The organism is Pseudotabrizicola sediminis, from assembly GCF_004745575.1.
Taxonomy (GTDB): Bacteria; Pseudomonadota; Alphaproteobacteria; order Rhodobacterales; family Rhodobacteraceae; genus Pseudotabrizicola; species Pseudotabrizicola sediminis.
In genome coordinates, this window is sequence record NZ_RPEM01000001.1 from 341,916 (window position 1) to 399,358 (window position 57,443).

Consider the following 57,443-nt stretch of genomic DNA (forward strand, 5'->3'; position numbering starts at 1 on the left):
GGTGTCGTCGGCTGTTCGGTCCTCTATCACCTGACCAAGCTGGGTTGGTCCGATGTGACGCTGATCGAGCGGTCCGAACTGACATCGGGCAGCACTTGGCACGCGGCGGGCGGGTTCCATACGCTCAACGGCGACACCAACATGGCGGCGCTGCAGGGCTACACCATCCGGCTGTACAAGGAGCTGGAGGCGATCACCGGGATGAATTGCGGGTTGCACCACGTGGGCGGCATTACCCTTGCCGACAACGAGGCCCGGTTCGAGCAGCTGAAGGCTGAACGCGCCAAGCACCGCTACATGGGGCTGGATACGGAAATCCTGGGGCCGGAGGAAATTCACAAGCTGACCGATGGCATGGTCAACCTCGAAGGCATCCTCGGCGCGCTGTACGACCCGCTCGATGGCCACCTAGACCCCTCGGGCACCACCCACGCCTATGCGAAAGCCGCCCGGATGGGCGGGGCGGAAATCATCCTGCACAACCGCGTGCTGGAGACCAACCCCACCAAGGACGGCTGGGAAGTGGTGACGGAAAAGGGCACCATCACCTGCGAACATCTGGTCAACGCCGGCGGCCTTTGGGCGCGCGAAATTGGTGCGATGGCCGGGGTTTACCTGCCGCTGCTGCCGATGGCGCACCAATACCTCGTCACCGACGACATTCCCGAAATCGTCGACATCCTGAAATCGGGCCGCGAATTCCCACATGTCATGGACCCGGGCGGCGAATCCTATCTGCGTCAGGAAGGGCGCGGCCTTTGCATCGGGTTTTATGAAAAACCCTGCGAGCCCTGGGCGGTTGACGGCACCCCATGGGACTTTGGCCACGAGCTTCTGAACGAGCAGTTCGACAAGATCGAAGACTCGGTCAATTTCGCCTACCGCCGTTTCCCCGTCCTCGAACGCTCCGGCGTGAAACGCGTCATCCACGGCCCCTTCACCTTTGCGCCCGACGGCAACCCGCTGATCGGCCCGGTCCCCGGCCTGCGCAACTACTGGTCCGCCTGCGCCGTCATGGCCGGATTCTCTCAAGGCGGCGGCATGGGTCTTGCGCTGGCCCAATGGATGATCGAGGGCGAGGTTGAACGCGACCCGCGCGGCTTTGACGTCGCCCGCTTCGGCAACTGGACCAGCCCCGGCTACACCGTGCCCAAGGTGATTGAAAACTATCAGATGCGGTTCAACGTGTCGTACCCGAACGAGGAACGCCCCGCCGCCCGCCCCTTCCGCACCACGCCGATGTACGAAGTTTTCGACGGCATGAACGCGGTCTGGGGCCAGCAATACGGGCTGGAGGTGGTGAATTACCACGCCCTGCCGGGGCAGCCCCGCTTTGAGGAGCCCAGCTTCAAACGCTCCAACGCGTGGGAGGCAACCGCGCAGGAGGTGATGGCCGTCCGCAACGGCGTCGGCATCAACGAGTTGCAGAATTTCGGCAAATACCGCGTCACGGGTGCCGCTGCCCGCGACTGGCTGAACCGCATCATGGCGGGCCGCATCCCCAAACCGGGCCGCCTGTCGCTTACCCCGATGCTGGCGCATAGCGGCAAGATCATCGGCGATTTCACCGTCACCTGCCTGTCGGAAACCGAATTCCAGCTGACCGCCAGCTATGGCGCGCAAGGCTGGCATCAGCGCTGGTTTGATCAGCACGCCGCACCTGGCGTCAGGGTGGACAACATCTCCGACACGGTCTCTGGTTTCCAGATCGCGGGGCCGAATGCCCGCACACTTCTGTCCCGCGTCACCCGCGCCGATGTCTCGGCAGAGGCGTTCAAGTTCATGGACGCCAGACGCCTGACCATCGGCATGGCCAATTGCCTGGTGCAGCGCGTCAGCTATACGGCCGATCTGGGGTATGAGATCTATACCGACCAGATGTCGGTCCGCCACCTGTGGGATATCCTGAATGAACATGGGGCGGACCTGTCCTTGCGCCCCTTCGGCATGCGCGCGATGATGAGCTTGCGGCTGGACAAATGGTTTGGCAGCTGGGGCCGCGAGTTCAGCCCCGACTACACCCCGGCGGAAACCGGGCTTGATCGCTTCATCCAATGGACCAAGCCCACCGACTGGATCGGCCACGCCGCCGCCACCGCAGAAAAGGCCACCGGCCCGAAACGCCGCCTCACCCAATTCATCGTCGACGCCACCGATGCCGATGTGGTCGCGTGGGAGCCGATCTGGCTGAACGGAACCGTACAGGGCTACTGCACCTCGGGCGGCTACAGCCACACCACCGGCCAGTCGGTCGCCATGGGCTTCCTGCCCGAAGGCACGATCACCGATGGCCTTCAGGTCGAGATTGAAATCCTGGGCTACCGCCGCCCCGCCCGCGTGACCCTCGCACCGCTGTGGGACGATGGCGGGCGGATGCGCGCCTGACCTTCGGCATTTCCAGTCCGAAAATATCCTCGAGGGGTGAGGATCACAGCCACGAGGGGCGCGCGCCCCCTCGACGCGCCCGCCCCCGGGTGATGCATGCAAGCGCGGATCGCCCCAAGCCGTAGGGCGGGGTTCACCCCGCCGCCCCGCACGGAGACATGGTCCGCCTCAATCACCCATACCCCGCCACTCGACCCATTCCCCATGAAACCCGGCGCGCCCCAGCGTTACCGCAATATCCCCGGGCCAGATCCGCAGCGTCACCGCCGCCCCCGGGCCTGCCGCATCTGCCTCCATCCCCAACCAGCACAGTGGTGCGTCAGCGCTGGCCCGCGCGCCTGCAGCGGCCATCGCGGCCTCAATGCGCGCCTGCACCGTGGGCGGGAAATACTGATGCGCAATCGTGTGATACACCAGATGCGCCTGCCCCGGATGCCGCGCCTGCAACCGCGCTTCCAGCCAGTCCGCCGCGTCGCCTTCATCCACCACCCCCCCCCCCCCGGCCAACCCCAAGGCCGCCTGCAGCCGCGCCAGACGGAGCGTCTGATCGGCCCAGACAAAGGCCAGCAGCCGCGCGCCGTCGCGCTTGGGGTCCAGCGGGTTCAGGTCTACCCCGCGCCGCGCCGCCACCACCGGAGCCACCATCGGCGGCACCACCCCTTGCCATTCCGGCCGCAGCGTCACCGCACTGCCCGCCGCCTCGATCAGCCCGCCCGGAGTGCCAAGGGCATAGCACGCGCCTGTTCCTCTAACGCAGTGACAAACCGGTCCGACATCGCACCCTCCGCTTGCAGGTGCCTTCAGCCTGCCCCAGCACGAAAACAGGGTCAACACCCATGACCAATCCATGATTTCTGGATGGCAGGGGGCGCATCTTTTCCGTCGCCATCCGCCCGATTTCGTGTGAAAAATGGCGATGATCGGGGCCAAGTCTTGAGACTGCCTTGAACGTGCATCAACTAGCTATTGATTTCATTAGAATTCCCGTCCTGCAACACAGTGGAATACCACACACCCATGCCGATGCCTGACCTGCAGATCCTGATCCTTGCCGCCGGGGCCTCCAGCCGGATGCGCGGAGCGGACAAGCTGTTGGAACAGGTGGCAGGCCAGCCGCTTTTGCGCCACATCGCCGGTCAGGCCGTCGCCACCGGCCTGCCCGTCACCGTCACCCTGCCCCCCGACCGCCCCGCGCGCGCTGCCGCGCTGGACGGCCTTACCGTCCGCCGGATAACCGTACCGGACGCGGGGTTTGGCATGGCCCACAGCCTGCGCGCCGGTCTGGCCAGCCTGCAACCGCAGGGGGCGGTGATGGTGCTGTTGGCAGACCTGCCCGAGATCACGACCGATGACCTGACGATGTTGGCCCATGCTCACGCCCGCACGCCCGGCCAGATCCTGCGCGCCACCGATGCCAGTGGCCAGCCCGGCCATCCGGTGATCTTTCCAGGCTCTCTCCGGGCCGAGCTTATGCAGCTGACGGGGGATGACGGCGCGCGCAGCCTGCTGCGCCGCCATGCAGGCGACCTGCAGCTGATCGCCCTGCCCGGCCAGCACGCAACCACCGACCTCGACACGCCCGAAGATTGGGCGGCGTGGCGGTCAGGCCGCGAGTAGCACCCGCGCCTCATGCGCGCGCAACGTGGCCCGCGCCGCCGGGTAGGCCTGCGCCCCCTCGGCCAGTTCCGGGAACAGCGCCAGCATCTCGTCACGCTGGCCCCGGTCCATCGACCGCAGCGTGGCGATCCCCGGTTGGAAGCTTTCCGTCCAGGCGCCTTCGGCCTGAATGATCTCGTGCTGGCTGCACATCACATGAATATAGCTGACCCGCCGTGCGGGCACCCGGGCAATGCCGGGCAACCCGGTCAGGTTGATCGCCGCCACCAGCACCTCACGCTCGCCAAACAGCAGTTCCGCCCGCGCGCCCTCAATCAGCATGCGGTGCTGCGGGGAAACCAGCATGTCACTCCGGGGCAAGCCATCGCCAAGCGCCCCAGCCGCGATCCGCACCGGACACAGCGCCGGGTTCACCAGCAGATCCGCCGGCCCCAGATCGCGCTGCCCGACCCAGCAAATGTCCTGAAAACCGCTGTCACGGGTCAGTATGCGGTCGCCGGGCTGCAGATCTTCCACGCGGCGCAAGCCCGTCGGGGTGGTGATCAGGGTGCCGGGGGTGAAGCAGGGCACCACATTCTCGATGCCCGAAAAGAACAGGGTGCCCGACACCGTGCCGTCGGGATCAAGAAACTCGACCCGGCCGTTCTGACGGTCGGCCGCGTCAAAAATGATGTTCGTCGCATTCTTGCCCCAGGCCGACAGATCCAGCGTGTCGTAGTTGTCGCCGCCATCGCCGCCAAAGATGGTGTCACCGGGGCCGCCAAAGAACAGATCGCGGCCATCGCCACCTTCGAGAAAATTGGCCCCGTCCCCGCCGTAAAGCGTGTCATTGCCCGCGCCGCCATACAGGCTGTCATCGCCTGCACCGCCATAGATCAGGTCGTCATCGCCCTCTCCCCACAGCACATCATTGCCGGCGTCGCCGTAGATCGTATCGTTGCCCGAACCCGCCCAGATCGTGTCATTGCCATCACCGCCATAAAGCAGGTTGTCGCCCGGCAATTGCGCGCCGGCCACGTCGTCAATGACATCATCCCCCGCGCCGCCAAAGACCGTGTCATTGCCTGCACCGAAGAAAATCGTGTCATTGCCCGCGCCGCCATGAAGGACGTCATCGCCATCGCCGCCGAACAGAACATCGTTGCCATCCCCGCCGAACAGCTGGTCATCGCCAGTGCCGCCGTCCAGCGTGTCATTGCCGGCATCGCCGTGCAGGGTGTCGTTGCCGGTGCCACCGATGAGCGAGTCATCGCCATCACCGCCATAGAGCAGGTCGGCATCGCCACTGCCGATGTAGCCGCTGTCCAGCCGGGTCGCATAGAGCCCGGTATCGGCCGAGTTGACCGATGTAAGCTGGATCGAGGTGATCGGCCCGCTGGTCAGCAACTGCGAGTCCGCATTGATTTCAAACTCCGGGGCCAGAAACACCCGGCCATCGGTCAGCTGGATCACAACGGCGGTGATCTGACCGCTGCTGCCATCGGCAAAGGTGACGGTCGCGTTGTAGACCTGGGTTGAATCCAGATAGGCCTGCACACCGTCGATCAGGAAATGTTCGGAGGTGGTTGTGTTGTTGTCATTGTCGGCCAGAATGCCGTCGCCGTTCAGATCGACGGCTGTGGCCCGCACGATCGCCCCGGACAGGGGCGTCGCGGCGCTGCCAAAGGTGGTCAGCAGGTTGGCGGCATTTTCGGACCCGCTGTTGGCTTCATTGGGGTCGATATCCGCGAAGGTGCCAAGTGAAATCAGATTGTAAGTCAGGGACGGCGCGTTGGTGGCATAATGCGCGCCGTCGTCACTGCCGCCGATGATCGTGTCATTGCCCGCGCCGCCGAACACCGTGTCATTGCCGGCCCCGGCGTCGATCAGGTCATCCCCTGCACCACCGTAGATCAGGTTGGCATCATTGCTGCCGGTGATGATATCGTTGAACCCGGTGCCGACCACGTTCTCGATAGAGCTGAGGCTGTCGGTGCCAGCAGAAGTGCCGGTCGCGACTCCGGTGTTGAGGTTGACGCTCACCGCTGCGGTTTCCGACGCATAGGTGACAGTGTCGGTCCCGCCGCCCCCGATCAGGGTGTCGTCGCCCGCGCCGCCATCGAGCAGGTCATCGCCCATGCCGCCATCGAGGCTGTCCGCGCCGGTGCCGCCGAACAGCGAGTCGTTGCCCGCGCCACCGAACAGACGGTCTGCCCCCGCCTCGCCCAGCAGGCTGTCGTCGCCGTCCTGACCATTGAGCGTGTCATTGCCGGTCCCGCCGAACACCGTGTCATTGCCGCCCCCGGCATTGACCACGTCATTGCCGCCAAGCGCGCTGATCGTGTCAGCATCATTGGTGCCGTTTAGGGTGTTGTTGCCACCCGTCCCGGTGATGTTGGCCATTGCGGCGTATCCACTTAATTTTACTTAATTTGTGGATACTGGTGGAAGGGGGCGCGACTTTGGCAAAACGTGGCCAAAAGGTGGCTGTGGCATGGTTTGTTGCTGCCACCGACACAATCAGCGGCACCATTTTCGCAAACGGGCAATGGGGCCCCGATTGGAGCCCCTTTGCCGTCGGACCCTGTGATCAGGACCGTTGCTGCAAACCCCGTGTCAGCGCACCAGAAGGCGGGCTTCGTGTTTTTTCAGCGTCTTGCGGGCGGCCTGATAGGCCTCGACCCCGGCAGGCGCTTTCAGTTCGGGGAACAGTTCCATCAACTCGCTGCGCTGGGAATTGCCAAGCCCTTTCAGGGTGTAATCCCCAGGCTGGAAGCTTTCGGTCCAGGCACCGTTCGACAGTACAACTTCATGCTGGTCGAACATGAAGTGGAAATAGGTGGTGCCCACCGAGTCAACCTGATGAATCCCCTTGCCGCCGATCAGGTGCTTGGCCGCAACCAGCACTTCATGTTCATCAAAATACAGGGCGGTCCGGTCGTTGGCCACCAGCACGCGGTGGTTGGGCGACAGCATCATGTCCCGCTCTGGCAGGCCGTTGCCAAGGCTGCCGGCCCTGACCATCACCGGGCGCAGATGCGGGTTGCCGGCAAAATCATGCCAGCCCATGGTCTTGGCCCCCATCCAGCGGATCTCCTGAATGCCATTGTCACGGGTGATGACCTTGTCGCCAACGCGCAGGTTTTCGACCGCAACTTCGCCTTTGGGGGTGGCAATCAGGGTGCCGGGGGTAAAACACACGATGCTTTCAATGTTTGTGAACTCGGACCGGCCGATGACATTGCCTTCGTCATCGAAATATTCAACGTACCCGTCCCACCCGTTGCCATCACTGTCAACATTGGTGCGCACCACGTTGCGCGGGCCTGTGCCGCGCAGATCAAGCGTATCCCAGTCGTCGCCTTCTGACCCGCCGAACACGGAATCGCCCACGCCCACCCCGGTAAAGGTGTCGCGGTCCGCGCCGCCAAAGGCCCGGTCGCCAAAGCCGTCCGGCGCACCTGTCACCGGGTCGCCAAGATGGATCACATCATTGCCGCTTCCGCCGAACAGCGTGTCTGCGCCATCGCCCCCGATCAGGGTGTCATCGCCCTCGCCACCGAACAGCAAATCGTTCCCGCTGCCGCCGTCCAGCAGGTCGTTGCCCGAACCGCCTTCAAGCGTGTCACGTCCGGCCCCGCCCAGCAGCGTATCATCCCCTGCCTCTCCCAGCAGGATATCATCGCCATCGCCACCATCCAGCAGATCGTTGCCGGTGCCACCGTCAAGCAGATCATTGCCGCTGCCGCCAAACAGGCTGTCATTGCCGGCGCCACCATACAGCGTGTCATCGCCATGCTCGCCGTAGAGCGCGTCATCACCAGCGTCGCCGTAGATCAGATCGTCGTCCACCCCACCATAGAGCAGGTCATTGCCTTCACCGCCAAAGATGGTGTCGTTGTCATCCATGCCATAGATGGTGTCGTTGCCCGCACCACCAGTGATATAATCGGCGTTGTTTTGCGGACGCAGATCGCCTGCGTCATTCGGGATGTTGATCGCATCGGGAAAAGACAGATCCAGTCCACCAAAGATCAGGTCATCGCCCAGCCCGCCGTCGATCCTGTCATTGCCCTCTGACCCGATGATGGTGTCATTGCCGTCACCGCCATAGATGGTGTCATTGTCGACACCGGCGTCGATATAATCGTTGCCGGTGCCGCCATAAATCAAGTCGGCGTCATCGCCCGAGAAAATGGTGTCGTTGCCAGCGCCGCCATAGATGGTGTCGCGGTTGTTGAAGGGGTCGGTGTCGGCGGGGTACAGGCCGGGATAATCGATATCGGGCTGCGGGAAATCGGTCCGCGTATCGATCAGGTCGTCGCCGTCGCCGCCGTAAACCTCATCGCGGCCACCACCGCCGAAAATCGTGTCGTTGCCGTCCTCGCCATAGACCAGATCATCGCCCGGCCCCGCATAGACAAGGTCATCGCCCAGACCGGCAAAGATCGTGTCATCGCCTTCGCCCGCGACGATACGGTCATCATTCGGCCCGTCCCCGGGGATGATCGCATCATTGCCATCGACCACATCCCCGTCAAAAGGATCAATATAGGCGGCGTCGATCAGGTCGTCACCGGGTGTTCCGCGCACAATGCCGTCGCGGTCATCGCCCCCTGCCGGAAGGTTGTCGACCGTGTCCGAAATCGAGAAGACCTCGACCGAACCGGCATAGTGCTGGTCGATGTTCTGAACGGTCCCCGCAGGCGAGGTGGACTGTCCGGCCCCGATGATCCAGTTCTGGTTTATGGACCCCATGTCCATGGTCAGGGTTGCGGGAACCGTATCGGCAAACGTGTCGCCGGTGGTCAGGTTGCTGATCTGCACCCGGCCGCCCGGTCCGGTCGCATCCCAGGAATAGCTCAGGCCGATCGTGTCGCCCGCGTTCTGAAACCCTGCGGCGGTTTCAAAAATGGTGGTGCCGGTGGCGCTTTCATGACTGATACGCACAGCCCCATCGGGCAACGACTCGACCCGGAACCCACCAGCGGTTTCGCCTTCGCTGTCGCGCGACAAAATGGTGCGCGCTTCGGTCAGGGTGGTGCCGCCTGCAAGACTGAACTGGATCTCAAGCGTCCCGCGCGTCAACTGGAACGCCGGATCGACGAAAATCTTGACAAGATCGTCCACGCCATCCAGCACGGCCCGGCCGCCGACCGATGCCGCCCCGTTGATGTATTCGCCGTTCTGGACCCCGTTGCCCGCTGCGCTGTCGGTGGCGGTCGTCGTCGGATCGTTCAGGTTGTAAAGTGCGATAATCGTCATGGTACAATTCCTTACAGCGAAAGGCCGAGCCCACCGCACAGATCACTTTGCACCGCCCCTTTCACAGGGACGACACCTCGGCGGTCTGCGATGGGCATCTGCCCCGCGCATCACACCACGCGACCTGACGTCCGGTTAAACAATCGCGTCCCTGAAAGGCAAATGCCCAAAATGACGTCATAAATCCGGCAGTACGATCCATGGTTGCCCACAGCCCGACATCCGACCCATTGCCCAGAATGCTTGGCAGCACGCTGTCACCAGACGACCGCCCCCGCGGTCAGTTGTCTTACCCAGCAAGACAATGAACAAATACAGGCCCGCATGGCTAACGGGAAGTAAAAAAGGCAAAAATGCGCCTGCGTTGTCGCAGTGGTTCTCATGGAAAGAACCCAACGGCCCACCCCGCAGATGCAAAATCGGCAGGGTGGGCGGCACAGGCCGAAAGTCACCTGTTTCCAGTATTGAAACGGCGCCTCGCGCCCGGACCAAGGATTACAAGGAATTTTGCGGCCCGCCGGACGCGCCGAACCCGCCATCCCGCCGCTTTTCCCAAAGGACGGAAACAATGCAAGGCGCAGAAAATCCCACCGTTGCAGCATCGCATTTTTGCCATTTTGCTGCTTTCACAAAGCGGTAAGCGTTTCGGAAAGCGAAACAATTAACAGTTTTCAGAACATTTGAAGCGAATCACCTATGACCCGCTGATATGCCATGGAAACTCACCCGCCATCTGGCACAGATGGTTAATTTGAATCACAAAATGCAAAGAGGATGGTGCCCGAGGTCGGACTCGAACCGACAAGCCTTGCGGCGGCGGATTTTGAATCCGCTGCGTCTACCAGTTCCACCACTCGGGCCACTCGGGAGACCCTTTAGCCGCCCCGTCGGGCGGCGTCAACAGGCTCTGCGCGGCTAGAGATCATCGGTGGCAAAGGTGTCGCAGGCGGCGATCTGGCCGGACTGCAGCCCCGCCACAAACCAGCGCGAGCGTTGCTCGGCGGTGCCATGGGTGAAGGTGTGCGGCATCGGGCGCTGACCGGCTGCGCGTTGCAATGTGTCATCGCCGATCTGCCGCGCGGCATTCACCGCCTCCTCAATATCGCCCCGGCTGATCGAGCCGAAATTCTGCGCGGCGGTCCGCGCCCAGACCCCCGACAGGCAATCGGCCTGCAATTCGATGCGAACTGATATGGCATTGCTGTCAGCCTGGCTGACCTGCTGGCGCAACTGGTTGGCCTGGCCCAGAATGCCCAGTTCATTTTGCACGTGATGCGCAATTTCATGCGCGACGACATAGGCGGCGGCAAACTCGCCCCCCGCCCCCAGCCTTTCTTCCATCACGGTGAAAAATTCCGTATCCAGATAGGCTTTCTTGTCCCCCGGGCAGTAGAACGGGCCTGTGGCCCCCGAGGCCCCGCCGCAGGGGCTTTGGGTGGCACCTTTGAACAGGACCAGCGTGGCCGGGCGATAGTCTCTGCCCAGTTGCTCTTGAAACAGCTGCGCCCAGACCTCTTCGGTATCGGCAAGGGTCACCGATACGAATTCCCCCGCCGCGATATCCGCTTGCGTCAGCTCGGTCGGGGCCGAGGGTTGCGGGTCGGTTTGCTGCAGCAAGGGGGTAACGTCGATGCCCAGGAAATAGCCGATCACCAGAACGGCGATGACCCCGACCCCGCCGATACCGCCTGCTTTTGCGCCAGAGCTGCTGCGGCGGTCTTCAATATTGCGGCTGCCTCGCCGTCCACGCCATTTCATCGCCAGCCACCCCTTGACTCGTTTTCAATGCCGACAGTAGCGAGATGCGGGCAGGTCGGAAAGCGTCCTTGACCTTACCGCACCGTCATGGTGCAAGCGTCGCGACAATAGCAGGAAGACCAGATGATCCGCGCCTTGTATGACTGGACGATCCGGCTGGCAGAACACCCGCGCGCGATCTGGGCTCTGGCCTTTGTGGCCTTCATCGAAAGTTCGGTCTTCCCGATCCCGCCCGACATTCTGATGATCCCGATGATTCTGGCCGCCCCGCGCCGGGCGTTCCTGATTGCCGCTGTGGCGACCGTTTCTTCGGTGCTGGGGGGCATGTTCGGCTATTGGATCGGCGCGGTGCTTTATGAAAGCGTCGGGCTGCCGGTGCTGGAATTCTATGGCAAAACCGACAATTTCGAGGTGTTCAGCGAGCGCTACAACGAATGGGGCGCATGGTCGGTACTGATCGCAGGCGTGACACCCTTCCCCTACAAGGTTGTGACCATCCTGTCGGGCACGACCGGGCTGGATCTGGTGGTGTTCACTGTGGCGTCTATCGCGGCCCGGGGGTTGCGTTTCTTTGTGGTGGCGGCCCTGCTGTGGAAATTCGGCGCACCCATTCGTGATTTCATCGAACGGCGTCTGGGGCTCATGTTCACGCTGTTCATGCTGCTGCTGGTGGGCGGCTTTGTTGTGCTGAAGGTGCTCTGATGTTTGCCCTGTCCTCGCGGATTCTTGTCGCCATTGCCGGGCTTGGCTCTGCCGCCGTTCTGGCCGGGGCCTTTGCGTTCCAGCACATCGGCGGTCTGGCCCCTTGCGCGCTGTGCCTGTGGCAACGCTGGCCGCATGCGGCGGCAGTTGTGATCATGGCCTTGGCGCTGCTGGTGCCGCACCGCGGCCTTCGGGTGCTGGGGGCCCTGGCCGCACTGACCACGGCGGGCATCGGCGGCTTTCACATGGGCGTGGAATACGGCTGGTGGGAGGGGTTGGCCACCTGCGGCGGCAGCGCGATCACCGGCATCAGCGTAGATGATCTGCTGAACCCGGCCGCAAATGTCGGCACCCCGGCCCGCTGCGATCAGGTGGCATGGTCGCTGGCCGGCATCTCAATGGCCGGGTGGAACATGATCCTGTCGCTGGGTCTGGCCGGGATCTGGCTGCTGTCGGCCCGGCGCACCTGAGATCTAGGACGGAAAAGACGGGCCGGTGTGGGTTTCGACCAAAGCCCCGCCACACAACCGGCCATGTTCAAGAATGGCAAAACGGTCGGTCATTCCTGCCACATAATCGGCCACCGTGCGCGCGAGTTCCGTCTGATCGGCGCAGGCCTGCACCGCATGCTCCCATTCTGCGGGCAGCAGGCCGGGGTCAGCCATGAAGGCGGCAAACAGATCCTGCACCACCTGAGTGACCTTGGCCCGCACCTCCATGACTGAGGGCGCGCGATACATGCGGTGAAACAGAAAACTGCGGATCGCCTTCAGCTCTTGGTACAGCGGCTTGGAAAAGCGGATGATCGTGGTGCCCATCAGGCGGATATCATCCACCGATTGCGGCTGCGCTGCCTCCAGCCGGCCTTGGGCCACAGCGATCACATCCTCGACCATGCGGCCAAAGACCCGGCGCAATGCTTCGTGCCGGCGCCGCATCGGGTCCAGCCCCGGGTAGATCGCATCCACCTCGGCGAAGGCGGGGCCGGTGACGGGCAGCTCCATCAGATCGGCCTCATCGAACAGGCCGGATCGCAAGCCGTCATGCAGGTCGTGGTGGGAATAGGCGACATCATCGGCAATCGCCGCGACCTGCGCCTCGGCGCTCGCATGGGTGTGCAGATGCAGATCCCACTGGGCATTCACCTCGGCCAAGGCATAGGGCAAGGGGCCCGCGTGCTTTTCATCGGCATTTTCGCCGATCACCGGGCCGTTGTGTTTGGCGATGCCTTCCAGCGATTCCCATGTCAGGTTCAGCCCGTCGAAATCGGCGTAATGCCGTTCCAGCCGCGTCACGATCCGCAGCGCCTGCGCGTTGTGGTCAAAGCCGCCATAGGGGGCCATCAGCGCCGACAACGCATCCTCGCCGGTATGGCCAAAGGGCGTGTGGCCAAGGTCATGCGCCAAGGCGATGCACTCGGCCAGATCGGTGTTCAGCCCCAGCACGCCGGCGATGGTGCGGGCGACCTGCGCCACTTCGATCGAATGGGTCAGGCGGGTGCGGTAATAATCGCCCTCATGTTCGACAAACACCTGGGTCTTGTGTTTCAGCCGCCGGAAGGCACTGGAATGGATGATCCGGTCGCGGTCCCGCTGATAGGGTGACCGGAAGGACGACATGCGTTCTTCATACAGACGACCGCGGGAGGCATCGGGTTGGCAGGCAAAAGGCGCAAGCATGGAACTGCCCGTTCTTGTTGAAATCTTCTATCGCCCTTATATTGCACCCTGAACCCCAAGGATATGTGAAAAACCATGGACCTGACCCTTCCCCCCGATGCTTTGCACCCGCGCGTCACCGACCGTGCCTTCGCCCGGCTGGCCGAAATCGCCCAGATGACAGGGGAACACAAATCGCTGCGCGTGGCCGTCGAAGGCGGCGGCTGTTCCGGGTTCCAGTATGAGATCAAGCTGGATGATCCGGCGGCGGACGATCTGGTGCTGGAAAAGAACGGGCAGCGGGTTCTGGTCGATGCGGTGTCCCTGCCCTTTCTGCAAAACGCGGTGATCGACTTCACCGAAGAGCTGATCGGCGCGCGCTTCGTGATCGAGAACCCCAATGCCAGCAGCAGCTGCGGCTGCGGCACGTCCTTTTCAATGTAGCACATGGCTTGCCTTGCGCGGATGGTTGGCCGATAGCTGGAGCCGCAACACCGAAAGGCTGGCCTCATGCGGATCGCGACCTTCAACATCAACGGTATCAAGGCCAGGGTCGAGGCGTTGCCCCGCTGGCTTCTGGCGGCAAAGCCCGATGTGGTGTGCCTGCAGGAAATCAAATCGGTCGATGAAGGCTTCCCGCGCACGCTGTTCGAAGACATGGGCTACCGGGTGGAAACCCATGGCCAGAAAGGCTTCAATGGCGTCGCCATCCTGTCGCGCCTGCCGCTGGAAGATGTGACGCGCGGCCTGCCCGGCGGTGACAGTGACGAACAGGCCCGCTGGATCGAGGCCACGGTGATGGCCCCGCGCCCGGTGCGGGTCTGCGGGCTGTACCTGCCCAATGGCAACCCGGCCCCGGGGCCGAAATACGATTACAAACTGGCGTGGATGGCACGGATGGAGGCACGGGTGCGCGCCCTGCTTGCGCTGGAAGAGGCGTTTGTCTGCGCAGGTGATTACAATGTCATCCCGCAGGCGATGGATGCCGCCCGGCCCGAGGCTTGGGTAGATGACGCGCTGTATCTGCCGCAGACGCGGGAAGCCTATCGCCGGATGCTGAACCTGGGCCTGACCGATGCCTTCCGCGCCCGCGAACAGGGCGCAGGCCATTACAGCTTCTGGGATTATCAGGCCAACTCCTGGGAGCGCAACAACGGCATCCGCATCGACCACCTGCTCTTGTCGCCGCAGGCGGCGGACCGGCTGACGGGCGCAGGCATCGACCGCGACGTGCGGGCCGGTGACAAGCCGTCAGATCACGTACCGGTCTGGATCACGCTGGCGGAGTGACTTGGGGCGGAGTGATTTGGGGCGGAGTGGCTTGGGCTGCCGCGCGCGCCCGCCCCCTCGCCCGCAGCATCGACACGGTATAAATCACCAGTGCCGCCCAGATCATCGGAAAGGCGATCAGCCGGACGGTGCCGAACGGCTCGCCAAACACAAACACCGCGATCAGGAAAATCATCGTGGGCGCGATATATTGCATCATGGCAATGGTCGACAGACGCAGCTTTTTGGCCCCGTTGGCATAGATCATCAGCGGCACGGCGGTCACCACGCCGGTGCCGATCAGCAGCAGATCATCGCGCCCCACCCCCTGCCCGAAATGACCTGACCCCGGTACCTGCACCCAAAGCAGATAGCCAAGCGCAAGCGGGGCCAGCAGCATCACCTCCAGCGTGAATCCCTGATTGGGGCCGATGGGCAGCGACTTTTTCAGATAGGCATAAAAGCCCCAGGTCACCGTCAGCCCAAGCGCCACGACCGGCACCCGACCGGCGTCAAAGGTCAGCAAAAGCACCGCTATCGCAGCAAGGCCGATTGCGGCCCATTGCGCCGGGGTCAGGCGTTCCTTGAGCAACACCCGCCCCAGCAGCACCGAAAACAACGGGTTGATGTAATAGCCAAGCGCCGCCTCCAGCGCGAAACCCGCGCCAATGGCCCAGACATAGATCCCCCAGTTGACCGAGATCAGCGCAGCCGTCGCCGCCCCCATCATCAGGGTGCGCGGTGTGCGGAAGGCCTGTCGCAGATCCTGCGTGCGCCCCAGCCACAGGATCACCACCACAGCAATCGGCAAGGACCAGAGCACCCGGTGCGCGATCACCTCAATCGGCGGGATGTGGGCCACCATCTTCATGTACAGCGGCAAAAACCCCCACATCACATAGGCGGTCAGCGCATAGAAAAATCCGGCGCGGCTGTCTTCATTCGGGGCAAGGGGTGCATCAGTCATGCCGCCCGCATAGCGGTTTGGCAGGCCGCCCACCAATGCCAATTTGTGACCGGAACAATCAGCGCGGCAGATCGAACCCGGGGCCTGCCAGTACAAAGCCGGAAAAATCAAACCCCGGGCTGACAGTGCAGGAAACCAGGGAATAATCGCCCGTCGAGCGCGCCGCCTGCCAGTCACCCGCAGGCACTACGATCTGCGGCATCTGCCCGGCCAGCACCTCCGGCCCCAGCAGATGATCCACTGCCACCTCGCGCCCGACCGACAGCACCACCGGTGCCCCGGCATGCCAGAGCCAGATTTCATCGGCATCGACATGGTGCCAGTGGCTGCGCTCACCCGCCTTGAGCAGGAACAGGATCGCCGTGCCGCTGGCCCGACCCTCCACAACCGGCCCCACCCATGTCTGGCGATACCAACCGCCTTCGGGGTGCGGCGCAAGGCCCAGATGGGCAATGATCCGGTCAGCCTCTGTCATCCTGTCCCCTGCGGCTTGCATCTTTGATGAGACACTCCGGCTGGAGGCGTCCGCGATTGGCCGCAAACGCCCCCACCGGGAAGCAGTCTCAGCCCTTCAGGATAGACCGTCCGGCATATTCTGCCGTTTCGCCCAGCATTTCCTCGATGCGGATCAGCTGGTTGTACTTGGCCAACCGGTCTGACCGCGACAGCGACCCGGTCTTGATCTGGCCGCAGTTGGTGGCAACCGACAGGTCGGCGATGGTGCTGTCTTCGGTTTCACCCGAGCGGTGGCTCATGACATTGGTATAGCGCGCGCGATGCGCCATATCGACGGCCTGCAGCGTTTCGGTCAGGGTGCCGATCTGGTTGACCTTGACCAGCATGGAGTTGGCAACGCCTTTGCGGATGCCTTCGGCCAGACGCTTGGGGTTGGTCACGAACAGGTCGTCACCCACCAACTGGATCTTGTCGCCGATGGTGTCGGTCAGCAGTTTCCAGCCTTCCCAGTCATCTTCCGAACAGCCGTCTTCGATGCTGATGATCGGGTAGTCAGCGGCAAGCGAGGCAAGGAAATCGACGTTTTCAGAGATGGTTAGCGAGCGACCTTCACCCTTCATCTCATACTTGCCGCCCTTGAAATATTCGGTCGCGGCACAATCGAGGGCGAGGAACATATCCACCCCCGGCTTGAACCCGGCCTTTTCGATTGATTTCAGAATGAAATCAAGCGCATCCCGGGCAGAGTTCAGGTTGGGTGCGAACCCGCCCTCGTCCCCCACATTGGTGTTGTGACCGGCCTGGCTCAGCTCTTTCTTCAGGGTATGAAACACCTCTGACCCCATGCGGATGGCGTCGCGGATGTTGTCCGCGCCAACCGGCATGATCATGAATTCCTGAATATCGATAGGATTATCAGCATGTTCGCCGCCGTTGATGATGTTCATCATCGGCACAGGCAGCACGCGGGCCGAGGTGCCGCCGATATAGCGGAACAACGGTTGTGCGGTAAATTCGGCGGCGGCTTTGGCGACAGCCAGCGATATGCCCAGAATGGCATTCGCCCCAAGCCGCGATTTGTTCGGCGTGCCGTCCATCTCGATCATCGTGCGGTCGATGCCGACCTGTTCGGTCGCGTCATAGCCCACCAGCTCTTCGGCCAGTTCGCCGTTCACAGCAGCCACGGCGTCCAGCACGCCCTTGCCCATATAGCGGGATTTGTCGCCGTCGCGCTTTTCATTCGCCTCATGCGCGCCGGTCGATGCCCCCGAGGGCACAGCGGCGCGCCCCATGGCGCCACTTTCCAGCGTCACGTCCACTTCAACAGTGGGATTGCCGCGGCTGTCGAGGATTTCGCGGGCGTGGATGTCGATGATCGTGCTCATGGGGGCTCCGTATGGCGGATGATGCTCTCGGCTCCGTCTTTACCTTGCGTCGCGCTTTATGGAAAGGGCGCGCTTTACCCGGGCCTCACGCATGAAGGTATAAAGCCCTGATCCGATGACCAGTGCAGACCCGGTCAGCATCCAGACATCCGGGCGCTCTCCAAGGAAGATCATTGCCAGGATCATCGCAAACACCAGCCGGGCATAGCGGAACGGGGCCACCACCGAGACCTCGCCCAGACGCATGGCCGCTGTCACCGCGTAATAGCCGAACAGCCCGGTGATCAGCGCGCCTGTCAGGTCAAGCCATTGCGACGGATCAATGGCCCGCAGGGGTTGCCCCTGCAACGCCATCAGGATCAGCCCGGCAGGCACCAGCGACAGATAGGCCCAGGTGGTCAGCTGGAACGTGCCGATGCTGATATCCATCACCCGCGTCGACAGATCGCGCGCCGCCATCAGGAACACGCAGGCGACCGTCAGCAAGCCAGCCATGCGAAAGCCTTCCGTGCCCGGCTGCAGGATGATCAGCACCCCGGCAAAGCCGACCGAAATGGCCGTCCAGCGCCGCCAGCCGACCTTTTCCCCCAAAACCAGTGCGGCCCCCATGGTCACAACCAATGGCGAGGCTTGCAGCAAGGCGGAATTGACCGACAGCGGGATCAGCGCAAGGGCGGTGATGTAGAGCATGGCCGCCCCCGCCTCGGACAGCGTGCGCAGAGCGGCGGCCCCGGTCAGCGCGCGGCGGGTCAGGATCGGCTGGCGCAGGCGGGCGGCGATAAGCCAGAACACCGCGGCACCCCCTGCCCCCATCATGGCAATCACCTGTCCGGGCGGCATCGTTGTGGCGGCGCGCACAAGGAACAGGTCTTCGAACGCAAACGCCGCCATGCTGGCCACCATCAAGCCCGCGGCCCGCGGGTTGTCGGCGCTGCTCATACCTTTGGCGGCTTGTTCACCGGCACGCCGAGAAGTTCCAGCCTATGCCCGATCAGCCGGTAGCCCAGCCGGGCGGCAATGCGTTCCTGCAACGCCTCGATCTCGGGATCGACGAATTCGATCACCTGACCCGAGTTCACGTCGATCAGATGGTCATGGTGATCACGCTCGGCATCTTCATAGCGGGCACGGCCATCGCCGAATTCCAGCTTTTCCAGCAGCCCGGCCTCTTCGAACAGCTTCACCGTGCGATAGACCGTGGCCAGCGAGATGCGCGGATCGACCCGCGCCGCGCGGGCGTAGAGTTCTTCGACATCGGGATGATCTTCGGCCTCACCCACGACGCGGGCGACGATGCGTCGCTGTTCGGTCATTCGGAGGCCTTTGGCCTCACAACGGGCGATGATGTCGGTCATGGGCATGCTTTTGCGGAACGTGTGTTTCCTTGCTTTAGCCCAGTGGCGCAGGGCGCGCCACCCCAAAGCCCACCGGGCGTGGATGCCTTGGGATTTCCCATGTCCCGGCAGAGGCTTCAGACCTTGCCGGCCAAGACCCGTTTGCCCGTCTTCTGTCACAGGATCATGGCACAGAGAACACAGAGGATCAGTTCGCGCCGAACGGGGGCAAGGTAGCGGGAATCAGCGCGCAGAAGGAGCAGTCGCCCGCGCGGCATCATTCCCCAATTCGCACGGGATATTAACGCCGCCACACAACCTTGCGGCATTGAAAGGGAATCTGTCCGGTCGCGCCCTGCGTGTGGGCGGCTGCAGGAAAACTGTCTGCGAGGCGGCCGGATTTCCCCGATGTCAGGCGAAACCCAAGCCGGGTTCGGTCAAGCTTTTTTTTGTGATGAATTGCTAAAAAAGGGGTTGAAGCGTCAACAGCTATACGACAGTTTGACAGCCGAACCTGGCGGAACACTAAATATGGTGTCGCTCAAGGCCAAGCAGAGAATTTACTCACGAAGCAGCGCCAAACGGCGGTGACGTCTTGCCCATGATTGTGGTCAGGCTGGCGTGATCTGTTTGGCTATCGCAACCGACAGGGCGGTGATTGAAACCAACAGGCCGCAACCGGATGTTAACCGGGGCCAATAAAACAAAGGCGGGGCAGATGAAAATCGAGCGGAAGTTCACGAGCGAAACAACCGGTGCCTATGGAGCCATGGCGTTCACCAGAACGGTGTCCGAGATTCGCAATCCCGATGGCAAGGTCGTGTTTCGCAATGATGCGGTCGAAGTGCCCGAGGGCTGGAGCCAGGTCGCGTCGGACGTGTTGGCGCAGAAATACTTCCGCAAGGCCGGCGTGCCTGCGCGTCTGAAGCCGGTCAAAGAAAAGGGCGTGCCAGAGTTTCTGTGGCGGTCCGTTGCAGATGAAGAATCCCTCGCCGCCCTGCCCGAAAATCAGCGTATCGTTGGCGAAACCAGCGCCAAGCAGGTGTTTGACCGTCTGGCCGGGGCCTGGGCGTATTGGGGTTGGAAGGGTGGGTATTTCACTACCGAAGCCGATGCGCAGGCCTATTATGACGAGATGCGCTTCATGCTGGCCCGCCAGATGGCGGCACCCAACAGCCCGCAATGGTTCAACACCGGGCTGCACTGGGCTTACGGCATCGACGGGCCGTCGCAGGGCCACTTCTATGTTGATCACAAAACCGGCAAGCTGACCCGCTCGACCAGCGCCTATGAACACCCGCAGCCGCATGCCTGCTTCATCCAGTCGGTCAAGGATGATCTGGTGGGGGACGGCGGCATCATGGACCTGTGGGTGCGTGAGGCGCGGTTGTTCAAATACGGCTCGGGCACCGGCACCAACTTTTCATCCTTGCGCGGCGAAGGCGAAAAGCTGTCGGGCGGCGGCAAGTCTTCGGGTTTGATGGGGTTCCTGAAAATTGGCGACCGGGCGGCGGGCGCAATCAAATCGGGCGGCACCACGCGACGGGCTGCCAAGATGGTGATCTGCGACATGGATCACCCCGATATCGAGGCGTTCATCAACTGGAAGGTTATCGAAGAACAGAAAGTGGCCTCGCTGGTCGCCGGATCGAAACTTCACGAGGTGCGGCTGAACGAGATTTTCACCGCCATTCGGCAGTGGGATGGTTCGGCCGAGGATTCGGTTGATCCGGGCAAGAACGTGGCGCTGAAAGCGGCGATCAAATCGGCCAAGAAGTCGATGATCCCGGACACTTACACCAATCGCATCCTGCAATATGCGAAGCAGGGTTACACCAGCATCGAATTCCCGACCTATGACGTGGATTGGGATTCCGAAGCCTATGTCACGGTGTCGGGCCAGAATTCCAACAACTCGGTCCGGGTGACGGATGCCTTCCTGCAAGCAGTAAAGGACGATGCCGATTGGGCGCTGATCCGCCGCACCGACGGCAAACCTGCCAAGACCATCAAGGCGCGCGATCTGTGGGATCAGGTGGGCCATGCCGCCTGGGCCTGTGCCGACCCCGGCATCCAGTTCCACGACACCGTCAACGCCTGGCACACCTGCCCCGAAGACGGCGCGATCCGCGGATCGAACCCGTGCTCGGAATACATGTTCCTGGATGACACCGCCTGCAATCTGGCGTCGATGAACCTGCTGACTTTCTTTGCTCACGGCAAGTTCGATGCCGAAGCCTATATCCACGCCACAAGGCTATGGACGGTCACGCTGGAAATCTCGGTGATGATGGCGCAGTTCCCCAGCCAGGAAATTGCGCAGCGGTCCTTTGATTTCCGCACGCTGGGACTTGGCTATGCCAATATCGGCGGACTGCTGATGAACATGGGCCTTGGCTACGACTCGCATCAGGGTCGTGCGATGTGCGGCGCTCTGACCGCACTGATGACCGGCGTATCCTATGCAACCAGCGCCGAGATGGCGAAAGAGCTGGGTGCCTTCTCGGGCTATGCCCGGAACCGTAGCCATATGCTGCGCGTGATCCGCAACCACCGCGCCGCAGCCCATGCGACGGGTGGATACGAAGCGCTGAACGTCAGCCCAGTGGCACTGGATCACATCAACTGCCCCGACCAGCGCCTTGTTTCGCTTGCAAAATTGGCTTGGGACGAGGCGCTGGCATTGGGGAAAGAGCACGGTTTCCGCAACGCGCAGACCACCGTGATCGCCCCCACCGGCACCATCGGTCTGGTGATGGATTGCGACACCACCGGGATCGAGCCGGACTTTGCGCTGGTCAAGTTCAAGAAACTGGCGGGCGGCGGCTATTTCAAGATCATCAACCAGTCGGTCCCGGCAGGGCTGGAGGCATTGGGCTACCCCAGCCATCAAATTGCCGAGATCGTCGCCTATGCCGTGGGCCACGGCTCTATCGCGCAGGCACCGAGCATCAATCACACCGCATTGGTCGGCCATGGCTTTGGCCCGCGTGAGATTGAAAAGATCGAAGCGGCCCTGCCTTCGGCCTTCGACATCCGCTTTGTGTTCAACCAGTGGACGCTGGGCGAGGATTTCTGCAAAGGTGCCTTGGGCATTCCCGCTGAAAAGCTGGCCGATCCGACCTTCGACCTGCTGCGCCACCTTGGCTTCACCCGCGCGCAGATCGACGCCTGCAACGACCATGTCTGCGGCACGATGACCCTGGAAGGTGCACCCTTCCTGAAAGAACAGCACCATCCGGTGTTCGATTGCGCCAATGCCTGTGGCAAACGCGGCAAAAGGTATCTGTCGGTCGACAGCCACATCTACATGATGGCCGCCGCGCAGTCGTTCATCTCTGGCGCGATTTCCAAGACCATCAACATGCCGAATTCGGCCAGCATTGAAGAAACGCTGGAAGCCTACGAGTTGTCGCATTCGCTGGGCATCAAAGCCAATGCGCTGTACCGTGACGGCTCGAAACTGTCGCAACCGCTGGCGTCGGCATTGATAGAGGATGACGACGAAGCAGAAGAGATCCTAAGCTCCGGATCGTTGCAGGAAAAGGCCATGGTGATCGCCGAGAAGATCGTCGAAAAGGTGATCATCAAGGAAATCGTCCGCAGCCACCGCGAAAAGCTGCCGGAACGGCGCAAGGGCTATACCCAGAAGGCCATCGTAGGCGGGCACAAGGTCTACCTGCGCACCGGCGAGTATCATGACGGATCGTTGGGTGAGATCTTCATCGACATGCACAAGGAAGGTGCCGGCTTCCGCGCGATGATGAACAACTTCGCCATCGCGGTCAGTGTCGGTCTGCAATACGGCGTGCCGCTGGAAGAGTTCGTGGAGGCCTTCACCTTCACCCGCTTTGAACCGGCGGGCATGGTGCAGGGCAATGACAGCATCAAGAATGCGACCTCGATCCTAGACTATATCTTCCGCGAGTTGGCAATTTCCTACCTCGACCGCACGGATCTGGCCCATGTCAAACCCACCGGTGCGTCTTTCGACGATCTGGGGCGCGGGGATGACGAGGGCAAGCCAAACTTGGCCCCGATGAACGACGCTGCCGCTTCGCGTGGGTTGGAGGTGCTGCGTCAGATCTCATCGACAGGCTATCTCCGCAAACGCCTGCCGCAAGAGTTGATTGTGCTTCAAGGCGGGATGGGGGTGACTGCACTTGCCAACGGCACAGATCCGGTGTCGGTGTTAAACACGCTGATGCCACAGGCGCGTGTAGAGGGCATGGCCGAAAGCACGTCGTCCTTTGCGATCGGCACGTCAAGCAACATTGATGCGCGGACCAAGGCAAAAATCCAAGGCTATGAAGGCGATCCCTGCGGCGAATGCGGAAATTACACACTGGTCCGCAACGGCACCTGCATGAAGTGCAACACCTGTGGTGGCACAAGTGGTTGCAGCTGAGTTTACAAGGTCAACATCTGTAAACCGAGCACCCAAAAGTCCTTGGTTTGAAAAATAAGGTTTTGAGACGATGTCACCCGTGTGAATTTCAAGTCACATGGGTGATATCAAGGTGTTTTCGGCGATCGAAATTAAATAGACTTCAAAGGTCAAAAATCTACGCCAACTGGAAGAATTTGACCTAGTCGCCAAAATGTCCATCTATCCGCTTGGCTGGCCCTGGCCCATACAACGATGAAATCTGACTGACCTCGAGTGAATAGGTCGAAAGAAGCCCAATCAGTGCTCTTTGAGCAGCAGAAATCAAAAAATGCGTTTCAGTCGTAACGTCATTATGCAAAATACGACCATCAGAAGAAATGATACGTATCGCATAAAGTTCGCGATCTTCGCCAATCGGCGCGTCGTACCCCTCCCATGAATCACCACCAATTCTCGTCCGTCGCACCCAAGTAAAACGGTGATTCTGCAAACCATCCATCGTAAACCGCAAGTGTGAAACAGACAGGGGGCGTAGGCCAGATCCCTTGAATGTTTCAATATCGTGCACCACAGTGTCCGATCCGATATCTTCGTTTGCGAAAGCCAAGCGATAGTGACGCTCGACATTCAGATGGTCGGTCGAAAGTGAAATCTGGATCAGCGACTCGTCAATCAATACGACATAGCTTCCAGCAGGTCGGGAAAGGGGCATCAGCGCATCTGTACCCGCCAATCCCCTGAGACGCGTTGACAAAGAGAACACACCCGGAGAAATCAGCTCAGCAGTCTGGTATTGAAAAATCTCCCACTGCGTAGGATCGTCACCACCAATAGCGACAAGATTTTTTCCCGACAGCATTCCTGAAGGCGACGTTGACTCCAACATCCTGGATTGCATCTCAACAATAAGACCGCGCCCTCGGTCGATGATTCCTGACGAGCAGGAAGGAAAATCAGACAGCGTTCTTCCAATGTGTGAAGCGCCATAAATTCTTGTATTCACCGTATAGTCCGAATCTTCATTTGCTGACCACAGAATTGCAGGCCCAGACCAAGGGACAGCTCTCACCGCCAGAAACGGCGCATAGGCTGTCTGGCTGTCGTTGACTAGCGGCAGGTCAAGCCAGACCCGCGAAACGGGACCAGATTCGCGAAACGAAGTCCATCCCTGCATATCGACATCTTGTTCTTGAACACGGCAGTTCCAAGGCTCGATGCGACTTGCAACTATTGCCACCTTCTGATCAATTTCAGTGCTGTCGATCCTGTAGGTTAACCCGTCGATTGAAAACGTCCCGCCATTCGTCAGGGAAATCATGGAAGGCGGCAAATCCAGCCTCATCTGATCGCGTGAAGCCAAAGCCGCGATCAACCATTTTTGAGCAGTCGCCTTGGCCGTTTCTGCAGGCAAAGCCAACGGATACTCGGTCTCGACCACGTTTGGGGAAGACGTCTCCGCAAGGGAAACCTCTGCGACAGAGGCTTTGAATGTTCCATCTGCAGAAATATAGGCAAAACGAATCTTTTCTACGGCATCATTGTCTGACAAACGGGTCAATTCAAGACTGGATGATCCATCCTGCGCCACTGCAATCAAGCTCTTGTCTATTGCCAATTCAGAACGCAGCCCACGAGTCTGAAAATTCAGGACCCCATCCATATCTGTGCAGTCAAAGCCATAAGTGACGGAGAGAGGTTGCAAACTGGCCCGTCCAGATTGGGTATCGGACACACCGTAACCATGCACCAATCCAAACAAGTATTTCGTCTCAATCCGTCCAATACCAGAATCAGCGCAAATTTCTCTGACGACCCTATCAAGCGGAGCGGAGCTGGCACGACCGTTCAACCAATGACCGCGATAATAGCTATCGCCATCAGACCAAAGATCAATAGCTCGCGGAAAGGCAGGGAATGGCCGTGCATCCCATGCCCAAGCATACAAATGATCTATATCAACCATCAAGCCTGAAAACAACTCCGAGGCAGGATTGTTATCAGAATCCGACCAGAACTCGTGTTGCGCCCGAAAATACTGCATTTGGATGAAGTCATCCCTGGTTCCAGTCGACGCACGTGGAATGGCAGACTCCGATGATTTATTGTCCAGAAACTTGTTGGGTTCGTTGGTTCCCTTGTCAATCGCAGCGCATCCATACTCGGTGAAGCGAAACGGCTTAGAGCCCGGGATCCAACTTGTCGACTCTGCCTCGCGCACGCCGTCAATGCGGTTGTGGTGAACGTTCGACCACCAGGATTTCATATCCTTATTGCGGAAAATCCAATCTTCTCCATGCTGAGTATCGCGGATTTCCAATCTGTTCTGGGCGTCAAATCCCTCTTGACCAGAATAGTACCAGTCAAATCCCTCTCCTCCCATGATATTGGACTTTAGATAATCCAAATTATAGATCGAGAGCCAGTCTGAATCGGCGTGTTTTGCAGTATCCCTCCAATCTGAAATCGGCATGTAGTTGTCGACACCAATAAAATCTATGTGACTATCAGACCAAAGCGGATCAAGATGAAAGTAGACGTTGTCATCAACATGATAGCCGAAATATTCACTCCAATCGGCAGCGTAACTTATTTTGACATCGGGCCCCAGAATGCTGCGCACATCTTCTGCCAGCTGGATCAAGGCCTGCACTGCGGGGAAACTATGACCGCCCCCTCTGATCTGCGTAAGGCCGCGCATTTCAGACCCGATGCAGAACGCCTCAACCCCCCCCGCAATCTTGCACAAATGGGCGTAATGAAGAATGAATCTTCGATACCCCCACTTTGGCTCACCGTTGTAAGAGATCTGATTCTGTCCTGAAACCGAGAAATGCTCTGCCCGCGCTTTACCAAAGAATGACGCAACTTCGCTTGCTGCCACTGCAGTTTGATCCGGGCTAGCATGACGCCCCGGAGCGACTGACAAGGTAATGCGCCCACGCCACGGCAACGCGGCTTGATACCCGTTGTTTGAGTAAGGGTCGTCCAGAGTGTTGCCTTCCATTTGATCCATAAGGATGAACGGATAAAACATGACGGATTGGCCCCTGTCGCGCAGGGTGACAATTGCCTCGATGACCGTCGAGTCTGCGGGGGTTCCGCCGTAAATTGACCTCCCCTCGCGGCGCGGTATTTCCGCAGCTTCGTTTCGTCCCACCCCGCCTGATCGCCAAGGGTTTCTGACTGCCTCAACGTGTTTTTGTTCTACCTTGGGCTGCACTTCACAAAACCCGCACCGCAGATCATTGCCAAACCAGGATACGACAAGCGACACCGCCTTGCAGTTGGGCAGTTCTTGCTGCAACTGGTTCAACGAGGTGGAAATATCTGTTTCGCCACTCGGCGTGTTGACGTTCAGCGTACGCGTCACGCCAAAGCTGTGTTCCTCCCATACCTTCTTTGTCCCAAGCGCGTATTCACCAGTCCCCGGAAACAGGGCGACCCCCTTGATCGCATCCTTCAGATCCGCAACCTGCTCTGCTTCAGCACCCTGCGCATGGCGTATAACCTCGAAACTCAGTTGCGGCACCCGATTGCCGAAGGCCGAAAGCTCAAGGTCCTCAATGACCACATAAGCAATGCCACGATAGGCTGGCGCATGCATGCTCCCCATCCGCGCCTCGATCAGCGGATCGGGAAGCTGATCCTCGGTTCCGGTATACACGCGCAAATTCAAGGATTTTGGAGAGATTTCATCCCCATCGGCCCAGAGTCTGCCGATGCCAAGAATGTTGCCCTCACACAGTGCAACGGCCAGACTGACGGAATAGGAATATCGAACGGCTCTGGGCGATGGCATGCCTTTGCCGCCGCTTTTGATGCTGGTTTCCCGAAACGGCGAAGCCCAGATGACTTGCCCCGCAAGTCGCATCCGGCCCCAACTTTTGGCAATCGCCGTGCCCTCGCTGGCTCCCATGATATGAAAGCGGTCAAGTTTACCAACCTCGACAGCGTCAGAGCCCAGTCCCATGATCCGCTGGTCCACGGCGCGCCCGATCGTCGCCCCGACCGCCCTGCCAATCACCGCCCCAGAAAGCCCGAGGACAGTGCCCCCTGCGCCCGCACCCAAGGCAGCGCCAGCTGCAGCAAAAAGGATCGTAGCCATTCATTCAACCTTTTCAGGAAAACAGTAAACCGCCACGACGCGACGCAGCCATGGCCCGGACAGAGAGCTTTCTACAACGCCGTAGCCGGTGTAGGCATGGATGAACCTCGGGGTGGGCGCGACAACCGAGACGATGCCAAGATGTTTGGCAACCGCGCCATTGCGCATCCGGAACAGAATGACATTCCCGACGGACAGCGCGAGATCAGGCTTGCGGCAAAGACATTGCCCTGCCGCTTGCATCAAGATCTCCTCGCCCGAAGGCTCCGACCAATCCGTCGAATAGGCTGGCGGGCTCAGGGGCTCCGGCCCGATCAGGGCACGCCACACGCCCCGTATCAGCCCAAGACAATCTGTGCCTGCGCCCCGGGTCGTGGCCTGATGGCAATAGGGTGTTCCAATCCAGCTGCGGGCCTCTTGTACGATCCTGTCGCCAAAGACAGGGTCTGCAGACGCAGAGCTTACGATAGCTGCCATGCCCTCACCTCATCACAGCTCTATCAGGACTTGACCGCAGCCAGTCTTCGCCCGGAATATGCGGAAATCCCCTGAAATTGAGAAAGTTGCCAAACTTCTCCCGACAGGTCGTGGCCCTCCGGTCGCACCCCGCGATCAGCCTGATCTGATCCTGCGGCACCGGACGCACAGCGAGCGTCCGCCACAGTTCGATAACCCGGCGACCTCCAACCATAGTGTCTGACTTGATCCGCCCCGACTGTCCCCTGCCGGCACCGGACTGGATCACCGCCTGCCCGTCGACAAACCAGCCTTCGGCAAAATCAGCAGCCGGAACATGCAGGACACGGCCGTCAATTACGGCCTCCACCACGCTTTCATGGCTGTAGGCCGCAGCGCTCAGATCAATCCGGCAGTGCCGATCACCCAGAACAGCGCTGCATTCCGAATGATACACCCGGCCACGCGGCACATTGAGCTTCTCGGTCAGACCGCGCAGCTCAACCCGGAATGCGCCACCGCTACGGCTCATTTCGCCAAACGTGCCGCGGAACAAAACTGTTCGCTCGGTAACATCCGCCCAGTTCACCAGAAACGTGGTCACTTCTGCCCCGTCATACCGGCCAGCAAGGATGTCCTCCTCGCTGATCGACGCGTCAGACAAGGCACCGATCACCTCGGTATTGTCGACCGCCATGCCGTTGCTTTTTTCAAGAGCACCTGCTGTCATGCCAGTCTTCGCGGCAAACACCACGCCATCAAAGGTCAGGTCGCAATCATGATCGGTAAAGCCATAGGTCTCGCCGTCATTCCGGCGCAAAAGCCAGGTCCGGCACACCGTTGTCGAGCCGGTCTTCAGATGCTGTTCAAGAGCTGCTTGCATCAGATCCGAACCTCCAGCACGGGCACATCGGGAATCTCACCGGCCTGAAAGGACGCGATTGAGGTCATGATCATGTCGGTGTCAAACCGCACCGGCACATCGAATTCAAATCCGGCATAGACTGTCACGCCAAGATCCGGCGGCACGGCAAAGCTGACTTCACCACGCAAGGTATCGACGGTGAATTCCAACCCCTCCACCTTGGGGTCACGGGCCACCGCCACCAGAACGGTTCCCGCCACCGGCTTGGTGATGCGGCGGGTATAAGTCTGCTCGCCCGAGCGGTAGGTTTTTGTCAGGGCAAACACTGTCTGGACGCCATCGCCAATGCCGATGACCTGATCGATCGCCGTCGGCTGTAACGAGGGCACACAGGATTTGTAATCCGCCCAGTCTTTCCAGCGAAACCCGTGCATCTTGCCCCGCCGCGCTTCAAAAAACGCGATCAGCGCATCAATATCGTCCAGCGTCCGCAGACTGGACCCCGCCTCATAGCGTCGGCGCGAATGGGCCCAGGGCGTGTTGCGCTCTTCAAAGCCATTGACCAGCGTCACAACATCCGTCCGCCGTTCTGGCCCGCCAACCGAACCAAAGCTCAGGTTGGCCGGAAATCTGATCTCATGAAATGACATGCCCTGCCCTCACCGGTTCCGTTGCCCGCGGGCCAGCGCACGCGACGCCTGCGCCGCAATCTGGCTCTGGCTGCGTTGAAAGCCCTGCACATCCGGGGTCTGAATGTTCATCACAACAGTCACCGGGCGGCCACCGCCTGCCGCCTGCACCCCAAGCCGCCCGTCTGCACCGCGTGCCAGCGGCATGATCGCCTCTGGCCCCGCCTCGCCCATCAACCCGCGCCCGCCGCGCATCGGAAAGCTGGTCGGGCTGCTCACCACACCGCCTTTGGCAAAGGGCATGACCCTGCCCTGCGAAAAGGCTCCACCGTCCTTGAACGGCATAATGCTGCTCATCGCCGAATTCACACCCTGCGCAACCAGCCCACCAAGCGCGTTCTGAACCGGGCGCATCGCGGTGGTATAGACCCCGTTGATCATCGATTGCGCCACCATCCGCAGCGCATCCGACAGCTTCAGCCCGTCAAAGATCAGCCCGTCAAACGCCCGCCGCAAACCGCCGCCAATACCCCTCGAGAGCGTGTTCACCTCGCGGCCGGTGAACACCATCGTCTCCTGCATCCTTGCAAGCTCGCCCTCAAAGGCGCTCACCATCGCAGATGACGCCCCCAAGGCCGCATCAAGCGCCTCGATCTGCTCCTGCATCTCGTCGATCCGTGCCATCTTCCACCTCTTTCACTCTGTCGGGAAACGCCGCCGCCAACTCCGCCAGCCGCGCCCGGGTCAGGGGCGGGCCCGCCGCGTCCGCCCCCAGCATGATCCTCAGCTCCACCGGAGACAGCCTCCAGAACACGACCGGTTCCAGCCCCAGCTGATGCAATCCCACCCGCATCAGACCGGGCCAGTCGATGCCGCTCATCCCTCACCCGGCAGGGCAAAGGCGCGCGCCAGCAGTTCCGCCGCCACCCGTGCGGCTTCCATCGGGCCGCCCCCGATCTCGACGCTCCGCAGATCCGCCGCAGTGCCTTGCCAGCCGCCTCCCCGCAGCCCCGCCACAAGCAATGCGAGAACGTCGCGCGATGAAAACTGCCCGGCCTCAAACCGCTGCACCAGATCAATCAGCGACCCCGCCGCCAACTGCTCTTCCAACTCGGCCAGAGACCCAAGGGTCAGCTTGGCCACATGGCGCTGCCCGTCCAACACCACTGCCACCTCGCCCGCCCAGGGGTTCGCCATCACAGCGCCACGAAGCTGAGCGCGCCCGCCGACGCCAACGACATCTCATACGTCGCCTCGCCATTATGGCTGCCCGCGTATTCAATGGCCGTGATCATGAAAGCCCCTTCCACCACGCCAAAATCGGGAATGATCACCTGAAAATCCGGCACTTCACCGTCGAAAAAGATCTGGCGCGCCCGTTCATCGGTGTTGGCATCCCGAAACACGCCCGACCCCGAAATCGCCGCCGATTTCACTCCGGCCCCCCCCAGCAACTCGCGCCAGCCACCTGTGCTTTCCAAGCTGGTCACATCCACCGTTTCCGCATTGAAGCTGATCCGCGTCGCCCGCAGTCCCGCCACCGTCTCGAAGGTGCCATCCCCCGTCAGATCCACTTTCAGCAACAGATCCTTGCCGCTTTGTACCGCCATGTCCGTCTCCAGAAATAATTGAAATTCAGATCGTCAGATCTCGACCCTCACACGGAATGTCAGATCAATCCGGCGCACGTCGCCGTCCTCCAACCGCCTTGCGACTGCCCTCAGGAACTGGATGCTCACAACCCGCCCCGTGCTCAGGGTCGGCGTGGCCCCGGTCAGGCATTCGGACACGCCGGACGCCAAGGCTTTGGCGGTCAGAAATCCCGCTGCCTCGCTGATCACGCTGACCACAATCCTGTGCTCGGCACCGTCCCCGCTTTTGTCCGACTGATCCAGCACCTCTTCCGGCACGATCAGAACAAAGGTCGATGCCGCCGCTGATGGCGGAACTGCGTCCACCACCAGAACCCCGCTCAGCGCCGGGGCCGAGGTCAACAAAGCATAGATGGCCGTCTGCAAGGCCGCCGCTGCGCCATAGCTCATACCGGTCCCTCCTCTTGCGCAAAGCAGGTCAGATAGTGCCCCGACGGATCCCGCTCGGTCACCGCCAGCACTTGAAAGCTGCGGCCTGTCTGCGTCATCCGCTGGCCGGGCACCGGCCGTTGCGGCGATCCGACAGGCGCCCCCCGCACCGTGATCCGGTAGGGCACCCTCGACACCGTAATCTCTTCGCCCGCAGCCTCACGCCCCGCCCCCGGGGCCACATGTGCCCAGAGTGTGCCGACAGCCTGCCAGGTGGTTGCAAACCCTCCGGCACCGTCAGGCGTGAAGACCGATTGCTCCAAGGTCAGAAGCCGGTTCAACTGCAACGGCGTCATGCGCTGCCCCCGCCCAGAACCCGCACCGTCCGCCAGCGCTCGATCAGCGCCTGAACGGCCAGCGGCAAGGCAGGCCCGCCGCGCCCGCCAGAATGGCGCGCCTCATAAAACTCCGCCGTCAGCAGAAATACCGCCTGCGCCAGATCTGCCGGAACAGCGGCCCAATCCGCCCCGAAGCCCGCGTCGAACACGATCTCGACTGCGCCATCCTCCGGAATGCGCGGCAAAGCCCCGCCGATCCCTTTCAAACGGGGACGGGCGCTGTCCGGCTCCAGCATATAGCTCTCCCCTGGCAAAACGCTGATGCCCCCCACGGCATCCACCAGCGTCACAGAAACCATCGCTGCGACCGGTGCCATCGGCAGGGCCTGTGCGCCCCTGTCGTCGCGCCAGCGGTTCAGCCGCAGCAGAAACCGACGCGTCAACAGGGCCTTGCCGGTGCGGCCTTCGATGGTTGCAATTGCAGCCCGCAGGTGGGCCGCGACCAACCCATCCTGCAATCCATCATCCGCAAAGCCTGTGCCCAGCCGCAGGTGGTCTTTCATTCCCTGCACGGGCAGCGCATCGGGCAGCACCGTGGTCAGCTCGGTCAGCATCATGTTCTTTCTCCGATTGCCCCGTCACCGCGTAAAGATCGGGCGCGCGCCCCACACCGCTCGGTCAGAGGGGGGGGAGCAGCTAGACGGCATGGGTTTTTTCGCACGCGCCCGAAAGCTGGCCAGCCTGAAACAACAGGCCGGCCGTTGACCGTTTTTGTTACGACACCGCGACCTTCAGCAGCTTGATCGCCGCATAATCGGTGATATCGCCGCCCACGCGCTTGTTGGCGTAGAACAGCACATGCGGCTTGGCGCTGAACGGATCGCGCAGAATGCGCAGATCAGGGCGCTCGGCAACGGTGTAGCCCGAGGCAAAGTCGCCAAATACGATCGGATAGGCATTGGCCGCCACATCCGGCATATCTTCACAGATCAGCACCGCATAGCCCATCAGGCGTGGCGGTTCACCCGCCTGCAAGCCGTCCGACCACATGAAGCGGCCATCGGCATCCTTCATCTTGCGCACCGCACCGGCCGTTTTCGAATTCATCACAAAGGCCCCATTGGCCCGGTAATCCGCCCCCAACGCATAGACCAGATTGACGATGCAATCGGCCGCATTGCTCGACGCGAAATCGGCCGCAGCCCCGGTCGGCACATAGCCCAGGCTGCCCCAGGTCCAGGACGCATTCGCCACCTTCGCCGGCAGCAGAATGCCCCGCGGCTTGTCGATACCATCGCCATTGATGAACGCCGCCGCCTCGGCCCGGATAAAGCGCGTGGCGATCTTGCCGGCCAGCCAGCCTTCGACATCAAAGGCACTGTCATCCAGCAGCCGCTGGCTGGCCTTCGGCATCGCCGAAAGCTCGTGCAGCTTGATGGAAATCCGCTCGATGGCTGGGGTTGAGGTCTCGGCCTGCGCCGCCGCTTCGGTGGCCCAACCCGATCCCACTTCGGTCCGGTCGATCAGCACGTCGAAGGAAATTGCCTCCACCTGCACCACATTGGCGACAGACCGCAGCGATGAGGTCGACACCAGCAAGGACCGGATCGTATCGGCGGTCTGTGGGTCCACCAGATAGCCACCCTCGGCTGCCACGGCGGTGCTCATGGCCTTGCCTTCCAGCACCAGCCCGCGCAGCCCATCATCGTCGCCCGACCGCAGATAGGCATCAAACGCCTTCTGATGGGGTGCATCAAGATCCGCCGCCGCCGAAAGGGCCGGGCGGCCATAGCTCATGGTTTTTTGGTTCAACATGGTCAGTCGCTCTTCCTGATGTTGCAGAGATTGTTTCACTTCGGCTTGAAACACTTTGAGTTCATTCACAAATCCGGCCATTGCGGATCTGACCTCCGCTCCCGGATGCAGGGCCGTGGGCAAACCTTCCCCGGCCCGAGCTTTTGTCTCGGTCATCGTTACTCCTGATGTTTGAACGAAAGCCGGGGCGTTACCGCTCGGCCAGTTGCCGGCGCGCGTCGTCAAAGACCTGCACCATTTGCCGCCAGTGCAAGCCGTCGTCCGACTTTGCCTCCACCCGCGCTTCGGAAAGCATCGGAAAGGTCACCAAAGACACCTCCCAAAGCTCCAGCTCCGACAAAAGCCGCTGGCCCTTGCCATTGCGTTCGGCCTTTACCGTTCGGTAGCCGATCGACAACCCGTCAATCGCCCCCGCCGCCAGCAGGGCCGCCGCCTCGCGGCCCCTGTCCACTTCGGTCAGGATGCGCCCCTTGACCCACAGGCCGCGCGCATCCTCCCGCACCTCCTCCCAGACCCCGATAGGCTGCGCCGGGTCATGCTGCCACAGCATCTTAACCTTGGCCCCCGCACCGGCCAGTCGCTTCAGGCTGGCACCGTAGGCTCCGGCCAGAACCATATCGCCGCCCTGATCCTTCACCCCGAACAGGCTGGCATAGCCTTCGACCACCCGGCCATCCGTCACCGTCAACCCTTGCTCCGGTCGCAGATACTTGCGCTCCGGTGCCCCATAATCGTTCATCCCGTCACCTCATCGCCGCCTGAAGAATGGCTTCGGCCCCCTGCGTCAGCAAAAAGGCCGCAACCCCGTACACGCCCAGCCAGATGCGCTTTTCCAACCGCTCCAGCACAGCATCAATCTGGCCCAACCGGTAATCCAGCGCGGCCCAACGCTCTTCGGCCACGCGCTCATTCGCCTCGATCCGCGCCGCCGCCGCGTCAAAGCTGTCGAACAGGAACCGTGACCCTTCGGTTTTGCGGATCGTCATGCCTCGTCCGTCACCGCAGGCAGGCCCAGCAACCGGCGCTTTTCGGCCTGCGTCAGGAAGTCGGCCGCCCCAACCCGCGCCCATTGCTGGTCACGCTCTGCGGCCAGCGCCGGGATCTGGTCCAGATCGACCTTTACCTCCACTGCCTCACCGGTGAACCCGGCCAGCCAATGGCTGACATCCGCCATCACCTTCGCCGCCAGCGGCAGCACGGTCAGCCGGTAGAACGCCCGGTTCGCCTCCTGGTAATTGGCATAAGTTGCATCGCCCGGAATCCCCAGCAGCATCGGCGGAATGCCGAAGGCAATCGAGATTTCCCGCGCCGCCGCCTCCTTGGTCTTCTGAAACTCCATGTCAGACGGTGAAAACCCCATCGGCTTCCAGTCCAGGCCTCCTTCCAGCAGCATTGGCCGCCCCGCATTGCGGGCCCCCTGATGGTTCGCCTCGATCTCGCCCACCAGCCGGTCATACTGGTCGTTTGACAAAGACCCCTGCCCGTCCACCCCCTTGTAGACAATTGCCCCCGAAGGCCGTGCGGCATTGTCGAGCAAGGCTTTCGACCAGAAGCTGGCCGCATTGTGCACATCGACCGCCACCGCCGCCGCCTGCATCGGAGACAACCCATAATGGTCATCCTGCGGATGAAACGCCTTGAGATGGCAGATCGGCTTGATATCGCCGCGCATGTCAAACCGGTGCGTCCGGCCGCCAACCGTATAGTCATAGGCCACCGGCCACCCATCCGGCCCCGGCACCAGCGACATCCGGTCGGACCGCAGCACGTGCAACTCGCCGGGCAAGGCACCCGCCCCCGGCACCGCCTCCAGATAGGCACTGCCGCTCAGCAGAAAATGCCCGTAGACCGCCTCCAGAAACTCGGCCCGCCCCTGCGCGCCATTGGGGCGGTTGATCACCCCCAGCACCGGATGGCTGTCATACCGCCGCTCGGCATCCTGACACACCAGAGGCAGCGCCGCTGCCGCCTCGGCCACCAGCTTCACCGCGCGAAACCCCACCGGATTTGCCAGAAACCCGGTCCGCGTCAACGAGGCCGCATCGCGCGGGCTCCACTTCACCCGGCCCGACGATCCCCAGGCCGCCACCCGCCCGGACGCACTCGCCTTGGTTTCCGGCGCGGCAAGGGGGGCGGACGAAGCCTCGCCCCGCCGCAGAAAGTTGAACACCATGTTTTCAGATCTCCGTTTTTCGGGATTGCCCCCGACGCGCGCTAGCGCCGTTCCAGCACCCGCATCTGCGGATTGCCGCTATAGGCCTTGGCCGGTTCGATCATCGCCTCCTGCAAGGCCCAGACCAACGCATCCACCCGGTCCGGGCTGCCTGCACCTTTGAACCCGGCGCGGGTCATCAGACACATCTGGTCCTCCAGCTTGCGCAGATAGCCTGAATGGACCACCCGGCCCTGTTCATACAAAGCCGCCACCGGCTCCGCCCGAAAGCTCTTGCCCTTGGATGCCGACAGCCCGCGATAGGCCACCAGCGCACCCTGTTGGCGGATCACCGATTCAATCAGATCACCGCCCTGATTGACCTCGGCCACCATCCGGTCGGCCCCGTGCCGCTCATAGGCAGATACCGCCGCCCGCGCCCAGTCGGTGGGGGTGCCGCTGATGCTGGCGTCTTCCAGCACCACCGCGCGCCAGTCGCGCGGATTGCCCTCGGTGTTCACCCCCACCACCACGATCCCGCATTCATCCGATGTGGCTTTGCTGGTTACCGGCGGGTCCACCGCCACCACAATCCGGCTCAGCCGGTCGGGCGACGGCCCACGCGCCGCCTCCAGCATCTCGGTGGTCCACAGGGCACCCTCGATATCCTCGATCAGCTCACCCTCCAGCTCCTGCCGCCCCAGCCGCTGCCCACCGTATCGGGTCTGCACCTCCTCCAGGAACGATTTGGCCAGATAGGCCCGGTTTGCATCGGTGGGCGCGTGGGTCATCACCGTGGACGGGTTCTTCAAAATGGCCTTCAGCACCGGAATGCTCTGCGGCGTCGTCGTCACCACCTGCTGCGGGTTGGCCCCCAGCCGCAGCGCAAACTGCAACTGGTCCCACGTCTCCTGCGCACGCCGCCACTTCGCCAGTTCATCCACCCAGGCCGCATCAAACTGTGGCCCCCGCAGACTGTCCGGATCATGCGCTGAAAACACCTGCGCCACCGCCCCGTTCGGCCAGGTCAGCATCCGACGCGACCCGTTCCATTCCGGCCTCCGGTCGGGGGGCGAGCAGGCCAGAATGCCGCTTTCGCCAAACACCATCACCTCGCGCGCCTGATCCAGCGTTTCCGCTACCAGCGCCACCCGCCCGGCCCGGCCGGGGTCCGACGGACGCGCACCTTCGACCTGCGCACGCACCCATTCGGCCCCGGCCCGCGTCTTGCCCGCACCCCGCCCCCCCATGATCACCCAGGATTTCCAGGCTCCCTCGGGCGGCAACTGATGCGGCAGCGCCCAGAACTCAAACATCCAGGGCAGCGCCAGCAGCGCCGCATCCGACAGACCGTTCAGAAAATCGTCAATCACCTCCGGCGTCGCGGAGGCAAGCCAGACGCCGCCCGATCTCATCTCGCGCGGCCTGAAAGTCGAGCTCGCCGGTTCCGACAGCCCCGGCAAGCGTTTTGCGGAGTTTGTCAACTTTGTTCCTCTCATCCATAAACAGCCGGACAAAGCTGGTCAGGTTGTCCGCGACACGTTTTGCCTCGGCCAACTGATCGAACTTGCCTGCCTCTACCGCTTCAATCACCTGATGCAGCCTGACGACCGCGCGCCCCAATTGCTGTTCGGCCACCCACAACAGGGCCTCTGGCGCTTCGGTCTTGTCCGCTTCCGTTGCAATGAAGTTGATTGTCATGCTGTGCTGCCACCCGCCTCGCTGTCCCTCCGGTCGAGCAGATGTGAAAAAGAGCGGTCAGGGGTATTACCCCGCCGCTCTCGACACGTCTTCTAGCATGTCACAAGTGATACATCGGACCGCGCGGCAAGTCAAGCCGAAAACGAAGCGATACCAATGGGTTACCGTGCTCCGCGTTTACGGGTTGTTAACCCTGACCCCGCGGCAACCTATTCCCCCTGCACGCCGGTCTGGCCTTCGGCACCTTGCGTCCGCTCAATCTCGCGCCAGCGCGCCACATTGGCGTTGTGCTCCTGCAGCGTCACCGCAAAGGCATGGCCCCCGGTGCCATCGGCGACAAAGAAGATGTAATCCGTGCTGTCCGGGTTCAGCGCCGCCTCAATGCTCAGCCGCCCCGGGTTGGCGATCGGCGTGGGCGGCATGCCGTCGATAACATAGGTATTATAAGGCGTTGCACGCCGAAGTTCACTCTGCCGGATGCCACGCCCCAACACGCCCTGGCCCAGCGTGATCCCGTAAATCACCGTCGGGTCGGTCTGCAACCGCATCCCAAGTTCCAGCCGGTTGACGAACACACTTGCTACCTGGCGCCTTTCTTCCGCGACCCCAGTTTCCTTTTCCACGATCGATGCCATGATCAGCGCCTTCTCGGGCGTGTCATAGGGCAGACCATCCGCCCGGGCCGCCCAAAGCTCGGCCAGAATGCGCTCCTGCGCCGTGGTCATCCGTGCCAGCAACGCCGCGCGATCAGACCCTTTGTCCACCTCATAGCTGTCAGGGGCCAGAGACCCCTCGGGCGGCACCTCTGCCACCTCACCAGTCAGGAAATCAGCCCGCTTCAGCGCCTCAGTCACCTGCCAGCTGGTCACACCTTCGGCCAAGGTCACGCGGAACCGCAGATCGGGCTCTTCCACCACGTCGACATAGGCCTGCGGCAAAGCCTCCACCGCCGGATCGAACTTCACCACCTCGACATAGCGGTTGGTCGTCGCATCCAGCTCGCGCAACACCACATCAGCGGCATTTACCCCGATGCGGAAGTTCACCTCACGGCCACAGGTCGATTGTCCGCCCTCGGTCAGCGATGCCAGCACATCCACCATCGACGCGCCCGGCGGCAGCAGGTAACTGCCGAATTTCAACAGCTGCGCCTTTTCGGAGTAATCCGCGCCGATCCGGAAGATCCGCGCATCCGACACCGCGCCCTGCGCCTCCAGCGCCCGGCTCACCTGGCTCAAGGATGCCCCGCGTTCCACCCGGAAACAGATCGCATCGGTCAACGGCCCCGGCCCGGTATATTCCTCCCGCCCCCAGGCCAGAATCCCCGCCGCCACCACCAGCAGCACAATGAACAGCGTCAGCGCGTTCGAGGCTATGGACCGCCACATCTCTCAGCGCACCTTGCCGATGACAAGGCTGGCATTGGTGCCGCCAAAGCCAAACGAATTAGACAGCGCCACATCAATCTTGCGATGCCGTGCCACATTGGGTGCCAGATCCAGCTTTGGCGTGACCGCCGGGTTGTCCAGATTGATCGTCGGCGGAGCCACCTGATCACGAATGGCGAGGATACAGAAAATCGCTTCCACCGCCCCTGCCGCGCCCAGCAAATGGCCGATCGAGGATTTGGTCGAAGACATCGTCGCCCCCGCCGCCGCATCGCCCATCAACCGCTCGACCGCGCCCAGCTCGATGGTGTCGGCCATCGTGCTGGTGCCATGCGCGTTGATGTAATCCACATCCGCAGGCACCAGCCCCGCGCGTTTCAGCGCCGCCGCCATGCTGCGATAACCGCCATCGCCATCCTCGGCCGGGGCGGTGATGTGATAGGCATCGCCCGACAACCCATAGCCCAGAACCTCGGCATAGATCTTTGCGCCACGCGACTTTGCGTGCTCGTATTCCTCCAGCACCACACAGCCGGCACCTTCGCCCATGACAAAACCGTCGCGGTCGGCATCATACGGGCGGCTTGCCTTTGTCGGATCATCACCGCGCTTGGTCGACAGCGCCTTGCAGGCGTTGAACCCGGCGATCCCGATTTCCGAAATCGGGCTTTCGGCCCCGCCTGCCACCATCACATCGGCATCGTCCAGCATGATCAGCCGCGCCGCATCGCCAATCGCATGCGCCCCGGTGGAACAGGCCGTCACCACTGCATGGTTCGGCCCCTTGAAACCAAAGCGGATGCTCACCTGCCCCGACACCAGATTGATCAACGCGCCGGGGATGAAGAAGGGCGAGACCCGCTTGGGCCCCTTTTCCTTGATCAGCACGGCGGTTTCCGCAATCGTCGACAACCCGCCGATGCCCGACCCGATCATCACACCGGTGCGTTCGCGGTCTTCATCGGTCTGTGGCACCCAACCGGAATCGCGCACCGCCTGCGTTGCTGCCGCCATACCGTACAGGATGAAATCATCGACCTTGCGGCGGTCTTTCGGCTCCATCCAGTCGTCCGGGTTGAACGTGCCGTCTGTGCCATCGCCCAGCGGAATTTCGCAGGCATATTGCGTCACCACGTTGCTGGCATCAAACCGCGTGATCGGCCCGGCCCCGGATTGCCCGGCGATCAGCCGGCTCCAGGTTTCCTCGACCCCGCAGGCCAAAGGCGTAACCATTCCCAGACCCGTCACCACGACACGACGCATACGATCTCTCCCAAGCTCCAGCAGGCTATCGCGCCTGATACACGCGGGCCATCATCAGCGCAACCGCCGGGGCAGTCGCGTAAGGTTTACCGGCGGAATGGGGGGCCAGCCCCCACCCCCCGGAATATGTTTCGACTGGACATGATCAGACCGGCAGCACCAGCCCATCCCGCCGCGCACTTTCTTCGGCCCGGTCCAGCAGGCGCTGCAACACAGCACCGCGTGCAAAATCCGGGATCGCCGGCGCCCCTTCCCGGATCGCCGCGATGAACCGCTCATAAATCGACGGTGTGGGAGGGCACTCCACCTCGGTCCAGCTTGCGGTCAGACGGTCTGTTCCGGTGCAGGCGTACAACCTGCTGACATGGTTATCCGACCGCACCTCCAGCCCCCCCAGATCGCCGAAAATCCGCAACCGAAGGTCGTTCAAATGACCACTGGCAAAGCGCGTCGCATGCACCACACCCAAGGCCCCGCCCTCCAGCCGGATCTGCATCGTGGCAGAGTCATTGGCATCCAGCGTATATTCACCGATCCGGCCATCCGGTACCTTGTCAAAGGTCGCCAGCCGGGCCGAGACATCCACCGCCGCCTCGCCCGCGATGAAGGTCGCAAAATCGAGGATATGTATCCCCACATCCCCCAGCACCCCTTTGGACCCATGCGCCGAAGACAGCCGCCACAGCCATTGCGGTTCGGTCGACCATTCGCCCCAGGCGGGCTGCGTCAGCCAGCTTTGCAGGTAGGACGCCTCGAAATGGCGTATCTTGCCAATCGCCCCTTCGGCCACCATCTGCGCCGCCCGCTGCAGCGCCGCGCCGTTGCGATAGGTCAGGTTTACCATATTGACCACGCCCGCCCTCGCCGCCGCAAGGGCCATGGCCTCGGCATCCGCCGCATTGGTCGCCAGCGGCTTTTCGCACAGCACATGCTTGCCCGCCGCCAGCACCGGGATCGTGGTGGCAAAATGCGCGCCATCTGGTGTCACATTGGTCACCGCATCGAACCCGCCCCAGGAAAGTGCATCAGCAACCGACGCAAAGCCATTGGCAATATTGTGTTTTTCGCAAAACGCGGCCAGCTGCGCGGGCCGTGTATCCACCCCCGCGACCAGGTCAACCCCGTCAATGGCGGCAAAGCCTTCGGCATGGTTGTTCGCCATGCCGCCGGTGCCGAGGATCAGCAGGCGGACCGTCACCGGAACCCCTCCTCACCGTCATGATGCAGACGCGGCCCGCGCTCGGTAATCGGCTCCAGCGCGCGCTCCACCGGCACATTCGGAGCCGCCGACGCATCGGCCAGCCGCGCCGCCGGGTTGTGCGCCCATTTCACCGCGTTCAAGATCACCCGCTGCACATGCGCGTTGTGATAGGTCGGATAGGTTTCATGCCCCGGGCGGAAGTAAAACACCGACCCCGCCCCGCGCTTGTAGGTCAGGCCAGAACGGAACACCTCGCCGCCCTGAAACCACGACACGAACACCGTTTCCATCGGTTCGGGCACGCCAAAAGGCTCGCCGTACATTTCCTCATTCTCAAGCTCGAAATGATCGGGCAGCCCCGCCGCAATCGGATGGTTGCGGCTGGTCAGCCAGATCCGCTCGCGCTCGCCCGCCTCGCGCCAGCTCAGGTTGCAGGGCGCGCCCATCAACCGCTTGAACGGCTTGGCGAAATGCGCCGAGTGCAGGAAAATCGCGCCCATGCCGGACCAGACCGCATCGCAGACTCGGTCGACCACAGCATCGGCCACATCGCCATGCGCCGCATGGCCCCACCAGATCAGCACATCCGTCTCGGCCAGCTTGGCCGCCGTCAGCCCATGCTCGGGGTCTTGCAGCGTGACCGTCGTGGCCGTCACCTCCGCATCGGTGTTCAGCGCATCGGCAATCGCCGCATGCATGCCGTTCGGGTATATCCCCGCCACGACCTTGTTTTCCCGCTCGTGTACGTTTTCACCCCAGACCGTCACCCGGATCGCCATGGCGATTCCCTCCCTTGCATGCCTTGTCATCCGCGCCTTAGCACGTTCCAAAGCGCTTTGGCAGTGGGCTCCATCCGGTCTGCAATGCCTTGCTGCCTCAGATCGTCGGCTCAGCCAAGTCTAGCCAGCGGGCCAGCCATCGACACTGCGATACAGGGTTGCTACGCGTGCACCACATATCAGTCGCGCTACTGTCGGCCAGACTGGTGGCAGGCAGAGCCAGATCACGCCCGGACCCTGATGGCCCGGTTCTGACGCGACAGCAACACTGCCCCGCAAAAGGCGGTGCTGACTGCAGAAAGCCGGCAGGAACTTCCCTCGCGCCCCTTGCAATTTGCCACCGCACCCCAAAGTGATGGCCACGACAAAGGCCGCAAGGCACCAGCGAGGACGCCATTTTGACCTACATTTTGTTCTGCATCGGGCTTGTCGCCCTGTTTCTGGGCGGCGAATATCTGGTGCGTGGGGCATCCAACATTGCCCGCCACTTCAACCTTTCCCCGATGGTGATCGGCCTGACCATCGTGGGTTTCGGCACCTCGGCACCCGAGCTTCTGGTGTCCGTTCAGGCCGCCCTTGCCGGTCAGCCCGCCATTGCCATCGGCAATGTGCTGGGATCGAACATCGCCAATATCCTGCTGATCCTTGGCACCTCGGCTGTCATTGCGGCGCTGATGATCCCTTTGGGCAAGGTCTGGCGCGACCTTGGCATCATGCTGGTGGCCACCGCCGCCCTGTGGGTCATGCTGCTGGATGGTGTGATCTCGCGCGTGGACGGGGTGATCCTGCTGGTGGGTCTGGCGATTTTCATGGTGATGGCCTTCGTGCTGGGCAAGGAAGAGCCCGATCTTGACGCCGCCCCCCCGGCAGGCATGCCGATGTCCATCGCGCAGACTCTGGGCGGTCTGGTGGTGCTGGTCATCGGCGCGCGGCTGCTGGTCGACAGCGCCACGCTGATCGCGCAATCCTTCGGCGTGTCCGAGGCGGTGATCGCCCTGACCGTCGTCGCCATCGGCACCAGCCTGCCGGAACTGGCCACCAGCGTGATCGCGGCCCTGCGCAAGCAGACCGAAATCGCGGTCGGCAACGTGATCGGGTCCAACATCTTCAACATCTTCTCGATCCTCGGCATCACCGCCCTGATCACCCCGATCCCCGCCGATCCGCGCTTTGCCAGTGCCGATATGCCATGGGTTGCGGGCACCGCGATCTTGCTGGTGCTGTTTGCTGTTGTGCTCAAGGGCATCCCCCGCATCGCAGGCGTGGCCTTGCTGGCAATCTATGCCGGATATGTTGGGCTGATGATGACCTAAGCCGTGCGACGGCCCGCGACTCAGCCCAAAGTCGCGGCGGATTCCACTGAATATTTGCATTAGTTTCCCCCAAGCGGGGCAAAACGTAAGAAAAAACCAAATTTAGCCGGTCCCTGCGACATATTGTTTGTCTTTTTGCGGTTGACGCCCCCGGTGCGCCACCATAGTTTGCCTTGCGTAGAGCTTTGAGGGGGCGGCCATGCTGCACATTCTCGTACTTGGGGGTTTTTGGCGCATGGGCCGGTAACGGTTGACCATAACAGGTTCCCATGCGCCCCCGGAAACCCCGGGGGCTTTTTGTTGCGATCAGGCCAGACTGGCACAGGCGGAGAAACAGACGATGACACAGTCAATGACAGGCGCACGGATGGTGGTGCAAGCGCTCAAGGATCAGGGCGTCGAAGTGGTCTTTGGCTACCCCGGTGGCGCGGTTCTGCCGATCTATGACGAGATCTTTCAGCAAAACGATATCCGCCACATTCTGGTGCGCCACGAACAGGGTGCCATCCACATGGCCGAAGGCTATGCGCGCTCGACCGGTAAGGTCGGCGTGGCGCTGGTGACTTCGGGTCCCGGGGCCACCAATGCGGTGACCGGCCTGGTCGATGCGCTGATGGACAGTATTCCCATCGTGGTGCTGACCGGTCAGGTGCCCACCTTCGCCATCGGCACCGATGCCTTTCAGGAGGCGGATACGGTAGGCATCACCCGGCCCTGCACCAAGATGAACTGGCTGGTGAAAGACACCGCCAAACTGTCGGAAACCATCCACCTGGCCTTTCACGTCGCCCGCTCGGGCCGCCCCGGCCCGGTGCTGATCGACATCCCCAAGGATGTGCAGTTCGCCGATGCCCATTATGTACCACGTGAGAAGATCAAGCCAAGCCATTACCAACCCAAGGTAAAAGGCGATATCGAGCAGATCACCCGTCTGGTCGAAATGATCGAAACCGCTGAGCGTCCGGTGTTCTACACCGGCGGCGGCGTCATCAACTCCGGCCCTGCCGCCAGCCAACTGTTGCGCGAACTGGCGGAAGCCACCGGCTTTCCCGTTACCTCGACCCTGATGGGTCTGGGCGCCTATCCGGCATCGGGCAAGAACTGGCTGGGCATGCTGGGGATGCACGGGTTGTATGAGGCAAACCTGGCGATGCACGGCTGCGACCTGATGATCAACATCGGCGCGCGGTTTGACGACCGCATAACCGGCCGCATCAAGGATTTCAGCCCGAATTCTCGCAAGGCCCACATCGACATCGACGCATCATCAATCAACAAGGTGGTGCATGTCGATGTGCCGATCCTGGGCGATGTCGGCCATGTGCTGGAAGACCTGCTGCGGATCTGGAAATCGCGGGGCCGTAAGGTCAACAAGGCGGGTCTGGCGACCTGGTGGAAGCAGATCAACGAATGGCGGGCAGTGAAATGCCTGACCTACAAGCCATCGTCCACAATCATCAAACCGCAATACGCGCTGGAACGTCTGGAAGCGCTGACCAAGGGGATGGACCGCTATATCACCACCGAGGTCGGCCAGCACCAGATGTGGGCGGCGCAGTTCCTGGGGTTCGAAGGGCCGAACCGCTGGATGACCAGCGGGGGCTTGGGCACCATGGGCTATGGCCTGCCTGCCAGCATCGGCGTGCAGATCGCGCATCCCGAGGCACTGGTGATCAATGTCGCCGGTGAGGCGTCATGGCTGATGAACATGCAGGAAATGGGCACCGCCATGCAGTTCCGCGCGCCCGTGAAACAGTTCATCCTGAACAACGAACGCCTTGGCATGGTGCGCCAGTGGCAGGAATTGCTGCACGGCGAGCGCTATTCGCAGTCTTGGTCCGAGTCGCTGCCCGATTTCGTCAAACTGGCCGAAGCCTTTGGCTGCAAGGGCATCAAGGTCAGCGACCCCAAGGATCTGGACGACGCCATCATGGAGATGATCCGCTATGATGGCCCGGTGATCTTTGACTGCATGGTCGAAAAGCACGAAAACTGCTTCCCGATGATCCCATCGGGCAAGCCGCATAACGAAATGCTGCTGGGGGATGATGACACCCAAGGTGTGATCAACGCCAAGGGCGCCGTGCTGGTGTGATTTCTTGCTGATAACCCCGGGGGCTTTGCCCCCGGACCCCCAGGATATTTGTGAACAGATGAAAGGGCAGGCTCATGTCGCCGCTCAATATCAAACAAGGCTCAAGCAGCCACTCCGCCTATGACCTGCGCGATCCTCATGCCGAGGTGATCGAGAGCCACACGTTGGCCGTGATCGTCGACAACGAAGCCGGGGTTCTGGCGCGAGTCATCGGGTTGTTTTCCGGGCGCGGCTACAACATCGACAGCCTGACCGTGGCCGAGGTAGACCATACCGGGCATCTGAGCCGGATCACCATTGTCACCCGGGGCACGCCACAGGTGATTGCGCAGATTAAGGCGCTGCTGGCCCGCATGGTGCCGGTGCATGATGTGCATGACCTGACCGAAGAAGGCCCATCGGTGCAGCGCGAACTGGCGCTGTTCAAGGTAGCGGGCAAGGGCGAGCACCGGATCGAGGCGCTGCGTCTGGCCGAGATCTTCCGCGCGCATGTGGTGGATTCGACGCTGGAATCCTTTGTGTTCGAGATGACCGGTACGCCGGAAAAAATCGACAGCTTTGCCGAGTTGATGCGCCCCCTGGGCCTGCGCGAAATCGCGCGGACCGGGGTGGCGGCGCTGTCACGCGGGGTCTGACGATGGATCGGCGCGGGGGCCGGGATAAAGGTAATCCCGGACCCGCGGCACCGCGCCCGGCTGCCGTGCGATCTGCATCTGGAACAGCACCATGCCCATATGGGTAAAGCTGACCTCGGCCGCGACCAGATACCACCACCACACCCGCACGAACCGATCATCGAACATCGCCTGCACCTGCGGTTCATTCGCGCGGAACCGGTCCTGCCAGTGGCGCAGCGTGCGGTTATAACGGCCGCGCCAGACCTCCAGATCGGTGACGACCAGATCTGCGCGTTCCACCCGTGGGATCACTTCGGAATAGGCGGGCGCATAGCCGCCGGGAAAGATGTATTTCTGAAACCACGGCGACAGCACGCGCGGCGGCGTGTGGCGCCCGATAAAATGGATCAGCCCGATGCCATCCTTGGCCAGTACCGCGTGGATCTTGTCGAAATAGGCCTGATACTGCGGCACACCGACATGTTCCATCATCCCCACCGACACCACCCGGTCAAAGCGATCAGGGACATCCCGGTAATCCTGCAGCCGGAACTCCACCTTGCCCGACAGCCCCAGCGCCGCCGCACGGGCCTGTGCCGCCGGCAGGGCGGGGTCCGGCCCCATACGTCACGGCGCTGCCATCCGGAAACGTCACGCGCAGGCGCCCGGACCGGATGCCCCTGTGCAGAATGGCCTGCAACACCTTGATCCACATGCTCCCCACCCCGCCTGTGTCCCCTGACATCAGCGTAAGCACCGCAAGGCAAGGTTGAAAAGTGTTTTCAGCGCCCCTCGAACACCGCAGGGCGCTTGTCCAGAAAAGCCACGACGCCTTCCATGAAGTCACGGGTCTGCCCGCATTCGCCCTGCAACCGCGCCTCCAGCGCCAGCTGCGTGTCCAGATCATTGCTGGAACTTTGCCGCAGTGCCTGTTTCACACCGCGGTATGCCACCGTCGGGCCATTGGCCAGCGCCCCGGCCCGCGCGGAGATATGGGCGGCAAAATCCGCGTCCGGCACCGCTTCCCAGATCATGCCCCAGTCTGCGGCCTGCCGCGCGCTGATTTTGTCGGCAAACAGCATGGCCCCCATCGCGCGGGCAAATCCCATCTGGCGTGGCAGCCAGTAAGTGCCCCCGGCATCTGGCATCAGGCCGATCCGGGTAAATGCCTGAATGAAATTGGCGCTTTCCGCCGCGATCACCACGTCGCAGGCCAGCGCCAGATTGGCCCCCGCCCCTGCCGCCGCGCCGTTGACCGCTGCAATCGTCGGCACCGGGCAATCGATGATGGCCCGCAACAAGGGTTCGTATTCGTCGCGCAGCGTGCGTTCCAGATCAATCTCGGCGATTTTTGCGCGGTCGCCCAGATCCTGACCCGAGCAGAAGGCCCGGCCCATCCCGGTCAGCACGATCACCCGCGCGGTTTTGCCGGCATGGCGTACGGCGTCCAGCAATTCGGCCCGCATCTGTGTCGACAGCGCATTCATCACATCGGGCCGGTTCAGCGCCAGTGTGGCGATGCCACCGTTTTCGGTCACGGAAAGTGTCTGGTACGTCATTCTGGCCCCCCTGAGATCCGGCGTCAGACTAACCGCCCTGCCGCACAAGAAAAGGCCAAACGCCGCGTCACTTGCCGATCAGGTCGCGCAGCCGGGCCTGCTCATCAGCGCTCAGCGCAACGTCCGGCGCAATCGGCTGCCCGCGCCTGCGGATATAGACAAAGGCCCCGGCTGCGCCCAGCAGAAACACGCTCGGCCCGGCCAGCCAGAGGATCAGGTTCGCGCCCTCGGCCTTTGGGTTGAACAGCACGAACTCGCCGTAGCGGCTGACCACGAAGTCGATCACCTGGGCATCCGTATCACCCGCCATGATCCGCTCACGCACCACAAGCCGCAGGTCGCGGCTGATCGGCGCGTTTGAATCGTCAATCGACTCGCCCTGACAGACCGGGCAGCGCAGATCGCGGCTGATGGCGCGCGCCCGCGCCTCCAGCCCCGGATCGGCCAGCACCTCATCGGGCTGTACCGCATGAACCGGGGCCAGCGGGGCGGCGGCGAGCATCAGGGTCAGCAGGAAACGTTTCACCACAATCATTCCGCCGGAACCGCAGCAGAACGCCGGCTGGCCCCCGCCGCCACGCGGTAGCGCCGGTCGGTCAGGCTGAGCAGGCCACCGAAGGCCATGATCAGACAGCCGCCCCACAGCCAGTTGGCAAAGGGCTCGATATAAGAGCGCACTGCATAACCGCCGCCATCCTGCGGATCACCGATCACCAGATAGATGTCGCGCAGAAAGCCATAGTCGATGGCCGCTTCGGTCGTGGGCATCCCCTGCACCGGGTAGAACCGCTTTTCCGGGGTCAGCACCGTCACCTCGACCCCATCGCGGCGCACCACCATGGTAGCCATTGTGCTTTGGTAATTCGGACCTTGCACCTCATCTACCGACGTCAGCGTCACCTCGTAAGGCCCCAGCGCATAGCTGCCACCTTCCCGCACGATGCGGATGTCCTCGGTCTTCCACGCCAGCATGGCGCAGACGGCAAAGACAGTGATCCCCATGCCGGCATGGGCCGTGGCCTTGCCCCAGTCTGCACGCGGCAACCGGCCCAGCCGCGCCACGCGGCCCGCAATGGCCCCGCGCCCCGTGCGGCTCCACAGGTCCACGATCGCGCCCAGCACGACCCAGATCCCCAGCGCCACGCCCACCGGGCCAAGCGCCGTACGCCCGGTCTGCATCGCCCAGACCAGCGAACCGACCGCAAAGGCCAGCAGCATCGCCGGGATCAGCGGCCGCATCCCGCGCAGAATCTCGCCGCGTTTCCACGGCATCATTGCGCCAATCGGCAGGATCACCGCCAGCGCCACGGCAAACGGCGAAAACGCCGCGTTGAAGAACGGCTCACCCACGCTGAGCGTGCGGCCAAAGAACAGCTCGGCCAGCAAGGGCCATATCGTGCCGATGAACACCACAAAGGCCGCGACGGACAGCAGCAGGTTGTTGGCCACCAGCGCGGATTCGCGGCTGACCATGGCAAACAACCCCTTGGCCTCCATCGACCCTGCGCGGAAGGCGAACAGCGTCAGCGCCCCACCCATGAACACCGCAAGGATCATCAGAATATATACGCCGCGCTCGGGATCATTGGCAAAGGAATGGACCGAGGTGATCACGCCCGAGCGCACGATGAACGTGCCGATCAGCGAAAAGCCGAACGCCATGATCGCAAGCAAAATGGTCCACGCCTTCAGGCTTTCGCGTTTTTCCACCACGATGGCGCTGTGCAGCAAGGCAATCGACAACAGCCACGGCATGAACGACGCATTTTCCACCGGGTCCCAGAACCAGAACCCGCCCCAGCCCAGTTCATAATAGGCCCACCACGACCCCAAGGCGATGCCAATGGTCAGGAATATCCATGCCGCAAGGGTCCATGGCCGCACCCAGCGGCCCCAGGCCGCATCGACCCGACCCTCGATCAGGGCCGCCACCGCAAAGGAAAACGCCATGCTCAGGCCCACATAGCCCAGATAGAGGAACGGCGGATGAAAAGCCAAACCGGGGTCTTGCAGCAGCGGGTTCAAGTCCATTCCGTCCAGGGGCGGCACCGCAAGCCGCAGAAACGGGTTCGAGGTGAACAGCATGAACATCAGGAACGCCACACCGATGGACCCCTGAACCGCAATCACCCGTGCCTTCAATGTCGGTGGCAGATTGCCGCCAAACCACGCCGCACAAGCCCCGAACAGCGCCAAAATCAGCGCCCAAAGCAGCAAAGACCCCTCATGGTTGCCCCAGACGCCCGAGATCTTGTAGAGCATCGGCTTGAGCGTATGGGAGTTCTGCACCACCAGAACCAACGAAAAGTCTGATGTGACAAAGGCATAGGTCAGCGCCGCGAAGCTGGCCGCGATCAGCACGAACTGGATCATCGCCGCCGGTTCCGCCACCGCCATCAGCGCGACATTGCGCCGGTACGCCCCCCACATCGGTACGGTCATCTGAACCACCGCAACCGCCAGTGCCAGAACCAAGGCAAAGTGACCAAATTCAACGATCATGCGCATCTCCCACATTCTGTCATGATGATAGGCTGAAACTCCGCCACACACCATGGGATGTGCGCCCGTGTCGCGGTCACGGTTGCGCGGGGTTGGCACGGGCGACGGTTCCGCAGGCCACCGACGCCATCACAGCGGTGCGTTGCAAAGCCGTAGACAGGGGCAGGCCTGCGCGCTGCGACACCTGAAGTTGAATTATATGCAACCTGTCAAGCCCGTGTGACCGTGAAACCCGCCACCAAGAAACCGACCGCCACGGAACGCATCGGCTCGACACTGGCGGATGAAATCGCGCGGGGTGATATCGACCCCGGCGTCATGCCGGACGAGGCCTCGCTGGCCGAGCGCTTTTCCGTGTCCCGCACCCCGGTGCGCGAAGCGATCCGCTAGCTGGAAGCCATCGGTTTTGCCGAGGCCCGTCCGCATCGCGGGGCCGTGGTGCCGCATTTCACCCCGGAAAAGCTGACCGAAATGTTCACCGTGATGGCCGAGATGGAGGCGCTGTGTGCCCGTTATGCCGCCGCCAATCAGGCAACGGCCATTTCCACGAAGCGGTCTAAGCCATGAGCGGCAATGTCTTTCTGGCTGAAGTCACGCGCGGCGGGCGCAACCGCCTTGCACCGTTCCGGAAAGCGCAGTTCAACCACACTGACCGCTTGCTGGGGTCGATCAGCGAACACGAAATCATCGTGCAGGCGATCCTGAACGGTGACGGCGAGGCGGCAGCCCAGCACATGCGCGATCATCTGCGCGTGGTGCGCAATTCGGTCGGCAAGATCATGCAAGGCCTGGATGTTGACGACTGACCGGATTGGCGGGGGCCTCAGGCTGCCGTTTCACTGGTCACAAAGCTGCGCCAGCCGCCAAATCCGGTGATGTCGCGGGTGGTGGGTACGGCAACCGCCTCGACCAGAAACCCCTTGGCGCTGCTGGCATCTTCCAACAGCACCGCGCCGATGCCAAGCGGCTGCGGGATGGCGGCCACAAAGGCCACAAAGGCCGCAACGCCCAGCGACCACACCTCGACCTCGATGGCGACCCCGCCTTAGGCCACGCGCAGCAGGCCCGGTTTGCGCGGTGTGCCTTCGGCCAACTGGTACAGCCGGTAGGCGGCCGCCGTCCGGGTTGTTGCCACCAACTGCCCGCCCAGGTCGACCAGTTCCCGGTTCAACGGCATCCCGGTCAGATGCGCGCCGACCACAATCAGGTCTATCTTTGCGTCAAAGGTCTTGTCCGCCACGGTCTGCCTCATGTTTTATGGTGTCTGATTGACCCTCCGGCCCGGCCCTGATGCCGGACCGGAGGGCAAGTTGATCGGTCAGGATGCCTTGGCCATGTCAATGTCCAGCCCGTCCCAGGCCTTGATCACGATCTCGTCGCTGAGCAGATCTGCCAGATCGACCGTTCCCTGCAGCGCTTTCTGCGCGCCTTCGCCCAGTTGCAGACAGGTCATGTAGATGTCCCAGTCCGCATTGCCGGCGGCAAGCTGGCGCGCGGCATCGGACGACCCTTTGGAGTAGTTCAGGGTCACGTCCAGCCCTTCTTCGGCACAGAGGCCCTTTTCCTGCGCCATGAAGATCTGGAATATCTGCGCGGTCGGCCCGCCTTGCGCGCGGCGGACGGACCGGCAGGATCACGCGGCAGCGCCTGCGGCGCAGGCCCGTCAAGGGCGATGGGGTCGACATGTGCCATGGGTATAGTGTCCTTCCAAAGTCAGTGATCGACGTCCAACATGCGCCGAATGTCGAAAACCAGTTCGGAATAGCGCGGGTCGCGCATCACCGAGGTTGTGCGCGGGCGCGGCAGATCGACCTCGACAATCCCCTCCAGCCGCCCGGGGCGTGGCGTCATCACAAAGACCCGGTCCGACAGGAACACGGCCTCGCCGATGTTGTGGGTCACGAAAATCACCGTCTTGCGGGTTTTTTCCCAGATCCGCAGCTGTTCAAGGTTCATCGTCTCGCGCGTGACCTGATCCAAGCCGCCAAAGGGTTCATCCATCAACAGGATGTCACGGCGTGCAAGCGGCGCGCTGCGCCCTGACCTTGCCGTGAAAACCGCAGGACACTGACTGTATGCTCTGCCCCCCGCGCCGTGACGGCTGCGGCGCGTCGCGGGGTATACCGTAAAATATCGCCTGAAGGCTGGAACCAAACCTGCGATCTTGCGTTATGCGCCCGGCACGAGCGCATTTGAGCGCCGAGTGTTCGATTTACAAAAAAGAAAAATGGGCAGCCCGACATGCGGACCGATCTGGACACACGTTTCACACTTTCGGATCCGCGTGCATTCGTTTCCATAATGGTCGCCGTCTCACTGGTCGCGGTCTTTGTACTTGATCTCATGTTCCCATTGGGAACAGCGGTCTGGCTGGGGTACTTCCTTCCCCTCGTCCTCAGTTTCGCCTCTTCGCGGCCTTGGATGCCGGTGGCAATTTCGGTGGCCGTCGCGACAGGGTTGCTGGTGGGGTTCGGACTGGACCAGTTGGGCAGCGATCCCGCCAATATCGATTCAACCGTGGCGGCGTCGAACCGCACCATGGCCGCCGCCGTGGGGTTCATCCTTGGCGTGGCTGGGCGCTATCTGATCAACAGCCGCAATCGTCTGGACGCGGCAGATTGGGTGCAGCAGGGTCAGGTGAAGTTGGCAAGGGCGGTGCAGGGTGATCTGACACTGGAAAAGTTGGGCGCACAGGTGCTTGGCAATCTGGCCGAAAAGCTCGGCGCGCGGGCGGGCGTCATCTATGTCCGGCAGGGGCGCGGGTTCGAACGGATCGGCCATTGGGGCGGCGACGGGCTGGCCCTGCCCCAAACCATTGCCGAAGACGAAGGTCATCTGTCGCGCGCGACGCAGACTAACAGCATCATCAGCCTGACGGCACCGCCGGAAACCGCCCTCGGCTGGGGTTCGGGGCTGGTGCGGGGCAAGGCCGCCCACACGATCATCATCCCGACCCATGATGGCATCTCCTGCAACGGGGTAATCGAGATCGGGTTGGACCATCCCCTGCCCGACGCCCGGCACCATTTGCTGGAGCGGGTCGGTGACAAGGTTGGCGTGGCCATCCGTTCGGCCCAGTACCGGACCCAGTTGCAGCAGCTGCTGGAAGAAAGCCGTCGTCAGACCGAGGAGCTGCGCAGCTACAGCGAAGAACTGGCCTCCACCAATGAAGAGCTGGAAGAACAGACCCGCGCGCTACAGGAAAGCCAGCAGCTTCTGGAACATCAGCAGGCCGAACTGGAAGGCCAGAACGCCCAGCTTGAAAACCAGACCCAACTGCTGGAAGAGCAGCGCAGTGCCTTGGTTCAGTCGCGCAAGTCGCTGGAGGAACAGGCCAAGGTGCTGGAACGCGAAAGCCGGTACAAATCGGAATTCGTCGCCAATATGTCGCATGAGTTGCGCACCCCGCTGAATGCATTGCTGATCATGTCACGGCTTCTGGCGGAAAACCGGGGCCGGACGCTGACCGGCGAACAGGTGCGCTGGGCCCAGACCATCGAAAGCTCGGGTCAGGATCTGCTGACGCTGATCAACGACATTCTGGACCTGTCCAAGATCGAGGCCGGCAAGCTGGATGTGATCCGCGCCGAAGTGGACCCGCAATCGGTGGTGCGCAAACTCTTGCGCGGGTTCGAGGTGCAGGCACGGTCCAAGGGCCTGCACCTGACGGCAGAGGTCGCACCGGGTATCGGGACATTCTTCACCGACATCAACCGTCTGGAACAGGTCTTGCGCAATTTCCTGTCAAACGCGTTGAAATTCACCGATCGTGGCCGGGTGTCCCTGCACATTACGCCCGCAGCTGACGGTATCGCCTTTTCCGTTCAGGACACTGGCATCGGGATCGCCGAGACCGAGCAGGAGGCGGTGTTCGACGCCTTCCGTCAGGCGGATGGCACGATTTCGCGCCGCTATGGCGGCACCGGCCTTGGCCTGTCCATCTCGCGTGAGCTGGCGGATCTGCTGGGCGGCAGCATCTCTCTGGCCAGCACCCCCGGTCAGGGCAGCACCTTCACGCTGACCATTCCGCGGGATCTGCCGGCCCGCGGGGAACAAACCCGTCGCGTCAGCACCACCGAAGCGCACAGCATGCCGGCCCCGTCGTTTGCGCCCGCCACGGCGAAAGGTGTCACAAAGGCCCCGATGCTGACGCCCCTGCCCGGCGTCACCGACGACCGTGACGCACTTTCCCCCGGCGACCGGATCATGCTGGTGGTCGAAGACGATCCGGCCTTTGCGCAGGTGATGACCGACCTTGCAGCCGAGCTTGGCTTTAAATGCCTGTGTGTGGGCCGCGCGGATGAGGCCGTTGCGGCGGCACGTTTCTACCTGCCCCATGCCATTGTGCTGGACGTGGGCCTGCCCGATCATTCCGGCCTGTCCGTGCTTGATCAGCTCAAGCGCGATCTGGCGACTCGCCACATCCCGGTGCATATGGTGTCCGCCGAGGATTATACGCTGGAAGCCATGTCCCAGGGGGCCATCAGTTATATGATGAAACCGGTGCAGCGCGACGAGCTGGCACTGGCCATTCAGCGCCTGGAACAACGGCTGGAACAGCGCGTGCGCCGCGTGCTGATCGTCGAAGACGATCCGGCACAGCTGGAAGGGCTGAAGGCCCTGCTGGGCAACAACGAGGTCGAAACTGTCGGTGCCCCGACCGCCGCCGAGGCTTTGGCAGTGTTCCGCAGCCAGCCGGTGGATTGCATCGTGCTGGACATGACCCTGCCGGATGCGACGGGGTTTGACCTGCTGGAAATGCTCGATTCCGATGACGACCCCAGCTTTCCGCCGGTCATCGTCTACACCGCCCGCTCGCTGTCCGAGGCCGAGGAACAGCGTCTGCGACGGCATTCCAAATCCATCATCATCAAGGGCGCGAAATCGCCCGAACGGCTGATCGACGAGGTGACGCTGTTCCTTCATCAGGTGGTGTCGGACCTGCCGGAACGGCAGCGCGAAATGCTGGCCGCGTCGCTGAACCGCGATTCCATGCTTGAGGGGCGCCGTATTCTGGTGGTTGAGGATGACATCCGCAACGTCTATGCCCTGACCGGCATTTTCGAGCCGCATGGCGCCACCGTGCAGATCGCGCGCAACGGGCGCGAGGCGCTGGATGTGCTGGGCCGGATCGCCGATGGCGCGCAGCCCAAGATCGATCTGGTGCTGATGGATGTGATGATGCCCGAAATGGACGGCATGACCGCCACGCGCGAAATCCGCAAGATCGACCGCTGGAAACACCTGCCGATCATTATGCTGACCGCCAAGGCCATGGCGGATGACCCGAACCAGTGCCTTGCCGCCGGGGCCAATGACTATTTGTCCAAGCCGCTGGATGTGGACAAGCTGTTGTCGCTGACCCGGGTATGGATGCCGCGATGACCCCTGTTCCCGTGCCCGTACCCGCCCCGGAAGAGGTGGAGCTGGATCTGTTTCTGGAAGCGCTTTACCGGCTCTATCACTATGACTTCCGCTCTTATTCCCGCGTGTCGCTGCACCGGCGCGCCGATCTTGCGCGCGAACGTCTGGACTGCGCCACGCTGTCAGACCTGCAACGACGTCTGTTGCGCGAACCCGATGTGCTGCCCGCAGTCATCGACGCCATGACCGTGCAGGTCAGCGAGGTGTTTCGCGACCCGGCCTATTATCTGGCGCTGCGCCGAGAGGTCATCCCGCATCTGAGCACCTTCCCGTCGCTCAAGGTCTGGGTCGCCGGCTGCGCGGATGGCGAAGAATTATATTCGCTGGCGATCCTGTTTCGCGAAGAAGGGCTTTTCGACCGCACCCTGTTCTATGCCACCGAAATCAACCGCCGCGCCTTGGCCAAGGCGGAAGGTGGCGTTTATGACATGGCCCGCATGGCCCATTTTTCGCAGAATTATCAGCAATCCGGCGGCCGGGCCTCGCTGTCCGATTACTACACCGCCGCCTATGGCCGTGCCGCCTTTGACCGCAGCCTGCGCCGCAAGACCGTGTTCACCGAACACAACCTTGCGACCGATCAGGTGTTCTCCGAAGTGCACCTTGTGTCGTGCCGCAATGTCCTGATCTATTTCGACGCCACCTTGCAGGACCGGGCGCTTGGACTGTTCGCAGGCTCATTGGCGCGCGGCGGATTTCTTGGCCTCGGGTCGCATGAAACGCTGCGCTTCTCAGCTTATTCCCATTTGTTCTCTGCGTTTGACGAATCTCAACGCATTTGGCGCCGCACCGCGCGGCAAGAGGGTGATCATGCCAGGTAACGACGTCCGCTTCCTGCTTGTCGATGACATCAGGGAAAATCTGGTGGCACTCGAGGCGCTGCTGCGCCGCGATGGTCTGGAAATCCACACGGCACAATCCGCCGCTCAGGCATTGGAACTGATGCTGGTGAACGACTATGCCCTGGCCTTTCTCGATGTGCATATGCCCGAAACCGACGGCTATGAACTGGCCGAGCTGATGCGGGGGGCTGAACGGACCCGGCGGCTGCCGATCATCTTCGTGACCGCCGCAGACATGGACGAAACCCGCCGCTTTCGCGGATATGAGGCGGGGGCGGTCGATTTCATCTTCAAGCCGATTGATCCCGTCATCCTGAAATCAAAGTCCGAAGTGTTCTTCCAGCTTGGATGCCAGGCACGCGATCTGGCGCGGCAACGCGACGAGATGCGCGCAATGGCCCTGCACCGCGATCAGGCCATGGCGCGGCTGAAAGCCCATGCCGACAATTCACCGCTTGCCACTGTCGAGCTGGATTGTGATCTGAACCTGCGGGTCTGGTCGCAGGGCGCCGAGCGGATCTTTGGCCACAAGACACGCGACATGCTGGGGAGACCGGTTGCCGGAACCCGATGGCTTTCAGAGGAAACCATCCACCTTTTGCGCGGCTGGATTGCGGATGATGAAGGTCAGGACTCCGCCCCCCGCTATACCACCGAAGCCATAGCCTTTCACGCCGGTGGCCACGAAATTGCCTGCGAGCTTTATGCATCGTCGCTGTGCGAACCCGAAGGACAACACCGGTCGCTGACGCTGCAGGTTCTGGACATCTCTGAACGGCGTCAGGCCGAAGCCATGCGATCGCTGCTGATCGGCGAGCTGAACCACCGCATCAAGAACACGTTGGCCAATGTGCAGGCCATCGCCCGCCAGACCCTGCGCCAGTCGACCGGGCTGGAGGATTTTGACCGCAGCTTTTCCGGCAGGCTTCAGGCCTTGTCCCGCGCGCATTCCATCCTGTCCGACGCCACATGGTCCAGCGCGCCGCTGGACGATCTGATAGCTGATCAGATCAAGGCCGGAACGCTGGATGGCGACAGGTTGCGCCAGTCCGGGCCGAAGGTGCAGATCTCACCGGAAAACATGCTGCGCCTTGCGCTCACCCTGCATGAGCTTGGCACAAACGCGCAAAAATACGGCGCGCTGTCGCGGTCGGGCGGCGAAGTGCATCTGTCTTGGCGCTGCGAAGGCGAAGGGCTGGTTCTGCAATGGCAG

At 62.0% G+C, this 57,443-nt stretch carries 53 protein-coding genes, 1 tRNA gene and 1 pseudogene (2 of these 55 cut by a window edge); 16 read left to right on the forward strand and 39 right to left on the reverse strand.

Annotation, left to right across the window (positions count from 1 at the left end; all coding sequences use genetic code 11):
• Positions 1–2,385, forward strand: the 3' portion of a protein-coding gene (locus tag EEB11_RS01550; protein ID WP_135428648.1) for a GcvT family protein. The gene continues 36 nt to the left of window position 1, outside the view; the window shows 2,385 of its 2,421 coding nt (coding positions 37–2,421); its start codon lies off the left edge, out of view; the stop codon is at positions 2,383–2,385.
• Positions 2,386–2,553: 168 nt separating this feature from the next.
• Here the strand turns inward: EEB11_RS01550 and EEB11_RS01555 are convergent, their stop codons facing one another.
• Entirely contained in the window at positions 2,554–3,216 is a 663-nt protein-coding gene (locus tag EEB11_RS01555; protein WP_245298725.1) for a DUF2332 family protein, read from the reverse strand.
• 186 nt (positions 3,217–3,402) lie between these two features.
• Between EEB11_RS01555 and EEB11_RS01560 the strand changes: the two genes are divergently transcribed.
• Entirely contained in the window at positions 3,403–4,002 is a 600-nt protein-coding gene (locus EEB11_RS01560; protein ID WP_167852626.1) for a nucleotidyltransferase family protein, read from the forward strand.
• Here the strand turns inward: EEB11_RS01560 and EEB11_RS01565 are convergent.
• The 4 genes from EEB11_RS01565 to ypfJ all read right to left on the reverse strand — a co-directional run bounded on the left by EEB11_RS01565 (position 3,988) and on the right by ypfJ (position 11,004).
• Positions 3,988–6,384, reverse strand: coding sequence for a Hint domain-containing protein (locus EEB11_RS01565; RefSeq protein ID WP_135428650.1), 2,397 nt, complete (start codon positions 6,382–6,384; stop codon positions 3,988–3,990). The two genes, EEB11_RS01560 and EEB11_RS01565, sit on opposite strands and share 15 nt — an antisense overlap.
• Before the next feature lie 213 nt (positions 6,385–6,597).
• Positions 6,598–9,246: a Hint domain-containing protein gene (locus tag EEB11_RS20205; RefSeq protein ID WP_135428651.1), complete on the reverse strand. Its 2,649-nt coding sequence runs from the start codon at positions 9,244–9,246 to the stop codon at positions 6,598–6,600.
• A 775-nt stretch (positions 9,247–10,021) separates the two neighbouring features.
• Positions 10,022–10,106, reverse strand: a tRNA-Leu gene (locus EEB11_RS01575).
• Between the two features lie 55 nt (positions 10,107–10,161).
• Positions 10,162–11,004 (reverse strand): KPN_02809 family neutral zinc metallopeptidase, encoded by an 843-nt coding sequence (ypfJ, locus tag EEB11_RS01580; RefSeq protein ID WP_135428652.1) that lies wholly within the window; start codon positions 11,002–11,004, stop codon positions 10,162–10,164.
• A gap of 123 nt (positions 11,005–11,127) precedes the next feature.
• On the opposite strand from ypfJ, the gene EEB11_RS01585 reads away from it, so the two are divergent.
• The gene (locus EEB11_RS01585; RefSeq protein ID WP_135428653.1) at positions 11,128–11,706 is read left to right on the forward strand and encodes a YqaA family protein; all 579 of its coding nucleotides are present in this window, start codon (positions 11,128–11,130) and stop codon (positions 11,704–11,706) included.
• A complete protein-coding gene (locus tag EEB11_RS01590; RefSeq protein WP_135428654.1) occupies positions 11,706–12,176 on the forward strand; it encodes a disulfide bond formation protein B in 471 nt (156 codons plus the stop codon). The genes EEB11_RS01585 and EEB11_RS01590 overlap by 1 nt, the downstream gene beginning before the upstream one ends.
• A 3-nt stretch (positions 12,177–12,179) precedes the next feature.
• Here EEB11_RS01590 and EEB11_RS01595 read toward each other — a convergent pair whose 3' ends face one another.
• Entirely contained in the window at positions 12,180–13,385 is a 1,206-nt protein-coding gene (locus EEB11_RS01595) for a deoxyguanosinetriphosphate triphosphohydrolase (RefSeq protein ID WP_135428655.1), read from the reverse strand.
• 75 nt (positions 13,386–13,460) lie between these two features.
• On the opposite strand from EEB11_RS01595, the gene EEB11_RS01600 reads away from it, so the two are divergent.
• Complete coding sequence (locus EEB11_RS01600) at positions 13,461–13,808, forward strand: HesB/IscA family protein (RefSeq protein WP_135428656.1); 348 nt, start codon at positions 13,461–13,463, stop codon at positions 13,806–13,808.
• A 66-nt stretch (positions 13,809–13,874) separates the two neighbouring features.
• Positions 13,875–14,654, forward strand: coding sequence for an exodeoxyribonuclease III (xth, locus tag EEB11_RS01605; protein WP_135428657.1), 780 nt, complete (start codon positions 13,875–13,877; stop codon positions 14,652–14,654).
• Here xth and rarD read toward each other — a convergent pair.
• The 5 genes from rarD to EEB11_RS01630 form a co-directional block, all read right to left on the reverse strand.
• The gene (gene rarD, locus EEB11_RS01610) at positions 14,638–15,600 is read right to left on the reverse strand and encodes an EamA family transporter RarD (protein ID WP_135428658.1); all 963 of its coding nucleotides are present in this window, start codon (positions 15,598–15,600) and stop codon (positions 14,638–14,640) included. The two genes, xth and rarD, sit on opposite strands and share 17 nt — an antisense overlap.
• A gap of 58 nt (positions 15,601–15,658) precedes the next feature.
• Entirely contained in the window at positions 15,659–16,075 is a 417-nt protein-coding gene (locus EEB11_RS01615) for a cupin domain-containing protein (RefSeq protein ID WP_135428659.1), read from the reverse strand.
• A gap of 88 nt (positions 16,076–16,163) precedes the next feature.
• Positions 16,164–17,441 (reverse strand): phosphopyruvate hydratase, encoded by a 1,278-nt coding sequence (gene eno / locus EEB11_RS01620; RefSeq protein WP_135428660.1) that lies wholly within the window; start codon positions 17,439–17,441, stop codon positions 16,164–16,166.
• A gap of 39 nt (positions 17,442–17,480) precedes the next feature.
• On the reverse strand, positions 17,481–18,380 hold the full coding sequence (locus EEB11_RS01625; protein ID WP_135428661.1) for a DMT family transporter: 900 nt from the start codon (positions 18,378–18,380) through the stop codon (positions 17,481–17,483).
• Positions 18,377–18,796 carry a Fur family transcriptional regulator gene (locus EEB11_RS01630; RefSeq protein ID WP_135428662.1) on the reverse strand — a complete coding sequence of 140 codons (420 nt, stop codon included), beginning with the start codon at positions 18,794–18,796 and terminating at the stop codon, positions 18,377–18,379. The genes EEB11_RS01625 and EEB11_RS01630 overlap by 4 nt, the downstream gene beginning before the upstream one ends.
• Before the next feature lie 697 nt (positions 18,797–19,493).
• Here EEB11_RS01630 and EEB11_RS01635 point away from each other — a divergent pair.
• Positions 19,494–23,183 carry a vitamin B12-dependent ribonucleotide reductase gene (locus EEB11_RS01635; protein ID WP_135428663.1) on the forward strand — a complete coding sequence of 1,230 codons (3,690 nt, stop codon included), beginning with the start codon at positions 19,494–19,496 and terminating at the stop codon, positions 23,181–23,183.
• Positions 23,184–23,364: 181 nt separating this feature from the next.
• Here the strand turns inward: EEB11_RS01635 and EEB11_RS01640 are convergent, their stop codons facing one another.
• The 21 genes from EEB11_RS01640 to EEB11_RS01740 all read right to left on the reverse strand — a co-directional run bounded on the left by EEB11_RS01640 (position 23,365) and on the right by EEB11_RS01740 (position 41,878).
• Positions 23,365–27,270, reverse strand: a complete 3,906-nt coding sequence (locus EEB11_RS01640) for a baseplate multidomain protein megatron (RefSeq protein ID WP_135428664.1) — start codon at positions 27,268–27,270, stop codon at positions 23,365–23,367.
• The gene (locus EEB11_RS01645) at positions 27,271–27,747 is read right to left on the reverse strand and encodes a C40 family peptidase (protein WP_135428665.1); all 477 of its coding nucleotides are present in this window, start codon (positions 27,745–27,747) and stop codon (positions 27,271–27,273) included.
• 4 nt (positions 27,748–27,751) lie between these two features.
• Positions 27,752–28,612, reverse strand: coding sequence for a phage/gene transfer agent baseplate hub protein (locus tag EEB11_RS01650; protein WP_435531091.1), 861 nt, complete (start codon positions 28,610–28,612; stop codon positions 27,752–27,754).
• A complete protein-coding gene (locus EEB11_RS01655) occupies positions 28,609–29,241 on the reverse strand; it encodes a DUF2460 domain-containing protein (RefSeq protein ID WP_135428667.1) in 633 nt (210 codons plus the stop codon). The genes EEB11_RS01650 and EEB11_RS01655 overlap by 4 nt, the downstream gene beginning before the upstream one ends.
• 9 nt (positions 29,242–29,250) lie before the next feature.
• Positions 29,251–29,904, reverse strand: a complete 654-nt coding sequence (locus EEB11_RS01660; RefSeq protein WP_135428668.1) for an RcGTA-type gene transfer agent tail tape measure protein — start codon at positions 29,902–29,904, stop codon at positions 29,251–29,253.
• The gene (locus tag EEB11_RS01665; protein WP_135428669.1) at positions 29,861–30,100 is read right to left on the reverse strand and encodes a rcc01693 family protein; all 240 of its coding nucleotides are present in this window, start codon (positions 30,098–30,100) and stop codon (positions 29,861–29,863) included. The genes EEB11_RS01660 and EEB11_RS01665 overlap by 44 nt, the downstream gene beginning before the upstream one ends.
• Positions 30,097–30,417 (reverse strand): gene transfer agent family protein, encoded by a 321-nt coding sequence (locus EEB11_RS01670; RefSeq protein WP_135428670.1) that lies wholly within the window; start codon positions 30,415–30,417, stop codon positions 30,097–30,099. The genes EEB11_RS01665 and EEB11_RS01670 overlap by 4 nt, the downstream gene beginning before the upstream one ends.
• Complete coding sequence (locus EEB11_RS01675; RefSeq protein WP_135428671.1) at positions 30,417–30,830, reverse strand: phage major tail protein, TP901-1 family; 414 nt, start codon at positions 30,828–30,830, stop codon at positions 30,417–30,419. Before EEB11_RS01675 ends, EEB11_RS01670 begins: the two co-directional genes overlap by 1 nt.
• Before the next feature lie 33 nt (positions 30,831–30,863).
• Positions 30,864–31,262, reverse strand: a complete 399-nt coding sequence (locus tag EEB11_RS01680) for a DUF3168 domain-containing protein (RefSeq protein ID WP_135428672.1) — start codon at positions 31,260–31,262, stop codon at positions 30,864–30,866.
• Complete coding sequence (locus EEB11_RS01685) at positions 31,259–31,597, reverse strand: head-tail adaptor protein (RefSeq protein WP_135428673.1); 339 nt, start codon at positions 31,595–31,597, stop codon at positions 31,259–31,261. The genes EEB11_RS01680 and EEB11_RS01685 overlap by 4 nt, the downstream gene beginning before the upstream one ends.
• On the reverse strand, positions 31,594–32,196 hold the full coding sequence (locus tag EEB11_RS01690; RefSeq protein ID WP_135428674.1) for a head-tail connector protein: 603 nt from the start codon (positions 32,194–32,196) through the stop codon (positions 31,594–31,596). Before EEB11_RS01690 ends, EEB11_RS01685 begins: the two co-directional genes overlap by 4 nt.
• Before the next feature lie 157 nt (positions 32,197–32,353).
• Positions 32,354–33,550, reverse strand: a complete 1,197-nt coding sequence (locus EEB11_RS01695) for a phage major capsid protein (protein ID WP_135428675.1) — start codon at positions 33,548–33,550, stop codon at positions 32,354–32,356.
• A gap of 34 nt (positions 33,551–33,584) precedes the next feature.
• Positions 33,585–34,133 (reverse strand): HK97 family phage prohead protease, encoded by a 549-nt coding sequence (locus EEB11_RS01700; protein ID WP_135428676.1) that lies wholly within the window; start codon positions 34,131–34,133, stop codon positions 33,585–33,587.
• A gap of 4 nt (positions 34,134–34,137) precedes the next feature.
• The gene (locus tag EEB11_RS01705) at positions 34,138–34,380 is read right to left on the reverse strand and encodes a GTA head formation protein, RCAP_rcc01685 family (RefSeq protein WP_135428677.1); all 243 of its coding nucleotides are present in this window, start codon (positions 34,378–34,380) and stop codon (positions 34,138–34,140) included.
• Complete coding sequence (locus tag EEB11_RS01710) at positions 34,377–35,567, reverse strand: phage portal protein (RefSeq protein ID WP_135428678.1); 1,191 nt, start codon at positions 35,565–35,567, stop codon at positions 34,377–34,379. Before EEB11_RS01710 ends, EEB11_RS01705 begins: the two co-directional genes overlap by 4 nt.
• Before the next feature lie 41 nt (positions 35,568–35,608).
• Positions 35,609–36,961 carry a DNA-packaging protein gene (locus tag EEB11_RS01715; RefSeq protein WP_135428679.1) on the reverse strand — a complete coding sequence of 451 codons (1,353 nt, stop codon included), beginning with the start codon at positions 36,959–36,961 and terminating at the stop codon, positions 35,609–35,611.
• Entirely contained in the window at positions 36,912–37,247 is a 336-nt protein-coding gene (locus EEB11_RS19740; protein WP_210134355.1) for a hypothetical protein, read from the reverse strand. Before EEB11_RS19740 ends, EEB11_RS01715 begins: the two co-directional genes overlap by 50 nt.
• A 209-nt stretch (positions 37,248–37,456) precedes the next feature.
• Positions 37,457–38,635 carry an endolytic transglycosylase MltG gene (mltG, locus tag EEB11_RS01725; protein WP_135428680.1) on the reverse strand — a complete coding sequence of 393 codons (1,179 nt, stop codon included), beginning with the start codon at positions 38,633–38,635 and terminating at the stop codon, positions 37,457–37,459.
• 3 nt (positions 38,636–38,638) lie between these two features.
• Positions 38,639–39,898, reverse strand: coding sequence for a beta-ketoacyl-ACP synthase II (gene fabF / locus EEB11_RS01730; RefSeq protein WP_135428681.1), 1,260 nt, complete (start codon positions 39,896–39,898; stop codon positions 38,639–38,641).
• Positions 39,899–40,043: 145 nt separating this feature from the next.
• Positions 40,044–41,096 carry a Gfo/Idh/MocA family protein gene (locus EEB11_RS01735; RefSeq protein ID WP_245298726.1) on the reverse strand — a complete coding sequence of 351 codons (1,053 nt, stop codon included), beginning with the start codon at positions 41,094–41,096 and terminating at the stop codon, positions 40,044–40,046.
• Complete coding sequence (locus EEB11_RS01740; protein ID WP_135428682.1) at positions 41,093–41,878, reverse strand: ThuA domain-containing protein; 786 nt, start codon at positions 41,876–41,878, stop codon at positions 41,093–41,095. Before EEB11_RS01740 ends, EEB11_RS01735 begins: the two co-directional genes overlap by 4 nt.
• Before the next feature lie 398 nt (positions 41,879–42,276).
• Here EEB11_RS01740 and EEB11_RS01745 point away from each other — a divergent pair, with 398 nt between their 5' ends.
• From EEB11_RS01745 to ilvN, 3 genes are all read left to right on the forward strand, one after another.
• Complete coding sequence (locus EEB11_RS01745; RefSeq protein WP_135428683.1) at positions 42,277–43,191, forward strand: calcium/sodium antiporter; 915 nt, start codon at positions 42,277–42,279, stop codon at positions 43,189–43,191.
• A 340-nt stretch (positions 43,192–43,531) separates the two neighbouring features.
• Positions 43,532–45,286, forward strand: a complete 1,755-nt coding sequence (locus tag EEB11_RS01750; RefSeq protein WP_135428684.1) for an acetolactate synthase 3 large subunit — start codon at positions 43,532–43,534, stop codon at positions 45,284–45,286.
• A gap of 74 nt (positions 45,287–45,360) precedes the next feature.
• The gene (gene ilvN / locus EEB11_RS01755; protein ID WP_135428685.1) at positions 45,361–45,921 is read left to right on the forward strand and encodes an acetolactate synthase small subunit; all 561 of its coding nucleotides are present in this window, start codon (positions 45,361–45,363) and stop codon (positions 45,919–45,921) included.
• On the opposite strand, the gene EEB11_RS01760 is transcribed toward ilvN, so the two are convergent.
• The 4 genes from EEB11_RS01760 to EEB11_RS01775 all read right to left on the reverse strand — a co-directional run bounded on the left by EEB11_RS01760 (position 45,907) and on the right by EEB11_RS01775 (position 49,964).
• Positions 45,907–46,527: a class I SAM-dependent methyltransferase gene (locus tag EEB11_RS01760; RefSeq protein ID WP_135428686.1), complete on the reverse strand. Its 621-nt coding sequence runs from the start codon at positions 46,525–46,527 to the stop codon at positions 45,907–45,909. The two genes, ilvN and EEB11_RS01760, sit on opposite strands and share 15 nt — an antisense overlap.
• 158 nt (positions 46,528–46,685) lie before the next feature.
• Positions 46,686–47,462, reverse strand: a complete 777-nt coding sequence (locus tag EEB11_RS01765; RefSeq protein ID WP_135428687.1) for an enoyl-CoA hydratase-related protein — start codon at positions 47,460–47,462, stop codon at positions 46,686–46,688.
• 67 nt (positions 47,463–47,529) lie between these two features.
• The gene (locus tag EEB11_RS01770; protein WP_135428688.1) at positions 47,530–47,997 is read right to left on the reverse strand and encodes a cytochrome c-type biogenesis protein; all 468 of its coding nucleotides are present in this window, start codon (positions 47,995–47,997) and stop codon (positions 47,530–47,532) included.
• Positions 47,994–49,964: a heme lyase CcmF/NrfE family subunit gene (locus tag EEB11_RS01775; protein WP_135428689.1), complete on the reverse strand. Its 1,971-nt coding sequence runs from the start codon at positions 49,962–49,964 to the stop codon at positions 47,994–47,996. Before EEB11_RS01775 ends, EEB11_RS01770 begins: the two co-directional genes overlap by 4 nt.
• A 219-nt stretch (positions 49,965–50,183) precedes the next feature.
• Here EEB11_RS01775 and EEB11_RS19745 point away from each other — a divergent pair, with 219 nt between their 5' ends.
• The 3 genes from EEB11_RS19745 to EEB11_RS19750 are packed head-to-tail and all read left to right on the forward strand — an operon-like array spanning position 50,184 to position 50,770.
• A complete protein-coding gene (locus tag EEB11_RS19745; protein WP_210134356.1) occupies positions 50,184–50,354 on the forward strand; it encodes a GntR family transcriptional regulator in 171 nt (56 codons plus the stop codon).
• 48 nt (positions 50,355–50,402) lie between these two features.
• Positions 50,403–50,531 carry a hypothetical protein gene (locus tag EEB11_RS20210; RefSeq protein ID WP_280950240.1) on the forward strand — a complete coding sequence of 43 codons (129 nt, stop codon included), beginning with the start codon at positions 50,403–50,405 and terminating at the stop codon, positions 50,529–50,531.
• Positions 50,528–50,770, forward strand: coding sequence for an FCD domain-containing protein (locus tag EEB11_RS19750; protein WP_210134357.1), 243 nt, complete (start codon positions 50,528–50,530; stop codon positions 50,768–50,770). Before EEB11_RS20210 ends, EEB11_RS19750 begins: the two co-directional genes overlap by 4 nt.
• Positions 50,771–50,787: 17 nt before the next feature.
• Here the strand turns inward: EEB11_RS19750 and EEB11_RS20445 are convergent.
• From EEB11_RS20445 to EEB11_RS01800, 3 genes and pseudogenes are all read right to left on the reverse strand, one after another.
• Positions 50,788–51,216 (reverse strand): annotated as a pseudogene (locus EEB11_RS20445) (allophanate hydrolase-related protein).
• 66 nt (positions 51,217–51,282) lie between these two features.
• A complete protein-coding gene (locus EEB11_RS01795) occupies positions 51,283–51,552 on the reverse strand; it encodes an ABC transporter substrate-binding protein (protein WP_354002078.1) in 270 nt (89 codons plus the stop codon).
• A 125-nt stretch (positions 51,553–51,677) separates the two neighbouring features.
• Positions 51,678–51,965, reverse strand: a complete 288-nt coding sequence (locus EEB11_RS01800; protein ID WP_210134358.1) for a hypothetical protein — start codon at positions 51,963–51,965, stop codon at positions 51,678–51,680.
• A gap of 420 nt (positions 51,966–52,385) precedes the next feature.
• On the opposite strand from EEB11_RS01800, the gene EEB11_RS01805 reads away from it, so the two are divergent.
• The 3 genes in view from EEB11_RS01805 to EEB11_RS01815 are tightly spaced (each overlapping or abutting the next) and all read left to right on the forward strand, a layout consistent with a single transcriptional unit that may run on beyond the window.
• The gene (locus tag EEB11_RS01805) at positions 52,386–55,349 is read left to right on the forward strand and encodes a response regulator (RefSeq protein WP_245298727.1); all 2,964 of its coding nucleotides are present in this window, start codon (positions 52,386–52,388) and stop codon (positions 55,347–55,349) included.
• Positions 55,346–56,209, forward strand: a complete 864-nt coding sequence (locus tag EEB11_RS01810; protein WP_210134359.1) for a CheR family methyltransferase — start codon at positions 55,346–55,348, stop codon at positions 56,207–56,209. Before EEB11_RS01805 ends, EEB11_RS01810 begins: the two co-directional genes overlap by 4 nt.
• A protein-coding gene (locus tag EEB11_RS01815) for a response regulator (RefSeq protein ID WP_135428695.1) crosses the window boundary here: on the forward strand, positions 56,199–57,443 show its 5' portion. The gene runs 588 nt beyond the window's last position; 1,245 of the gene's 1,833 nt are visible here — the first part of the coding sequence; the start codon lies at positions 56,199–56,201; its stop codon lies beyond the right edge, outside the window. The genes EEB11_RS01810 and EEB11_RS01815 overlap by 11 nt, the downstream gene beginning before the upstream one ends.

Bases quoted from the DNA above. Each gene is read 5' to 3' on its own strand.
- EEB11_RS01560 (WP_167852626.1), top strand. From the start codon at position 3,403: ATGCCGATGCCTGACCTGCAGATCCTGATCCTTGCCGCCGGGGCCTCC.
- EEB11_RS01565 (WP_135428650.1), bottom strand. From the start codon at position 6,384: ATGGCCAACATCACCGGGACGGGTGGCAACAACACCCTAAACGGCACC.
- EEB11_RS20205 (WP_135428651.1), bottom strand. From the start codon at position 9,246: ATGACGATTATCGCACTTTACAACCTGAACGATCCGACGACGACCGCC.
- ypfJ (WP_135428652.1), bottom strand. From the start codon at position 11,004: ATGAAATGGCGTGGACGGCGAGGCAGCCGCAATATTGAAGACCGCCGC.
- EEB11_RS01585 (WP_135428653.1), top strand. From the start codon at position 11,128: ATGATCCGCGCCTTGTATGACTGGACGATCCGGCTGGCAGAACACCCG.
- EEB11_RS01590 (WP_135428654.1), top strand. From the start codon at position 11,706: ATGTTTGCCCTGTCCTCGCGGATTCTTGTCGCCATTGCCGGGCTTGGC.
- EEB11_RS01595 (WP_135428655.1), bottom strand. From the start codon at position 13,385: ATGCTTGCGCCTTTTGCCTGCCAACCCGATGCCTCCCGCGGTCGTCTG.
- EEB11_RS01600 (WP_135428656.1), top strand. From the start codon at position 13,461: ATGGACCTGACCCTTCCCCCCGATGCTTTGCACCCGCGCGTCACCGAC.
- xth (WP_135428657.1), top strand. From the start codon at position 13,875: ATGCGGATCGCGACCTTCAACATCAACGGTATCAAGGCCAGGGTCGAG.
- rarD (WP_135428658.1), bottom strand. From the start codon at position 15,600: ATGACTGATGCACCCCTTGCCCCGAATGAAGACAGCCGCGCCGGATTT.
- EEB11_RS01615 (WP_135428659.1), bottom strand. From the start codon at position 16,075: ATGACAGAGGCTGACCGGATCATTGCCCATCTGGGCCTTGCGCCGCAC.
- eno (WP_135428660.1), bottom strand. From the start codon at position 17,441: ATGAGCACGATCATCGACATCCACGCCCGCGAAATCCTCGACAGCCGC.
- EEB11_RS01625 (WP_135428661.1), bottom strand. From the start codon at position 18,380: ATGAGCAGCGCCGACAACCCGCGGGCCGCGGGCTTGATGGTGGCCAGC.
- EEB11_RS01630 (WP_135428662.1), bottom strand. From the start codon at position 18,796: ATGACCGACATCATCGCCCGTTGTGAGGCCAAAGGCCTCCGAATGACC.
- EEB11_RS01635 (WP_135428663.1), top strand. From the start codon at position 19,494: ATGAAAATCGAGCGGAAGTTCACGAGCGAAACAACCGGTGCCTATGGA.
- EEB11_RS01640 (WP_135428664.1), bottom strand. From the start codon at position 27,270: ATGGCTACGATCCTTTTTGCTGCAGCTGGCGCTGCCTTGGGTGCGGGC.
- EEB11_RS01645 (WP_135428665.1), bottom strand. From the start codon at position 27,747: ATGGCAGCTATCGTAAGCTCTGCGTCTGCAGACCCTGTCTTTGGCGAC.
- EEB11_RS01655 (WP_135428667.1), bottom strand. From the start codon at position 29,241: ATGTCATTTCATGAGATCAGATTTCCGGCCAACCTGAGCTTTGGTTCG.
- EEB11_RS01660 (WP_135428668.1), bottom strand. From the start codon at position 29,904: ATGGCACGGATCGACGAGATGCAGGAGCAGATCGAGGCGCTTGATGCG.
- EEB11_RS01665 (WP_135428669.1), bottom strand. From the start codon at position 30,100: ATGAGCGGCATCGACTGGCCCGGTCTGATGCGGGTGGGATTGCATCAG.
- EEB11_RS01670 (WP_135428670.1), bottom strand. From the start codon at position 30,417: ATGGCGAACCCCTGGGCGGGCGAGGTGGCAGTGGTGTTGGACGGGCAG.
- EEB11_RS01675 (WP_135428671.1), bottom strand. From the start codon at position 30,830: ATGGCGGTACAAAGCGGCAAGGATCTGTTGCTGAAAGTGGATCTGACG.
- EEB11_RS01680 (WP_135428672.1), bottom strand. From the start codon at position 31,262: ATGAGCTATGGCGCAGCGGCGGCCTTGCAGACGGCCATCTATGCTTTG.
- EEB11_RS01685 (WP_135428673.1), bottom strand. From the start codon at position 31,597: ATGACGCCGTTGCAGTTGAACCGGCTTCTGACCTTGGAGCAATCGGTC.
- EEB11_RS01690 (WP_135428674.1), bottom strand. From the start codon at position 32,196: ATGATGCTGACCGAGCTGACCACGGTGCTGCCCGATGCGCTGCCCGTG.
- EEB11_RS01695 (WP_135428675.1), bottom strand. From the start codon at position 33,550: ATGACCGAGACAAAAGCTCGGGCCGGGGAAGGTTTGCCCACGGCCCTG.
- EEB11_RS01700 (WP_135428676.1), bottom strand. From the start codon at position 34,133: ATGAACGATTATGGGGCACCGGAGCGCAAGTATCTGCGACCGGAGCAA.
- EEB11_RS01705 (WP_135428677.1), bottom strand. From the start codon at position 34,380: ATGACGATCCGCAAAACCGAAGGGTCACGGTTCCTGTTCGACAGCTTT.
- EEB11_RS01710 (WP_135428678.1), bottom strand. From the start codon at position 35,567: ATGGTGTTCAACTTTCTGCGGCGGGGCGAGGCTTCGTCCGCCCCCCTT.
- EEB11_RS01715 (WP_135428679.1), bottom strand. From the start codon at position 36,961: ATGAGATCGGGCGGCGTCTGGCTTGCCTCCGCGACGCCGGAGGTGATT.
- EEB11_RS19740 (WP_210134355.1), bottom strand. From the start codon at position 37,247: ATGACAATCAACTTCATTGCAACGGAAGCGGACAAGACCGAAGCGCCA.
- mltG (WP_135428680.1), bottom strand. From the start codon at position 38,635: ATGTGGCGGTCCATAGCCTCGAACGCGCTGACGCTGTTCATTGTGCTG.
- fabF (WP_135428681.1), bottom strand. From the start codon at position 39,898: ATGCGTCGTGTCGTGGTGACGGGTCTGGGAATGGTTACGCCTTTGGCC.
- EEB11_RS01740 (WP_135428682.1), bottom strand. From the start codon at position 41,878: ATGGCGATCCGGGTGACGGTCTGGGGTGAAAACGTACACGAGCGGGAA.
- EEB11_RS01750 (WP_135428684.1), top strand. From the start codon at position 43,532: ATGACACAGTCAATGACAGGCGCACGGATGGTGGTGCAAGCGCTCAAG.
- ilvN (WP_135428685.1), top strand. From the start codon at position 45,361: ATGTCGCCGCTCAATATCAAACAAGGCTCAAGCAGCCACTCCGCCTAT.
- EEB11_RS01760 (WP_135428686.1), bottom strand. From the start codon at position 46,527: ATGGGGCCGGACCCCGCCCTGCCGGCGGCACAGGCCCGTGCGGCGGCG.
- EEB11_RS01765 (WP_135428687.1), bottom strand. From the start codon at position 47,462: ATGACGTACCAGACACTTTCCGTGACCGAAAACGGTGGCATCGCCACA.
- EEB11_RS01770 (WP_135428688.1), bottom strand. From the start codon at position 47,997: ATGATTGTGGTGAAACGTTTCCTGCTGACCCTGATGCTCGCCGCCGCC.
- EEB11_RS01775 (WP_135428689.1), bottom strand. From the start codon at position 49,964: ATGATCGTTGAATTTGGTCACTTTGCCTTGGTTCTGGCACTGGCGGTT.
- EEB11_RS19750 (WP_210134357.1), top strand. From the start codon at position 50,528: ATGAGCGGCAATGTCTTTCTGGCTGAAGTCACGCGCGGCGGGCGCAAC.
- EEB11_RS01800 (WP_210134358.1), bottom strand. From the start codon at position 51,965: ATGGATGAACCCTTTGGCGGCTTGGATCAGGTCACGCGCGAGACGATG.
- EEB11_RS01805 (WP_245298727.1), top strand. From the start codon at position 52,386: ATGCCGGTGGCAATTTCGGTGGCCGTCGCGACAGGGTTGCTGGTGGGG.
- EEB11_RS01810 (WP_210134359.1), top strand. From the start codon at position 55,346: ATGACCCCTGTTCCCGTGCCCGTACCCGCCCCGGAAGAGGTGGAGCTG.